The sequence below is a fragment of the Petropleomorpha daqingensis genome (assembly GCF_013408985.1).
Lineage (GTDB): Bacteria > Actinomycetota > Actinomycetes > Mycobacteriales > Geodermatophilaceae > Petropleomorpha > Petropleomorpha daqingensis.
This window is the reverse complement of record NZ_JACBZT010000001.1, coordinates 1,188,728-1,242,483: the sequence shown is the minus strand read 5'-3', so window position 1 is coordinate 1,242,483 and position 53,756 is coordinate 1,188,728. Positions and strand designations below refer to the sequence as shown.

Annotated in this window: 61 protein-coding genes (2 of these 61 running past the window's edge); 41 read left to right on the top strand and 20 right to left on the bottom strand. The window is 74.6% G+C overall.

The genetic code is table 11. The annotated features are described in order from the left end of the window. The 4 genes from GGQ55_RS06105 to GGQ55_RS06090 all read left to right on the top strand — a co-directional run. A protein-coding gene (locus GGQ55_RS06105) for an asparaginase (protein WP_179715581.1) crosses the window boundary here: on the top strand, positions 1–710 show its 3' portion. It extends 259 nt beyond the left edge of the window; only the last 710 of its 969 coding nucleotides appear in the window; its start codon lies beyond the left edge, outside the window; it ends in the stop codon at positions 708–710. An 87-nt stretch (positions 711–797) separates the two neighbouring features. Continuing rightward, on the top strand, positions 798–1,289 hold the full coding sequence (locus GGQ55_RS06100) for a helix-turn-helix domain-containing protein (RefSeq protein ID WP_179715580.1): 492 nt from the start codon (positions 798–800) through the stop codon (positions 1,287–1,289). Then, entirely contained in the window at positions 1,286–2,053 is a 768-nt protein-coding gene (locus GGQ55_RS06095; protein ID WP_179715579.1) for a hypothetical protein, read from the top strand. The genes GGQ55_RS06100 and GGQ55_RS06095 overlap by 4 nt, the downstream gene beginning before the upstream one ends. Positions 2,054–2,160: 107 nt before the next feature. Further along, a complete protein-coding gene (locus tag GGQ55_RS06090; RefSeq protein ID WP_366488837.1) occupies positions 2,161–2,466 on the top strand; it encodes a DUF2516 family protein in 306 nt (101 codons plus the stop codon). A 3-nt stretch (positions 2,467–2,469) separates the two neighbouring features. Here the strand turns inward: GGQ55_RS06090 and GGQ55_RS06085 are convergent, their stop codons facing one another. After that, complete coding sequence (locus GGQ55_RS06085) at positions 2,470–2,673, bottom strand: PspC domain-containing protein (protein ID WP_179715578.1); 204 nt, start codon at positions 2,671–2,673, stop codon at positions 2,470–2,472. A gap of 24 nt (positions 2,674–2,697) precedes the next feature. Between GGQ55_RS06085 and GGQ55_RS06080 the strand changes: the two genes are divergently transcribed. Beyond that, positions 2,698–3,210: an O-acetyl-ADP-ribose deacetylase gene (locus GGQ55_RS06080; protein ID WP_179715577.1), complete on the top strand. Its 513-nt coding sequence runs from the start codon at positions 2,698–2,700 to the stop codon at positions 3,208–3,210. Here the strand turns inward: GGQ55_RS06080 and GGQ55_RS06075 are convergent. The 3 genes from GGQ55_RS06075 to GGQ55_RS06065 are packed head-to-tail and all read right to left on the bottom strand — an operon-like array spanning position 3,200 to position 5,681. Further along, entirely contained in the window at positions 3,200–4,012 is an 813-nt protein-coding gene (locus GGQ55_RS06075; RefSeq protein ID WP_366488835.1) for a spermidine synthase, read from the bottom strand. The genes GGQ55_RS06080 and GGQ55_RS06075 overlap by 11 nt on opposite strands. A gap of 50 nt (positions 4,013–4,062) precedes the next feature. Then, positions 4,063–4,815, bottom strand: coding sequence for a maleylpyruvate isomerase family mycothiol-dependent enzyme (locus GGQ55_RS06070; RefSeq protein ID WP_179715576.1), 753 nt, complete (start codon positions 4,813–4,815; stop codon positions 4,063–4,065). 5 nt (positions 4,816–4,820) lie between these two features. Continuing rightward, positions 4,821–5,681 carry a class I SAM-dependent methyltransferase gene (locus GGQ55_RS06065; RefSeq protein WP_179715575.1) on the bottom strand — a complete coding sequence of 287 codons (861 nt, stop codon included), beginning with the start codon at positions 5,679–5,681 and terminating at the stop codon, positions 4,821–4,823. A gap of 34 nt (positions 5,682–5,715) precedes the next feature. On the opposite strand from GGQ55_RS06065, the gene GGQ55_RS06060 reads away from it, so the two are divergent. Continuing rightward, positions 5,716–6,723: a UDP-N-acetylmuramate dehydrogenase gene (locus GGQ55_RS06060; protein WP_179715574.1), complete on the top strand. Its 1,008-nt coding sequence runs from the start codon at positions 5,716–5,718 to the stop codon at positions 6,721–6,723. Positions 6,724–6,951: 228 nt separating this feature from the next. On the opposite strand, the gene GGQ55_RS06055 is transcribed toward GGQ55_RS06060, so the two are convergent. Both GGQ55_RS06055 and GGQ55_RS06050 read right to left on the bottom strand, forming a co-directional pair. After that, positions 6,952–8,187, bottom strand: coding sequence for an IS110 family RNA-guided transposase (locus GGQ55_RS06055; RefSeq protein ID WP_179714810.1), 1,236 nt, complete (start codon positions 8,185–8,187; stop codon positions 6,952–6,954). Positions 8,188–8,252: 65 nt separating this feature from the next. Then, complete coding sequence (locus tag GGQ55_RS06050; protein ID WP_366488832.1) at positions 8,253–9,008, bottom strand: SDR family oxidoreductase; 756 nt, start codon at positions 9,006–9,008, stop codon at positions 8,253–8,255. A gap of 127 nt (positions 9,009–9,135) precedes the next feature. Here GGQ55_RS06050 and mshA point away from each other — a divergent pair, with 127 nt between their 5' ends. The 3 genes from mshA to GGQ55_RS06035 are packed head-to-tail and all read left to right on the top strand — an operon-like array spanning position 9,136 to position 12,580. Further along, positions 9,136–10,479 carry a D-inositol-3-phosphate glycosyltransferase gene (gene mshA / locus GGQ55_RS06045; protein ID WP_366488830.1) on the top strand — a complete coding sequence of 448 codons (1,344 nt, stop codon included), beginning with the start codon at positions 9,136–9,138 and terminating at the stop codon, positions 10,477–10,479. Next, a complete protein-coding gene (locus GGQ55_RS06040) occupies positions 10,476–11,018 on the top strand; it encodes a type III secretion system chaperone family protein (RefSeq protein WP_179715571.1) in 543 nt (180 codons plus the stop codon). Before mshA ends, GGQ55_RS06040 begins: the two co-directional genes overlap by 4 nt. After that, on the top strand, positions 11,015–12,580 hold the full coding sequence (locus GGQ55_RS06035) for an MFS transporter (protein ID WP_366488829.1): 1,566 nt from the start codon (positions 11,015–11,017) through the stop codon (positions 12,578–12,580). The genes GGQ55_RS06040 and GGQ55_RS06035 overlap by 4 nt, the downstream gene beginning before the upstream one ends. Here GGQ55_RS06035 and GGQ55_RS06030 read toward each other — a convergent pair. Continuing rightward, positions 12,577–13,329, bottom strand: coding sequence for a class I SAM-dependent methyltransferase (locus GGQ55_RS06030; RefSeq protein WP_179715570.1), 753 nt, complete (start codon positions 13,327–13,329; stop codon positions 12,577–12,579). The two genes, GGQ55_RS06035 and GGQ55_RS06030, sit on opposite strands and share 4 nt — an antisense overlap. Positions 13,330–13,389: 60 nt before the next feature. Here GGQ55_RS06030 and GGQ55_RS06025 point away from each other — a divergent pair, with 60 nt between their 5' ends. Both GGQ55_RS06025 and GGQ55_RS06020 read left to right on the top strand, forming a co-directional pair. After that, positions 13,390–13,695 (top strand): hypothetical protein, encoded by a 306-nt coding sequence (locus GGQ55_RS06025; RefSeq protein ID WP_179715569.1) that lies wholly within the window; start codon positions 13,390–13,392, stop codon positions 13,693–13,695. A gap of 25 nt (positions 13,696–13,720) precedes the next feature. Beyond that, positions 13,721–14,479 (top strand): phosphoglyceromutase, encoded by a 759-nt coding sequence (locus tag GGQ55_RS06020; protein ID WP_179715568.1) that lies wholly within the window; start codon positions 13,721–13,723, stop codon positions 14,477–14,479. 4 nt (positions 14,480–14,483) lie between these two features. Here GGQ55_RS06020 and phoU read toward each other — a convergent pair whose 3' ends face one another. Beyond that, positions 14,484–15,140, bottom strand: a complete 657-nt coding sequence (gene phoU / locus GGQ55_RS06015) for a phosphate signaling complex protein PhoU (protein ID WP_179715567.1) — start codon at positions 15,138–15,140, stop codon at positions 14,484–14,486. Positions 15,141–15,334: 194 nt separating this feature from the next. Here phoU and GGQ55_RS06010 point away from each other — a divergent pair, with 194 nt between their 5' ends. Further along, a complete protein-coding gene (locus GGQ55_RS06010; RefSeq protein WP_179715566.1) occupies positions 15,335–16,549 on the top strand; it encodes a sensor histidine kinase in 1,215 nt (404 codons plus the stop codon). Further along, complete coding sequence (locus tag GGQ55_RS06005) at positions 16,546–17,229, top strand: winged helix-turn-helix domain-containing protein (RefSeq protein ID WP_179715565.1); 684 nt, start codon at positions 16,546–16,548, stop codon at positions 17,227–17,229. The genes GGQ55_RS06010 and GGQ55_RS06005 overlap by 4 nt, the downstream gene beginning before the upstream one ends. Before the next feature lie 71 nt (positions 17,230–17,300). On the opposite strand, the gene GGQ55_RS06000 is transcribed toward GGQ55_RS06005, so the two are convergent. Together GGQ55_RS06000 and GGQ55_RS05995 are read right to left on the bottom strand one after the other, a co-directional pair. Continuing rightward, complete coding sequence (locus GGQ55_RS06000) at positions 17,301–17,510, bottom strand: DUF3072 domain-containing protein (protein ID WP_179715564.1); 210 nt, start codon at positions 17,508–17,510, stop codon at positions 17,301–17,303. Positions 17,511–17,520: 10 nt separating this feature from the next. Next, positions 17,521–17,709, bottom strand: coding sequence for a hypothetical protein (locus tag GGQ55_RS05995; protein ID WP_179715563.1), 189 nt, complete (start codon positions 17,707–17,709; stop codon positions 17,521–17,523). 81 nt (positions 17,710–17,790) lie between these two features. On the opposite strand from GGQ55_RS05995, the gene GGQ55_RS05990 reads away from it, so the two are divergent. Then, positions 17,791–18,864 carry a helix-turn-helix domain-containing protein gene (locus tag GGQ55_RS05990; RefSeq protein WP_179715562.1) on the top strand — a complete coding sequence of 358 codons (1,074 nt, stop codon included), beginning with the start codon at positions 17,791–17,793 and terminating at the stop codon, positions 18,862–18,864. On the opposite strand, the gene GGQ55_RS05985 is transcribed toward GGQ55_RS05990, so the two are convergent. Then, entirely contained in the window at positions 18,757–19,575 is an 819-nt protein-coding gene (locus GGQ55_RS05985) for a DUF3109 family protein (RefSeq protein WP_366488826.1), read from the bottom strand. The two genes, GGQ55_RS05990 and GGQ55_RS05985, sit on opposite strands and share 108 nt — an antisense overlap. Before the next feature lie 41 nt (positions 19,576–19,616). Between GGQ55_RS05985 and GGQ55_RS05980 the strand changes: the two genes are divergently transcribed. Both GGQ55_RS05980 and GGQ55_RS26755 read left to right on the top strand, forming a co-directional pair. Then, entirely contained in the window at positions 19,617–20,561 is a 945-nt protein-coding gene (locus tag GGQ55_RS05980; RefSeq protein WP_179715561.1) for a Ppx/GppA phosphatase family protein, read from the top strand. Next, complete coding sequence (locus GGQ55_RS26755) at positions 20,561–21,655, top strand: DUF2157 domain-containing protein (protein WP_246323769.1); 1,095 nt, start codon at positions 20,561–20,563, stop codon at positions 21,653–21,655. The genes GGQ55_RS05980 and GGQ55_RS26755 overlap by 1 nt, the downstream gene beginning before the upstream one ends. Here GGQ55_RS26755 and GGQ55_RS05970 read toward each other — a convergent pair. Next, a complete protein-coding gene (locus GGQ55_RS05970) occupies positions 21,652–22,227 on the bottom strand; it encodes a type 1 glutamine amidotransferase domain-containing protein (RefSeq protein WP_179715560.1) in 576 nt (191 codons plus the stop codon). The genes GGQ55_RS26755 and GGQ55_RS05970 overlap by 4 nt on opposite strands. 63 nt (positions 22,228–22,290) lie before the next feature. Between GGQ55_RS05970 and GGQ55_RS05965 the strand changes: the two genes are divergently transcribed. From GGQ55_RS05965 to GGQ55_RS05940, 6 genes are all read left to right on the top strand, one after another. Further along, positions 22,291–23,019 carry a proline dehydrogenase gene (locus GGQ55_RS05965; protein WP_179715559.1) on the top strand — a complete coding sequence of 243 codons (729 nt, stop codon included), beginning with the start codon at positions 22,291–22,293 and terminating at the stop codon, positions 23,017–23,019. Continuing rightward, the gene (gene proC, locus GGQ55_RS05960; protein ID WP_179715558.1) at positions 23,016–23,843 is read left to right on the top strand and encodes a pyrroline-5-carboxylate reductase; all 828 of its coding nucleotides are present in this window, start codon (positions 23,016–23,018) and stop codon (positions 23,841–23,843) included. The genes GGQ55_RS05965 and proC overlap by 4 nt, the downstream gene beginning before the upstream one ends. A 252-nt stretch (positions 23,844–24,095) precedes the next feature. Next, complete coding sequence (locus tag GGQ55_RS05955) at positions 24,096–24,449, top strand: helix-turn-helix domain-containing protein (protein WP_246323768.1); 354 nt, start codon at positions 24,096–24,098, stop codon at positions 24,447–24,449. 291 nt (positions 24,450–24,740) lie between these two features. Next, positions 24,741–24,839 carry a 30S ribosomal protein bS22 gene (locus tag GGQ55_RS05950; RefSeq protein ID WP_012854759.1) on the top strand — a complete coding sequence of 33 codons (99 nt, stop codon included), beginning with the start codon at positions 24,741–24,743 and terminating at the stop codon, positions 24,837–24,839. 11 nt (positions 24,840–24,850) lie between these two features. Further along, positions 24,851–25,957: an NAD-dependent epimerase/dehydratase family protein gene (locus GGQ55_RS05945; protein ID WP_179715557.1), complete on the top strand. Its 1,107-nt coding sequence runs from the start codon at positions 24,851–24,853 to the stop codon at positions 25,955–25,957. Next, complete coding sequence (locus GGQ55_RS05940) at positions 25,950–26,861, top strand: lysophospholipid acyltransferase family protein (protein ID WP_179715556.1); 912 nt, start codon at positions 25,950–25,952, stop codon at positions 26,859–26,861. The genes GGQ55_RS05945 and GGQ55_RS05940 overlap by 8 nt, the downstream gene beginning before the upstream one ends. Here the strand turns inward: GGQ55_RS05940 and GGQ55_RS05935 are convergent, their stop codons facing one another. The 3 genes from GGQ55_RS05935 to GGQ55_RS05925 form a co-directional block, all read right to left on the bottom strand. Continuing rightward, entirely contained in the window at positions 26,862–27,803 is a 942-nt protein-coding gene (locus GGQ55_RS05935) for an HAD family hydrolase (RefSeq protein ID WP_366488824.1), read from the bottom strand. It lies immediately after the preceding gene. 75 nt (positions 27,804–27,878) lie between these two features. Continuing rightward, complete coding sequence (locus GGQ55_RS05930; RefSeq protein WP_179715554.1) at positions 27,879–29,129, bottom strand: DUF5667 domain-containing protein; 1,251 nt, start codon at positions 29,127–29,129, stop codon at positions 27,879–27,881. A gap of 85 nt (positions 29,130–29,214) precedes the next feature. Further along, positions 29,215–30,054: a sigma-70 family RNA polymerase sigma factor gene (locus tag GGQ55_RS05925; protein WP_179715553.1), complete on the bottom strand. Its 840-nt coding sequence runs from the start codon at positions 30,052–30,054 to the stop codon at positions 29,215–29,217. Between the two features lie 216 nt (positions 30,055–30,270). Between GGQ55_RS05925 and GGQ55_RS05920 the strand changes: the two genes are divergently transcribed. The 15 genes from GGQ55_RS05920 to GGQ55_RS05850 all read left to right on the top strand — a co-directional run bounded on the left by GGQ55_RS05920 (position 30,271) and on the right by GGQ55_RS05850 (position 44,664). Continuing rightward, positions 30,271–31,797 carry a class I adenylate-forming enzyme family protein gene (locus GGQ55_RS05920; protein ID WP_179715552.1) on the top strand — a complete coding sequence of 509 codons (1,527 nt, stop codon included), beginning with the start codon at positions 30,271–30,273 and terminating at the stop codon, positions 31,795–31,797. Then, entirely contained in the window at positions 31,794–32,033 is a 240-nt protein-coding gene (locus tag GGQ55_RS05915; protein ID WP_366488822.1) for a glutaredoxin family protein, read from the top strand. Before GGQ55_RS05920 ends, GGQ55_RS05915 begins: the two co-directional genes overlap by 4 nt. Positions 32,034–32,304: 271 nt before the next feature. Further along, positions 32,305–32,973 carry a redox-sensing transcriptional repressor Rex gene (locus GGQ55_RS05910; protein ID WP_179715551.1) on the top strand — a complete coding sequence of 223 codons (669 nt, stop codon included), beginning with the start codon at positions 32,305–32,307 and terminating at the stop codon, positions 32,971–32,973. Then, the gene (locus tag GGQ55_RS05905) at positions 32,970–34,334 is read left to right on the top strand and encodes a glutamyl-tRNA reductase (protein WP_179715550.1); all 1,365 of its coding nucleotides are present in this window, start codon (positions 32,970–32,972) and stop codon (positions 34,332–34,334) included. Before GGQ55_RS05910 ends, GGQ55_RS05905 begins: the two co-directional genes overlap by 4 nt. Next, positions 34,331–35,308 (top strand): hydroxymethylbilane synthase, encoded by a 978-nt coding sequence (gene hemC / locus GGQ55_RS05900; protein ID WP_179715549.1) that lies wholly within the window; start codon positions 34,331–34,333, stop codon positions 35,306–35,308. The genes GGQ55_RS05905 and hemC overlap by 4 nt, the downstream gene beginning before the upstream one ends. Continuing rightward, a complete protein-coding gene (locus GGQ55_RS05895; RefSeq protein WP_179715548.1) occupies positions 35,305–36,849 on the top strand; it encodes a uroporphyrinogen-III synthase in 1,545 nt (514 codons plus the stop codon). The genes hemC and GGQ55_RS05895 overlap by 4 nt, the downstream gene beginning before the upstream one ends. Next, positions 36,846–37,826: a porphobilinogen synthase gene (gene hemB / locus GGQ55_RS05890; RefSeq protein WP_179715547.1), complete on the top strand. Its 981-nt coding sequence runs from the start codon at positions 36,846–36,848 to the stop codon at positions 37,824–37,826. The genes GGQ55_RS05895 and hemB overlap by 4 nt, the downstream gene beginning before the upstream one ends. Beyond that, positions 37,823–38,341, top strand: coding sequence for a transport-regulating membrane protein Mce1N (gene mce1N / locus GGQ55_RS05885; protein ID WP_366488819.1), 519 nt, complete (start codon positions 37,823–37,825; stop codon positions 38,339–38,341). Before hemB ends, mce1N begins: the two co-directional genes overlap by 4 nt. Further along, on the top strand, positions 38,338–39,711 hold the full coding sequence (gene hemL, locus GGQ55_RS05880; RefSeq protein WP_179715546.1) for a glutamate-1-semialdehyde 2,1-aminomutase: 1,374 nt from the start codon (positions 38,338–38,340) through the stop codon (positions 39,709–39,711). Before mce1N ends, hemL begins: the two co-directional genes overlap by 4 nt. Then, complete coding sequence (locus GGQ55_RS05875; protein ID WP_179715545.1) at positions 39,708–40,346, top strand: histidine phosphatase family protein; 639 nt, start codon at positions 39,708–39,710, stop codon at positions 40,344–40,346. The genes hemL and GGQ55_RS05875 overlap by 4 nt, the downstream gene beginning before the upstream one ends. A gap of 62 nt (positions 40,347–40,408) precedes the next feature. Continuing rightward, positions 40,409–40,981, top strand: coding sequence for a TlpA family protein disulfide reductase (locus tag GGQ55_RS05870; protein WP_179715544.1), 573 nt, complete (start codon positions 40,409–40,411; stop codon positions 40,979–40,981). 1 nt (position 40,982) lies between these two features. After that, positions 40,983–41,807: a cytochrome c biogenesis CcdA family protein gene (locus GGQ55_RS05865; protein ID WP_179715543.1), complete on the top strand. Its 825-nt coding sequence runs from the start codon at positions 40,983–40,985 to the stop codon at positions 41,805–41,807. After that, positions 41,804–43,408, top strand: a complete 1,605-nt coding sequence (gene resB, locus GGQ55_RS05860) for a cytochrome c biogenesis protein ResB (RefSeq protein ID WP_366488816.1) — start codon at positions 41,804–41,806, stop codon at positions 43,406–43,408. Before GGQ55_RS05865 ends, resB begins: the two co-directional genes overlap by 4 nt. Next, positions 43,405–44,379 (top strand): c-type cytochrome biogenesis protein CcsB, encoded by a 975-nt coding sequence (gene ccsB / locus GGQ55_RS05855; RefSeq protein WP_179715542.1) that lies wholly within the window; start codon positions 43,405–43,407, stop codon positions 44,377–44,379. The genes resB and ccsB overlap by 4 nt, the downstream gene beginning before the upstream one ends. 66 nt (positions 44,380–44,445) lie before the next feature. Beyond that, a complete protein-coding gene (locus GGQ55_RS05850; RefSeq protein ID WP_179715541.1) occupies positions 44,446–44,664 on the top strand; it encodes a hypothetical protein in 219 nt (72 codons plus the stop codon). Here GGQ55_RS05850 and GGQ55_RS05845 read toward each other — a convergent pair whose 3' ends face one another. Continuing rightward, positions 44,665–44,880, bottom strand: a complete 216-nt coding sequence (locus GGQ55_RS05845; RefSeq protein WP_179715540.1) for a hypothetical protein — start codon at positions 44,878–44,880, stop codon at positions 44,665–44,667. Between the two features lie 110 nt (positions 44,881–44,990). Between GGQ55_RS05845 and GGQ55_RS28230 the strand changes: the two genes are divergently transcribed. Then, positions 44,991–45,419: an Lrp/AsnC family transcriptional regulator gene (locus tag GGQ55_RS28230; RefSeq protein ID WP_366488813.1), complete on the top strand. Its 429-nt coding sequence runs from the start codon at positions 44,991–44,993 to the stop codon at positions 45,417–45,419. Further along, positions 45,412–45,765 (top strand): DUF4229 domain-containing protein, encoded by a 354-nt coding sequence (locus GGQ55_RS05835; protein WP_179715539.1) that lies wholly within the window; start codon positions 45,412–45,414, stop codon positions 45,763–45,765. Before GGQ55_RS28230 ends, GGQ55_RS05835 begins: the two co-directional genes overlap by 8 nt. 6 nt (positions 45,766–45,771) lie before the next feature. On the opposite strand, the gene GGQ55_RS05830 is transcribed toward GGQ55_RS05835, so the two are convergent. The 4 genes from GGQ55_RS05830 to menE form a co-directional block, all read right to left on the bottom strand. Then, complete coding sequence (locus tag GGQ55_RS05830) at positions 45,772–46,974, bottom strand: HNH endonuclease signature motif containing protein (RefSeq protein ID WP_179715538.1); 1,203 nt, start codon at positions 46,972–46,974, stop codon at positions 45,772–45,774. Between the two features lie 99 nt (positions 46,975–47,073). After that, a complete protein-coding gene (locus GGQ55_RS05825; protein WP_179715537.1) occupies positions 47,074–49,554 on the bottom strand; it encodes an aminotransferase class I/II-fold pyridoxal phosphate-dependent enzyme in 2,481 nt (826 codons plus the stop codon). 73 nt (positions 49,555–49,627) lie between these two features. Next, positions 49,628–50,500 carry a 1,4-dihydroxy-2-naphthoate polyprenyltransferase gene (locus GGQ55_RS05820; RefSeq protein ID WP_179715536.1) on the bottom strand — a complete coding sequence of 291 codons (873 nt, stop codon included), beginning with the start codon at positions 50,498–50,500 and terminating at the stop codon, positions 49,628–49,630. Next, positions 50,500–51,633 carry an o-succinylbenzoate--CoA ligase gene (gene menE, locus GGQ55_RS05815; RefSeq protein ID WP_179715535.1) on the bottom strand — a complete coding sequence of 378 codons (1,134 nt, stop codon included), beginning with the start codon at positions 51,631–51,633 and terminating at the stop codon, positions 50,500–50,502. The genes GGQ55_RS05820 and menE overlap by 1 nt, the downstream gene beginning before the upstream one ends. Positions 51,634–51,678: 45 nt before the next feature. On the opposite strand from menE, the gene GGQ55_RS05810 reads away from it, so the two are divergent. Next, entirely contained in the window at positions 51,679–52,602 is a 924-nt protein-coding gene (locus GGQ55_RS05810) for an o-succinylbenzoate synthase (protein ID WP_179722332.1), read from the top strand. Then, a protein-coding gene (gene menD / locus GGQ55_RS05805) for a 2-succinyl-5-enolpyruvyl-6-hydroxy-3-cyclohexene-1-carboxylic-acid synthase (protein WP_179715534.1) crosses the window boundary here: on the top strand, positions 52,599–53,756 show its 5' portion. The gene runs 534 nt beyond the window's last position; only the first 1,158 of its 1,692 coding nucleotides appear in the window; the start codon lies at positions 52,599–52,601; its stop codon lies beyond the right edge, outside the window. Before GGQ55_RS05810 ends, menD begins: the two co-directional genes overlap by 4 nt.

Below are 53,756 nucleotides of genomic sequence, written 5' to 3'. Positions count from 1 at the left end.
ACCGCGAGCTCGTCGCCGGGATGCTCGCCGCCGTCGGGCTCGAGCCCGAGCACCTCGGCTGCCCACCGGCGCTGCCGATGCACGAGCCCACCCGCGCCCGCTGGCTGGCCGAGGGCCGGGCGCCCGAGCGGCTGGCGATGAACTGCTCGGGCAAGCACGCGGCGATGGTCTCGGCCTGCGTGGCCGCCGGCTGGCCGGTCGAGGGCTACCTCGAGCGGGGGCACCCGCTGCAACAGGCGATCGAGGCGCGGCTGGCCGAGACGGCCGAGCACCCGGTGGCGGCCGTCGTCGTCGACGGGTGCGGTGCGCCCCAGCACGCGCTGCCCCTGAGCGGGCTGGCCCGCGGGGTGCTGTCGCTGGTCCAGGCGCCCGAAGGCAGCCAGGAGCGGTCGGTCGCCGACGCCATGCGCGCCCACCCCTGGCTGGTCGCCGGCACCGGCCGCGAGGACACCGAGCTGATGCAGGCCGTCCCCGGTCTGCTGGTCAAGGGCGGTGCGGACGGCGTGCACGTCGCGGCGGTGCCCGGTCGCGGGGCGGTCGCGCTCAAGCTCGACGACGGCAGCGAGCGGGGCCGCACCCCGGTGCTCGCCGCGGGACTGCGCCGGCTCGGCGTGCGCGACGACCTGCTTGCTCCCTGGTTGCTGACCCCGGTCTCCGGCGGCGACGGTGTGGTCGGTGAGATCCGGTCGGCGGCGTCCGTAAACGCCTGAACTGGACTTTTGCCTGTGAGGAGCCTCACGGTCGGGTGCTAGCTCCTCCGCTTGCAAGAGCTAGCACCGTCGCCTAACGTAGGTCACGTGCAGAAGCCCACGGAGTTCGTGCGGGAGCAGGTGACGACGGTCCGCGAGAAGGTGGACCGGGTCGCTGGTTCCGTTGCGGAGACCGTCGGCGCGGCGCCGTCCGCGTCGGCTGTGGGTGAGTTCATCCGGGAGCAGCGCAACGCCGCCAGCGTGTCGCTGCGCGAGCTGGCCCGCACCGCCGGGGTCAGCAACCCGTACCTGTCCCAGGTGGAGAGGGGCCTCCGCAAGCCGTCCGCGGAGATCCTCGCCGCGATCGCCAAGGGGCTGAAGATCTCGGCCGAGTCGCTCTACGAGCAGGCCGGGATCCTCGACCGGCGGTCCGGCACACCGGACACGGTGGCGGCCATCCGCTCGGACCCCGCTCTCTCGGAGCGGCACAAGGCGGTGCTGCTCGAGCTGTACGAGACCTACGTCCGCGAGCACGCCGCCCGCACCCCTGACTCTTCCCGCACCGCGAACGTTCCCCCAACCACGAAGGAGTCGGCATGACTGCCACCCAGACCGTGAAGCAGTACGGCGAGACCGCCGTCCACTTCGCCAAGACCCCCGTCCTGGCCACGATCGGCGCCGGCGACCTGGCCGTCCAGCGCGCCAAGCTCGTCGTCGACCAGCTCCGCAACCGCGCCGAGGCGCTGCCGGGCGAGGCCAAGGTCCAGGCCGACCTGGGCGTCAAGGAGGCCCGCACCCGGGCCACCGAGGCCGCCGGTCAGGCCCGCGCCGCCGCCGAGCAGTTCCGCGCGTCGGTCCGTCCCGAGGCCGTCCGCACCACGGTGACCGGCCTGGTCGAGACCGCCCGCACCCAGGCGTTCGCCACCGTCGAGGCGCTCGCCGAGCGCGGTGCCCACGTCGTCGAGGAGCTGCGCCAGCAGCCCGGCTTCCGCCGGGTCGTCCGTCGCGCCGAGAACGCCGTCGACACCGTCGAGGGCACGGTCGAGGAGGCCATCGAGGACGGCGCCAAGGCCGTCAAGGACGCCTCCAACGAGGTGACCTCGGTCGCGCAGAAGACCGCTGCCAAGGCCACCAAGGTCGCCGACAAGGCCGAGAGCAAGACCGCCGAGGCCGCCGAGAGCACCAAGGAGACCGTCGACGCCGCCGCCGAGACCCCGGCCAAGCGCGCGCCGCGCAAGAGCACGACGGCCGCCCGGAAGAGTTCCCCGGCGAAGGCCAGTGCGTCGGTGAGCAAGCCGCGCACCAGCCGCGCCCGGACCGCCAAGCCGGCCGACCCGACCGCCGTCCCGGCCAAGAAGGCCTGACGCGGGAACGAAAGGATCAGGGCCCCGGAGCTGCGCACAGCGCTCCGGGGCCCTGTGCTGTCCGCTGGAGCCCCTGGCGGACCGGCCCGCGCGAGTACCCTGCCCGCGTGGGCTTCGAATGGCTGTTCATGACCGCCCTCTACACGGCGATGTTCGTGCTGGCGGGCTGGGCGTTCGTCGACGCGCTGTTCCGCCCGTCGACGTCGTTCGTGGCCGCCGGGAAGCTCACCAAGCCCGCGTGGGCGGGCATCACCGGGCTGGCCGCGCTGGTCGAGTTCTCGATGACGCCGTTCGCCCTGTTCGGGGTGCCGTTCGCCGGGTTCCTCTGGCTGCCCGGGATCGTCGCCGCGATCGTCTACCTGGTCGACGTCCGGCCGGCCGTGCGGGGACTGCGCCGCGGCAACAGCTGGTAGCCGTCAGGCCCGCGTGTCCGGCGGGATGACGATCCAGAGCACCAGGTAGGCGATGAACTGCGGGCCCGGGAGCACGCAGGAGATCACGAACGCCCAGCGCACCGCGGTGGGGGACACCCCGATGAGGCGGGCGATGCCGGAGCAGACGCCGCCGAGCACCTTGTTGCGGGTGTCGCGGGTCAGCCGGCGGGAGACGGGCGGCGTCATGCCCGGTGACCTTACGGTCGGGCCGTGCAGCTGCGGGCGGTTCTCGGCGATCTCACCGAGGCGGACGTCGACGTCGTCGTGAACGCGGCCAACCCCGGCCTGCTCGGCGGAGGCGGGGTCGACGGCGCGATCCACCGCCGCGGCGGTCCCGAGATCCTCGCCGAGTGCCGTGCGGTCAAGGAACGGCTGCCCGGCGGCAGGCTGCCCCGCGGCGACGCCGTCGCGACCACCGCCGGACGCCTGCCGGCCCGCTGGGTGGTGCACACCGCGGGTCCGATCTGGTCGGCGTCCGAGGACCGCAGCGCCGTCCTGCGCTCCTGCTACGCCAGCAGCCTGCGGGTGGCCGACGGGCTCGGCGCCCGCACGGTCGCCTTCCCCGCGGTCTCCGCCGGCATCTACGGCTGGCCGGTCGATGACGCCGCCCGCCAGGCGGTGGCCGGCGTCTGCTCGGTCGAGCCCGAGCACGTCGTCGAGGTGCGCTTCGTGCTGTTCTCGCCCGAGGTGCTGGCCGCCTTCGAGCAGGCGCTCAGCGGCTGAAGACCTCGGGCGGCGGCTCGGGAGAGGGCTGCGCCGCGGCGTCCGGGATCGGCCGCGCGCTGCCGACGAACCGGTCCAGCTCGTCGCCCTCGACCACCCGCGAGGGCATCGGGTCGCCGGCGCAGCGGCGGACCAGCGCGGCGACCGGCAGCGGCGCGTCCGACGCCACCGCGACCAGGTTGCCGAACCGCCGGCCGCGGAACGTCCCCGGCTCGGCGATCAGGCAGACCTCCCGGAACACCGCGCGCAGGGTCGCCGCCTGCGCGCGGGCGAACGCCAGCGGCGGCCCGTCGGCGACGTTGGCCGCCAGCACGCCGCCCGGCCGCAGCACGCGGCGGATCTCCCGGGCGTACTCGACGGTCGTCAGGTGCGCCGGGGTGCGCGCTCCGGCGAACACATCGCTGACCACGACGTCCGCGCTCGCCGGGTGCATCGACGCGACCGCCTCCCGCGCGTCGGCCGCACGGACCCGGATCCGCGCGTTCCGCGGCAGCGGCAGGTGGGCCCGCACCAGCTCGGTCAGCGGCTCGTCGATCTCGGCGACCCGCTGCCGCGAGCCCGGCCGGGTGAGCGCGACGTACCGCGGCAGGGTCAGCGCCCCGCCGCCGAGGTGGACGACGTCGAGCGGGACACCCTCGGCCGCCGCGAGGTCGAGCACGTGGCCCATCCGGCGCACGTACTCGAACTCCAGGTGCGTCGGGTCGTCGAGGTCGACGTGCGACTGCGGCGTGCTGTTGACCAGCAGCATCCACGAGCCGTCGCGGTCGGCGTCACCGAGCAGCTCGGCGGTGCCGCCCTGCACGGGCGTGGGTCCAGGGGGGAGGAGCTCCTCCCGGCGTCGCGCCACCGCGGTCAGCGACCGCGCAGCAGGGCCTCGGCGGTGGCGTCGCCGTCCACCTGCACCCCGGCCGGGCGGCCCCACAGGTGCCGCAGCAGCTGCGTCCCGTCGCCGGTGAGCGTGGCGTCGGCAGCGCCGGACGGCACCGGTCCGATCGTCACCACACCCCGGTCGACCCGCACCTCCCACTGCCGGCCGCTACCGGTGCTGGTCACCGCCACCACCGCGTCGGCGTCGGCCAGCGGCTCCCTGTGCGCCCAGCGGGGGACGACGATCGACAGCAGCTCGTCCACGCCGTCGTCGGCCAGGACCGGGTCGAGCGGCGCGTGCGCCACCCCCGCGGTGGCCTCGAGGTCCATCCGGTGCACCGCCAGCTCGTGCGCCTGCCGGCGCGCCCACGAGGCGGCCACCTTCGGCGCGGCGGGGCTCATGTGCCACGCGGGGGAGTCCGGCGGCGTCGTCCGCAGGGCGCGGACCAGCGCGGTGTGGCCGGCGGCGTACCAGTCGAGCAGGCCGTCGTCCGGAGGCTCCTGCTCACCGGGCGGCGAGTCGGCGTGCCCGGCGCACACGATGTCGGTGGCCCAGCGGTGCACGGTGCCGAGGTGTCCCACCAGGTCGCGCGCCGTCCACGCCGGCACCCACGGGACGACGACGTCGAGCCGGCCCGCGTCGGCCAGCTCGGCGGCGAGGATCCCGAACCGCTCGCCCTCCTCGACCACGGCCTCGATGCAGCGCAGGCGGAGGGACTCTCCGGCGAGGGCGGTCACGCCGGTCATGCTGCCGGAACCGGCGCGACCGCGGACCAGCGCACGGTCACCTCGCCCTGCCGCCAGCGGCGGGTCGCCCCGACGAACGGCCAGCCCTGCTCGGCCATCGTCTCGACCGCGGCGGTCCACCGCTGCCGGGGTCCGAACGCGGACACCGACGCCGAGGCGGCCCACGCCGCGTCGAACGCGCGCAGGAAGTCGTGCACCGGCTGCCCGGGCACGTTGTGGTGGATCAGCGCCTTGGGCAGCCGCTCGGCGAGGTCGGAGGGCTGGGCCAGGTCGGCGACGCGTGCCGACAGCGTGAGCGTGAGCGGGCCGTCCGCGTCGAGGGCGACCCAGGCGCCGCGCCGTCCGTACTCGTCGCAGGTGCCCTCGACGATCAGCCCGCCCGGACCGAGCGCGTCGCGCATGGTGTCCCACGCCTGCGCGGCGGACGGCTCGTCGTACTGGCGCAGCACGTTGAACGCGCGGACCAGCACCGGCTGCAGCCCGGCCAGCTCGAAGCCGCCGAGCCGGAAGTCCACGCGCGGCGGATCGCGGTCGGCCGCGACCGCAGCCACGCGCTCGGGGTCGATCTCCAGCCCGACCACCTCGAGCCCGTCCACCTCGGCCGCGAGCCGCTCGGCCAGCTCGAGCGTCGTGACGGCGGAGGCGCCGTAGCCGAGGTCGACCACCAGGGGCCGGGCCGCGTCGCGCAGCCGGGGGACCTGCGTGGCGAGCAGCCAGCGGTCGACCCGGCGCAGCCGGTTGGCGTTGGTGGTGCCGCGGGTCGGCAGCCCGAGCGCCCGAGCTCGCCCGGCGGCCAGGCGCGGCGCCTTCTTGCGGATCGGCGGCAGCGAGGCGCGCTGCTTGTGGTCGCCGCTCACCTGACGGGAGCCTAGTCGCGGTTAGCGTGGGGTCGTGCAGGTCCGACACGACGCCCGGCTCGCCGAGCTCACCACCCTCGCGGTGGGCGGCCCCATCGACCGGCTCGTGGAGGTCGCCGACGCCGACGAGCTCGTGCAGGCCGTCCGCGACGCCGACGAGGCCGGGCGGCCCTTGCTGGTCCTGGGCGGCGGCTCGAACGTCGTGGCGCCCGACGAGGGCTGGCCGGGGGACGTCGTCCTGGTCCGCACGCGGGGCATCCAGCGGGACGGCGCCGTCCTCGTCGTCGCTGCCGGCGAGGACTGGGACGGCGTGGTCGCGCACACCGTCGCCGACGGGCTGGCCGGACTGGAGGCGCTCTCGGGCATCCCGGGCTCGACCGGTGCGACGCCGGTGCAGAACGTCGGCGCGTACGGCCAGGAGGTCGCGCAGACGATCACCGCCGTCGAGGTCTGGGACCGCGTGGAGAAGGACCGCCGCAGCCTGACGCCGGCGGAGTGCGGCTTCGGCTACCGCGACAGCCGGCTCAAGCGGGATCCCTCGCGGTTCGTCGTCCTCTCGGTGACCTTCGCGCTGCACCCGGGCGAGCTGTCCGCCCCCGTCGGGTACGCCGAGCTGGCCCGCACGCTCGGCGTGGAGCTGGGGGAGCGCGCGCCGCTCGCCGACGTCCGCGACGCCGTGATCGGGCTGCGCCGCGGCAAGGGCATGGTGCTGGACCCCGCCGACCCGGACAGCCGCAGCGCGGGCTCCTTCTTCACCAACCCGATCGTCCCGGCTGCGCGGGCCGTCGAGGGCTGCCCGAGCTGGCCGGCCGGCGACGGGCTGGTCAAGCTCAGCGCCGCCTGGCTGGTCCAGCACGCCGGCTTCGGCCGCGGCACGCGCGACGGCCACGTCGGGACGTCGTCGCGGCACAGCCTCGCGCTGACCACCGAGGACGGCGCGACCGCGACCGAGCTGCTGGCCTTCGCCGACCGGGTCGTCGCCGAGGTCGAGCGGCGCTTCGGCGTCCACCTGGAGCGGGAGCCGACCGCCGTCCGGCCCTAGCTTTCGCCCTTGAGGTCAAGACCGTCGGGCGGGCAGGTGTCATCCGGCCGGGTGCGGGGGGCGTCCGGCCTGGGAGCGCAGCGCGGTGATCGGTCCGGCGGTGGGGCCTGGTCGGCAGGCTGATCAGACGCCGTCGAGCGGCAGGCTTTCTTGTGCGCCGTGGGCGGCCCCAGGGCGAGCGGGCGGCAAGCTAGGTTGCGCCGTCGTGCGGCATAGCTGTCACAGCCGTCACCGCTCGCTCTGGTGCCGGGCTCGACGGTAGCGCTGTTCGTCGAAGGGTTGTTGGGTCTGGAGCAGGGTGTAGGCCAGTCGGCAGGCGTGGCGGGCCAGGGCGATGCGGACCGGGATCGGGCGCAGGCCGCGGGCGCGCAGCTCGTGGGCGCGGTCGATGAACGGCCCGCAGTGCTGGGACAGGCCCCAGGCGAGGTTCATCAGCGCATCGCGGTGTTCGGGCAGCCCCTGACGGGAGATCGGGGTGCGCCGGTTGATCGTCGCCGACCGGTAGCTGCCCGGGGCCAGGCCGGTGGCCGAGTAGAGATGCTCCGCGGTGGGGAACCGGGCAATCGGCAGGCTGAACGCGGCGAAGGCTGCTGCACGACTGGTGGCCACACCGGGCAGCGTGGTGAGGATCTGCCCGGCGCTTTCGGCCAGCAGAGCGGTGATCTCCGCGTCGACCGCGGCGATGTCGGCAGCGATCGCCCGCCAGCGGGCCACGCTCCGGCTCAACCGCGCTGCTCGTGCCGAGGCGTCGGGCGGCGGTGGCAGGCAGGCCCGCCACCGCCCGACCCAGAACTCCGCTTCGCTGGTGAGCACGCGCCCCCGGGCTCGAGCGCGCAGCGAACGGATCGAGGGCGGTCGGCCGGCGAAGGCCGCGGCGCAGTCCAGCACCGCCTGCCCGATCACGCTGTCGGCCGGCAGCGCCCGGCCATGCCCGTCGGGTGCGGCCAGTCCGGGGCAGAGGGCATGCAGTTGATCGTGCAGCCGCTGCTGGGCCACCTTGTGCTCGCCGATCAGGCCGCGGCGGTGGCGAACAGCCGCGGTGAGCGCGTCCTGTTCCTGGTCGGGCACCGGCCGGCCCTGTCCTTGGCGGGCCAGGTAGGTCAGCGCCGCGCAGTCCCGGTCATCGGTCTTGAATCGCCGCGATCCCAGTTGTGCTCGGGCGGCGGTGGTCTCCGAGGGCGCGAAGAGCCGGACCGATCCGGGAAACCGCTGGTTGAGCTCGCGCAGCCAGGCCTGATGCAGCCCGCCGGAGGCCTCGATGGCGAACACCGGACCCGAGGGGCCGACGTGGTCCACGACCAGTCGGTGCAGCTGCTCCAGCCCCGGACGCAACACCGGCAGCGACAGCGGCGGCACCACCTGGCCGACTTCACCGGTGCTCAACCAGACCCGATTGCTGACCTTCCCCGGATCGATGGCCACCACCAGCGTCGACGCCGGCAGCGCCTCGTGCAGCAAGCCCACGACAACCTCCCGTCCACCGCGGAAACGTCGTCAGGACGCTTCCGCAGGAACGGGGTCAACGGCTATCAGCTGTCGCGGGCCACCTTGTGCTGGGCGGCCTGGGCGATCGGCCGCACCACCATGAGGTCGATGTTCACGTGGTGCGGGCGGGTGACCGTCCACGCGATGCAGTCGGCGACGTCCTCGGCCACGAGCGGCTCGCGCACCCCGCGGTAGACGTTGTCGGCCCTGTCCTGCGAGCCGAGCCGGTTGCGGGAGAACTCGTCGGTGCGCACCATCCCGGGTGCGATCTCGATCACCCGCACCGGCTCGCCGACGATCTCCAGCCGCAGCGTCTCGGCCAGCGTGTGGATCGCGTGCTTGGCGGCCGTGTACGAGGCGCCGCCCTCGTAGCTGATCAGCCCGGCGGTCGAGCCGACGAAGACGACGTCGCCGGCGCCTGAGGCGCGCAGCGCGGGCAGCAGCGCCTTGGTCATCCGCACGGTGCCGAGCACGTTGACGTCGTAGGCCTGCTGCCACGCGTCGAGGTCGGCGTCGGCCACCGGGTCCATGTCCCACGAGCCGCCGGCGTTGTTGACCAGGACGTCGACCCGGTCCAGCTGCGCGCAGAAGGCGGCCACCGACCCGTCGTCGGTGACGTCGAGCGGCAGCGCCCGCCCGCCGATCCGCTCGGCCAGCTCGGTGAGGCGGTCCAGCCGCCGCGCGCCCAGGACGACGGAGAACCCCTCGGCCGCCAAGCGGGTCGCCGTGGCGGCGCCGATCCCGCTCGACGCGCCCGTGACGACCGCGACGCGGCCGGTGCTGGGAAGTTCCCGGTACACGGATGGTTGAAGGTTCGAGGGACCGGACATGTGCTCATCCTGACGCTGTTGCAGGATGGAGAGTCGGCAGGGGGCAGTTCGGCCCTCGCTCACGACGTCGAACACCACCACGGGCGGGAGGTCTCACGTGCCCGCTCGCCGTTTCCGCCGGTCGACCACGCCCCGGCGGGTGGCCACCCTGTCCGTGCACACCAGCCCCCTCGACCAACCCGGTGCCGGCGACGCGGGCGGCATGAACGTCTACATCGTCGAGACCTCCCGGCGGCTGGCCGAGCGCGGCATCGCCGTCGACGTCTTCACCCGGGCCACCTCCAGCGACCTGCCACCGGTGGTCGAGATGAGCCCGGGGGTCACCGTCCGGCACGTGCCCGCCGGGCCGTTCGAGGACCTCGGCAAGGAGGAGCTGCCCGCGCAGCTGTGCGCGTTCACCGCCGCGGTGCTGCGCGAGGAGGCCCAGCACGAGCCCGGGCACTACGACCTCGTCCACTCCCACTACTGGCTCTCCGGCCAGGTCGGCTGGCTGGCCAAGGACCGGTGGAGCGTCCCGCTGGTCCACACCGCGCACACCCTCGCCAAGGTGAAGAACGCCGCGCTGGCCGCTGGAGACCGGCCCGAGCCGCGCGCCCGCGTCATCGGTGAGGAGCAGGTCGTCGTCGAGGCCGACCGGCTGATCGCCAACACCGAGGAGGAGGCGCGCCAGCTCCACCACCACTACGGCGCCGACCCGCGGCGGACCCTCGTCGTCCCGCCCGGCGTCGACCTCGACCGGTTCTCGCCCGGCGACCGGATGGCCGCCCGCCGGGCGCTCGGCATCCGGCCGGACGCCGTCGTCCTGATGTTCGTCGGGCGCATCCAGCCGCTCAAGGCACCGGACCTGCTCCTGGCCGCCGCCGCGCGGATGCTCGCCGACGACCCCGCCCTGCGCGAGCGGCTCGAGGTGCACGTCATCGGGGCGCCCAGCGGCTCCGGCCTGGACGCGCCGCGCCAGCTCGAGGAGCTGGCCGCCGCCCTGGGCATCGCCGACCTCGTCCGCTTCGTGCCGCCGCAGCCGCCGCACCGGCTGCCGCTGCACTTCCGGGCGGCCGACGTCGCCGTCGTCCCCAGCCACAACGAGTCGTTCGGGCTGGTCGCCCTCGAGGCGCAGGCCTGCGGGACGCCGGTGGTCGCCTCGGCGGTGGGCGGCCTGATGACGGCGGTGCACGACGGCGTCTCCGGCGTGCTCGTCGAGGGCCGCGACCCGGCCGACTACGCCGCGGCGATCCGCCGGGTGCTGGCCAGCCGGACCTTCCTGGCCGCCGGCGCCCGCCGGCACGCCGGCCAGTTCTCTTGGGACCGCACCGCCGACACGCTGATCGAGGCCTACACCGCGGCGGCCGGCGAGCTCGCCGTTGCCCGCGAGGCCGCGCGGCTCGCGCCCGTCCGGGCGCGCACACCGCTGCGTGCCTTCCCCGGCGCCCAGGTGGCCCAGTGAGCGTCGTCGACGACCTCGACGCGGTCATCGGCGAGACGCTGCGCGACAGCGAGCTCGAGCACGAGCACCCCGCGCCCGGCCGGTGGCTGGTCGACCTGCCCGGCACCAAGAAGCTGAAGACCGTGTGCGGGCTGATCGTCGGCGAGCACGCGCTGCGGGTCGAGGCGTTCGTCTGCCGCCAGCCCGACGAGAACCGCGAGCAGCTGTGGACCTTCCTGCTGCAGCACAACGCCCGCATGTACGGGGTCGCGTTCTCCATCGACAGCGTCGGTGACATCTACCTGACCGGCCGGCTGCCGCACGCCGCGGTGACGCCCGAGGAGATCGACCGGATCCTCGGCGCGGTGCTCAGCTACGCCGACGACTCCTTCAACACGATGCTGGAGATCGGCTTCGGCACCTCGATCCGCCGCGAGTGGGCCTGGCGGGTCAAGCGGGGGGAGTCGCTGCGCAACCTCGAGGCGTTTGCTGCCTTTGCAGACCCAGCCGCCTTCGCCGATCCGGACTCCCGGCGACCGCAGGGAGACGGCGGGGAGTGACCGCGGCCGGCGACGTACCGCCGGGCTACGCCCGTCGGTGGTGGGTGCTGGCCACCATGACGGTCTGCATGCTGGTCGTGATCACCGGCAACACGATCCTCAACGTCGCGCTGCCCACCCTGCAGCGCGAGCTCGACGCCACGCAGGGCGAGCTGCAGTGGGTGATCGACGCCTACATCCTCGTGTTCGCCGGCCTGCTGTTCTCGTGGGGCGTCATCGGCGACCGGATCGGCCGCAAGAAGGTCCTGCTCATCGGGCTGACCCTGTTCGCGGTCGCGTCGCTGTTCGCCGCGTTCAGCGGCAGCGCGGTCGAGCTGATCGCGTGGCGCTCGGTCATGGGCATCGGTGGGGCCGCCGTGCAGCCCACCACGCTGGCGGTGATCACCAACGTCTTCCCGCCGGGGGAGCGGGCCCGCGCGATCGGCATCTGGGCCAGTGCCAACGGCGTCGGGGTCGCTGCCGGGCCGCTGGCCGGAGGGGCGGTCCTCGCCCACTTCTGGTGGGGGGCGGTGTTCCTCATCGGGGTCGGGATCTGCGTCCTGGGTGTGGTCGCGGTGCTCCTCGTCGTCCCGGAGTCGCGCGACCCCTTCCCGCGCCGGCTGGACGTCCCGGGCGTGCTGCTGTCGATCGTCGCCCTCGCCGGGCTGGTCTACGGCATCATCCGCGGCGGCTCCGGGGTGGGCTGGACCGATCCGACGGTGCTGGTGCCGCTGGTCGGCGGGGCGGTGCTGCTGGCGGTGTTCGTCTGGCTGCAGCGCCGTTCCACCCACCCGGCGCTGGACGTCTCGCTGTTCCGCAACCCGGCGTTCTCCGCGGCCGCGGCCGCCCTGGGACTCAACTTCTTCGCGCTGCAGGGCGCGACGTTCTACCTCGTCTACTACCTGCAGGGCGTCCGCGGCTACACCGCGCTGCAGAGCGGCGCGGCTCTCATCCCGGTCGCCGCCGGCATGGCGGTCATGGGCCTGCGCAGCTCGGTGCTGGCCCAGCAGTACGGCGCCAAGCTGGTGGTCACGGCCGGTTTCCTGCTGGTCGGGGCGTCGTTCGCCGGGATCCAGCTGTTCGACGTCGCGTCCCCGCTGTGGCTGCTGGTCGTGGTGTTCAGCGCTCAGGGCCTGGGCATGGGGGCGATCTTCCCGCCGGCCACCGAGTCGATCATGTCCGTCGTCCCGCGCGAGAAGGCCGGTGCGGGGGCCGCGGTGAACAACTCCGTGCGCCAGGTCGGCGGCGCGCTGGGCGTGGCCATCCTGGGTTCGATCCTCACCGCCGCCTACCGGGCCGACCTGGCCGACACCCTCGACGGCCTGCCGGCCGCCGTCCGGGAGCAGTCGTCGGAGTCGATCGTGGCCACGCTCGAGACGGTGCGCCGCATCGCGGCGGGTGCGGACGCCGACGCCGCCCGGGCCGCCGCCGGGGTGGTCGACGCGGCGAAGGAGGCGTTCGTCTCGGCGATGCACACCACCGCCCTGTACACCGCGTCGTGCGCGCTCGTGGCGGTGGTCGTCGTCCTCACCTGGCTGCCGGGACGACGGAGCGTGCCCGACCTCGCGCGTCAGAACGCCTAGCCCACGTCCCACCAGAAGGTGGTCGCGGTCGGCGGGGGCGCGTCGTCCAGCCGGGCCAACTCCGCGGCGATCTCCGGATCCCGGTCGGCCGGCAGGCACAGCCGCCGGCGGGTGAACGCGAGCACCTCGGCGGGGTCCCCGCCCCGGAACAGGTCGAGGCGCTCCCAGGTCGACGAGCCCGCCGCGATGCCCAGGTCGGCCAGGACCTCGCCGAACAGCACCGACGTCGGTCCGTCCGGCCGGCCCTGGCCGTGGAAGTGCCGCCACAGCGGCGCCAGCGCGGTCCACGGGTGGGCGTCGGTCAGCTCGACCACCACCCGGCAGCGGGCGTGCCCGGTCAGCGCGGTCAGGAAGCCGGGCAGGTCCGGCACGTTGTAGACGACGTTCGCCGCGACGACGACGTCGGCCGCCGGGACCTCGCCGGCCACGTCGGGCCACCGGCCGCACCAGGTCCGCACCGGCGTGGGGGCCGCCGCGGCCCGGTAGCGGTCGAGCATGTCCGCCGACTCGTCCACCGCGAGCAGCTCGGCCGCGCCCACCGGGATGCTGGCCGCGCCTCCGCCGCAGCCGACGTCGAGCACCGAGCCGGGCCGGCCACCGCGGACCGCCTCGTGCGTCACGACCGAGCCGCGGCGGCTGCCGAACAGGCCCGGCGGGAAGCCGTAGGGCGACTCCGGGGCGGCGGCCAGGATCGCGGGGTCGATCGCCCAGGCCGCGAGCTCCTCCGCCCAGCGCTGCGCCGCTCGCACGGGGCAGATCCTGCCCGTTCCCGTGCCGTTCCAGGCCGGAAACGGATAGCGTGGTGCGTGATGCAAGGCAGCACCCCCGCGCAGCAGCGCTTCGGACGGTTGCTGATCGGTGTCGTCGCCGCCTCCGCCTTCGCCTATCCCCTGCTGTTCTGCGCGGTCAAGCTCGGTTTCGCCCAGCTCGAGGTGGACATCGACGTCGCGGCCACGGTGCTCTGGCTGACCGTCGCGGTGGCGTGCAGCGTCGCGCTGGTCGGCGCCCTGCGCTGGGGCGCGGCACGGCGGGTGCGCAGCTTCTGGCTGCTGCTCGGCCTGGCCCCGCCGGCGCTCTACGAGCTCTGGCTCGTCTGGCCGCAGCTCACCGCCTGAGCTTCCCGCCGGGCCGTCGGGCAGGATGGCGGTCGTGACCGGAACGCTGGTGCTGCTGCGACACGGCGAGAGCGAGTGGAACAAGGCCAACCTGTTCACCGGGTGGGTCGACGTCCCGCTGTCGGACAAGGGACGGGCCGAGGCGACCCGCGGCGGTGAGCTGCTGGCCGAGCACGCCCTGCTGCCCGACGTGCTGCACACGTCGGTGCTCAAGCGGGCCATCACCACCGCCGAGCTGGCGCTGGCCGCGGCCGACCGGCAGTGGATCCCGGTGCAGCGCTCCTGGCGGCTCAACGAGCGGCACTACGGCGCGCTGCAGGGCAAGGACAAGGCGGCCACCCTCGCCGAGTACGGCGAGGAGCAGTTCATGGTCTGGCGCCGCTCCTACGACACCCCGCCGCCGCCGATCGAGGCCGGCAGCGAGTTCAGCCAGGACGCCGACCCGCGCTACGCGGTGCTGCCGCCGGAGGTGCGCCCGGCGACCGAGTGCCTCGCCGACGTCGTCGTCCGGATGCTGCCGTACTGGTACGACGCGATCGTCCCCGACCTGCGCGCCGACCGGACCGTGCTGGTCGCCGCGCACGGCAACAGCCTGCGCGCGCTGGTCAAGCACCTCGACGGCATGGGCGACCAGGAGGTGGTCGGGCTGAACATCCCGACCGGCGTCCCGCTGCGCTACGACCTGGACGACGACCTCACGCCCCTCAAGCCGGGCGGTGAGTACCTCGACCCGGAGGCCGCGGCCGAGGCGATCGAGGCCGTGAAGAACCAGGGCAAGAAGTAGCGCCCTAGGACATGTTCTGCATCTCGCGCTCGCCGGTGACCAGGTAGACGACCCGGCGGGCGACGCTGACGGCGTGGTCGGCGAACCGCTCGTAGTAGCGGCCGAGCAGGGTCACGTCGATCGCGGCCTCGATGCCGTGCGGCCAGTCCTTGGAGAGCAGCTCGCGGAACAGCTGGCGGTGCAGCTGGTCCATGAGGTCGTCGTCGGCCTCCAGCCGGCCGGCGGCCTCGACGTCGAGCTTGGCGATGACCGTGGCCGTCTGGGCGACGAGGCGCTCGGCCACGTGCCCGGCCTCGAGGAAGATCGGCCGGACCTCCAGCGGCACCGCGTGGTCGGGGAAGCGCATCCGCGCCACCTTGGCCACGTGGACGGCGAGGTCGCCCATCCGCTCGAGGTCGGCGACGATGCGCGTCGCCGCGGTGATCGTGCGCAGGTCGGTGGCGACCGGCTGCTGCTGGGCCAGCAGCATGAAGCAGCGCTGCTCGAGGCTCTCCCGGGCGGCGTCGACCTGTTCGTCCCCGGCGATGACCAGGTCGGCCAGCGCGACGTCGGCGTCCAGCAGGGCGGTGGTGGCCTTGCTCATCGCCGACCCGACCGTGTTGGCCATCTCGACCAGGCAGTTGTTGATGTCGGCGAGTTCCTCGTGGTACTGCTGGCGCACTGGTTCCCAACCCCTCTCGGGCCGGTCGACCGGCCGATTCTCACGCGTCTCCTGCAGGGTAGGAGTGCTGCACGGTGCCCCGAGTACCGAGAGGTGAACGGGGGGCCACATGGCGGTGAACTCCTCGCCGGGGCGGGTGACGTACCCGGCGAATGGCTGCTTTTCCGGTCTGTTCGCCACCTAGCATCGCAACCGTGAGTCCGCTGGTGGCGCTGCTCGTCGGCCTCGCCGTCGGCGCCGGTGGCGCGACGGCGGTGCTGCTGACGCGCCTGCGCGCGGCCCGGGAGGTCCTCCCGGCCCCTGCTCCGTTCGAGCGGACGGAGCCTGCGCTGGCTCGCCGCCTGGTGGATCTCATGGACCCCGCCGTCGTCCTGCTCGACGCCGACGACGTCATCGTGCTCGCCAACCCCGCGGCGCGCGCCCTGGGCATCGTCCGCGACACCCGCCTGCTGGTCCCCGAGCTCCTGCAGCTCGCGCTGGAGGTGCGCACGGGCGGCAGCCGCCGGCGCGACGTCCGGCTGCCCGGCGGTCTCGTCGGTGGCGGACCGCGGCTGGTCGGCGTCCACGGCGTGCGGCTGGACAGCGGCGCGGCTCCGCCGCCGGGCCCGGTCGCCCTGGTGCTGCAGGACGTCACCGAGGTCCGCCGCGGTGAGGCGGTGCGCCGCGACTTCGTCGCCAACGTCGGGCACGAGCTGAAGACGCCGGTCGGTGCGCTGGCGCTGCTGGCCGAGGCGCTCGAGGACGCCGCCGACGACCCGGAGACGGTGCGCCGCTTCGCCACCCGGGCCGGTCGGGAGACCGAGCGGCTGGGCCGGCTGGTCCGCGAGCTGATCGACCTGTCCCGCCTGCAGGGCGGCGAACCGCTGCCGGAGCTCGAGCCGGTCCAGGTCGACACGGTCATCGCCGAGGCGGTGGACCGCACCCGGACGGCGGCGAGCGCGAAGCAGATGGTCATCGCCACCGGCGGCGAGCACGGCCTGGTCGTCCGCGGGGTGGAGGCGCAGCTGGCCACCGCGGTGACCAACCTGCTGGCCAACGCGGTCGCCTACAGCCCCGAGGAGACCAAGATCGCGGTCGCCGCGCGAGCCCGCTCCGGGTTCGCCGAGATCGCGGTCACCGACAGCGGCATCGGCATCCCGCGGGCGGACCGCTCGCGGATCTTCGAGCGCTTCTACCGGGTCGACCAGTCACGGGCCAGCCGTACCGGCGGCACCGGGCTGGGCCTGGCCATCGTCAAGCACGTGGCCAGCAACCACGGCGGATCGGTGACGGTCTGGAGCGAGGAGGGCGTCGGCTCGACGTTCACCCTCCGGATCCCCCTGGCCGCCGGCGGTGTCCCCGACCCCGACACCGCCATCGAGATCGAGAACGCGGCGCCGGAGCGCGCCGTCGAGAAGGGACGGACATGACGCGGGTGCTGGTGGTCGAGGACGAGGAGTCCTTCTCCGACGCGCTGTCGTACATGCTCAAGCGCGAGGGGTTCGACACCGCCGTCGCGGCGACCGGGCCGGATGCCCTCGCCGAGTTCGACCGGGGCGGCGCGGACATCGTGCTGCTGGACCTGATGCTGCCCGGCCTGTCGGGCACCGAGGTCTGCCGGCAGCTGCGCAGCCGCAGCGCCGTGCCGATCATCATGCTGACCGCCAAGGACAGCGAGATCGACAAGGTCGTGGGCCTGGAGCTCGGCGCCGACGACTACGTGACCAAGCCGTACTCGGCGCGCGAGCTGGTCGCCCGGATCCGCGCCGTCCTGCGCCGGCGGGGCGAGAACGGCGACGTCCCCGCCGAGCCCGTGCTCGAGGCCGGGCCGGTGCGGATGGACGTCGAGCGGCACGTCGTCGTCGTGGACGGCGAGGCGGTCGCCCTGCCGCTCAAGGAGTTCGACCTGCTCGAACTGCTGCTGCGCAACGCCGGTCGGGTGCTGACCCGCATGCAGCTCATCGACCGGGTCTGGGGCTCGGACTACGTGGGGGACACCAAGACCCTCGACGTCCACGTCAAGCGGCTGCGCGCCAAGATCGAGCCGGACCCGGCCAACCCGCAGTTCCTGCTGACCGTGCGAGGTCTGGGCTACAAGCTCGAGGCCTGAGTAAGGACCACCCTTCCCCCCACACCTCGCAGGCTCGGCGCGGGACCCTGAAGGGTGGCCGTTCCATCACGTCACGAGCCGCGGCCGGTCTCCTCCTGCAGCTCGTCGATCTTCCGCGACGCGTCGGCCTTGGTGAGGTCGTCGGGGACCTCCGTGCCGGCCTCGCGCGCCAGCGTCTGCAGGTAGCTCTTCTGCGGCCCGGTGGCCGGCTCGTCGCCGGTCACCCAGTCCGACGGGTCCTTCTCGGCGGTGGGGTCGGTCTGCGCCTGCGATTCGCTCATGTGTTCGAGCCTAGGCGCCGACGAGCTCCTCCGCGCGGCGAGCGGAGTCCCAGCGGCGACCGGTCCGGTACACGTGCTGGTGGCCCTGCGGGCAGCGGATGGTCATGGCGATGTGGGTGGGGTGGTTCGTCACCGCGACGATGGAGCTCTCGGCGACCAGCTCGTCGGTCCCGGTGATCGGGCATCGGATGAGGAACATGGGAGAAGAGTCCTCCCGCGCCCCCGCCCGCACGAGTGGCAGGACTGACCACAAACGCGGTATTTCTGCCACACTCTGCGCATGGCCGCATCGAACCGTCCTCTGGTGGTCAGCGTCGTCTGCGCCGACGGGCTCATCGGCAGCTTCGGGCTGGGCGTGTGCCACGAGGTGTTCGGCTACGACCGCCGGCACATGGGCCTGCCGCGGTTCGACTTCGGGCTGGTCGCGGAGGTGCCGGGCGTCGTCCGCACCGACACCGGCCTCGGCATCGTCGCCGACCACGGGTTCGACCGGCTCGAGCGCTCCGACATCGTGCTCATCACGGCGTGGGAGGTCTTCGACGTCCTGCCGTCGGACGCCCTGCTGACCGCCCTGCGGCGGGCGCACGCGCGCGGCGCCACGATCGTCAGCCACTGCACCGGCGTCTTCGTGCTGGCCACCGCCGGGCTGCTGGACGGGCAGCGCGTGACCACCCACTGGAAGTGGGCCGGCGAGCTGGCCGCCCGGTTCCCCGAGCTGGACGTCGACCCGGCCGTCCTCTACGTCGACAACGGCTCGATCATCACCGGCGCCGGGACGGCGGCCGGCGTGGACACCCTGCTGCACCTGGTGCGCCGCGAGTGGGGTGCCGCCGCGGCCAACCAGCTCGCCCGCGAGATGGTCGTGCCCCCGCACCGCGACGGCGGCCAGGCGCAGTTCATCGACGCACCCGTGCCGGCCTGCCAGGACGACCTGCTCGGCGCGGTCCTGGACTGGGCGACCGCGCACCTCGCCGAGGACATCAGCGTCGAGCTGCTCGCCCGGCGGGCGCTGATGAGCCCGCGCAGCTTCGCCCGGCGGTTCAAGGCGACCACCGGCACGACCCCGCACTCCTGGCTGCTGGGCCAGCGGCTGGCCGCGGCCGAGGAGCTGCTAGAGAACAGCGACGCCCCGGTGGAGGAGATCGCCCGCCTGGTCGGCTTCGGGACGGCGGCCGGCCTGCGCGAGCAGTTCGCCCGCCGCCGCGGGGTCTCCCCGAGGGCCTACCGGCAGACGTTCCGCGCCGCGTCAGCTGCCGGGACGGCGCCGGTGCAGCTGGACAAGCACCGGCTCGGGGCTGGCCGGGTGCGGCGCGACGAGACCCGCGTCGAGGCGGGCCTCGGCCAGCCGGCGTAGCTCGGCGTAGGCCGGGCCGCCGATCAGCGCGACGAGCTCGGCCTCGTAGGTCGCCACCAGCGGTTCCGGCGAGACGTGCGCGGCCGGCGAGCCCGTGCACCACCAGTGCAGGTCGTGCCCGCCCGGACCCCAGCCACGGCGGTCGAACTCGCCGATCGTCGTCATCAGGACCTTGGTGCCGTCGGGGCGCTCCACGTGCTCCTGCTCCCGCCGCACCGGCAGCTGCCAGCAGACGTCGGGCTTGGTGGTCAGCGGGTGCAGCCCGGTGCGCAGGGCCATCCGGTGCAGCGCGCAGCCGGTGCCGCCGGGGAAGCCCGGCCGGTTGAGGAAGACGCAGGCACCGTCGACGACGCGGGTGCGCAGCGAGCGGACCCCGTCGTCGGGGGCCACCCCGTCCTCGGCACTGTCCTGCTCGGTCCAGGCGCCGCGCCCGACGGGGGCCAGCTGCCAGTCGTCGTCGGTGAGATCGGCCACGGCCGCGGTGACCCGCAGCAGGTCGTCCTCCTCGGTGAAGAACGCGCCGTGGCTGCAGCAGCCGTCGTCCGGCCGCCCCTCGACCACCCCGGCGCAGCCGCGGCCGAAGATGCACGTCCACGCCGAGGTCAGCCAGGTGAGGTCGGCGCGGATCAGGTGATCCGGGTCGTCGGGATCGGGGAAGGTGATCCACTCGCGGGCGAAGTCGAGGGGGACCTCGGGCGGCACGTCCTGCACCAGGCCAGCCTAGGAGCCGGCCGACGGGCAGACTGGGGGCCATGCGGCTGGGGGTTCTCGACGTCGGGTCGAACACGGTGCACCTGCTCGTGGTCGACGCGCACCGGGGCGCGCACCCGACCCCCATGCACGACGACCGCACCCTGCTGCGCCTGGCGGAGGAGATCGGCAAGGACGACAAGCTGTCGAAGGCGGGGGAGAAGGCGCTGGTCCGCGCCGTGCAGAAGGCCGTCGACCAGGCCGAGAAGCAGGGCTGCGAGGACTTCCTGGCCCTGGTCACCTCGGCGATCCGGGAGGCCGACAACGGCCTGGAGGTGCTCGAGCGGGTCCGCGAGCAGACCGGCGTCGACCTGCAGGTGCTCTCCGGCGAGGACGAGGCCCGGCTGACCTTCTTCGCCGTCCGCCGGTGGTTCGGGTGGAGCGCCGGCCGGCTGCTGGTGCTCGACATCGGCGGCGGCTCTCTGGAACTGGCCGCCGGCATCGACGAGGAGCCCGAGGTCGCGCTCTCCCTGCCGCTGGGCGCCGGCCGCATGACCCGGCGGTTCCTGCCCGATGCGCTCACCGGCGGCCGGCCCGACCTCAAGGCGCTGCGAGCCCTGGACGAGCACGCCGAGCGGCTGCTGGAGCCGGCGGCGCGCAAGCTGCGCTCGGCCGGGCCGCCCGACCTGGTCGCCGCCACCAGCAAGACGTTCCGCACGCTGGCCCGGCTCACCGGCGCCGCGCCGTACTCGGCGGGCCTGCGGGTCGATCGGCGGCTGAGCACCACCGGACTGGGTCAGCTGGTGGGCTTCGTGTCGCGGATCGAGTCCGGCGCGCTGGCCGAGCTCCCCGGCGTGTCGCCGGACCGTGCGCACCAGATCCCCGCGGGTGCGGTCGTGGCGCAGGCCGCGATGCGCGCACTCGACGTACCGTCCGTGCGGATCTGCCCGTGGGCGTTGCGGGAAGGTGTCATCCTGCGTCGACTCGACTTGTTGGAAGGGGCGTGATGGCCGAACCACGGCGGGATCCCGAGACCGGTGGCCGTTCGCTCGCGGAGATCCTGCGGGAGGCCGGCATCGAGTCCCCGACGCGGGGACGCCGGCGGCGCGACGACCCGGACGACACCGGCATCCGGCAGCGGGGTCAGGAGGACCCCGGCGACACCGGCCGGGTGGGCGGCCGGCCCTACGGACGGCGGGCGAGCGACCTGCGCATCGCCGAGCCGCCGGCCCAGCGGGCCGCGGACCCCTCGACCGCGGCGATCCCGAACATGCGCCCGTCGGGCAAGCCCGAGGTCCCGGGAGCCGAGACGTCCGCCGTGCGCGAGCGACGTCCCGACGAACGGCGTCCCGACGAGCGGCGCCCCGACGACCGGCGGACCGAACGCCGTCCCGAGGACCGGCGGACCGAACGGCGACCCGACGAGCGCCGGGCGGCCGACCGGCGGGCGACCGAGCGTCGTCCCGACGACCGGCGCGCTGCCGATCGCCGCAGGGCCGACGTCCCCGTCGCCGAGGACCGCCGCGTCGCCGATCGGCGGCAGGCCGACCGACGGCTCGACGACCGACGGCGGCCCGAGGGACGGCGACTGGCCGCCGAGCACCTCGGTGAGGCTGCGCCGGTCGACCGCCCGCTCGAGTCGCGTCCCGTCGAGGCGCGCCCCGAACGCCCCGCGGGCGACCGCCGGGCCGCGCCGGCCGCGGCCGAGGAGCGGCGCCGGGTTCCCGCGCCCGCCAGGCCGCTCGACGACAACCCGGTCACCGGGCCCATCCCGATCGTCACCGACGACGTCGAGGCCGAAGACCTGGACAGCACGCCCAAGGAGAGCGCGCTCGCCTGGCTGCGCTTCGCCGGGGAGCTCGTCATCGCCCTGGCCGCCGGCGTCGGCATCTACTTCCTGTTCACCGTGATCTGGGAGATGCTGCCGCACCTCGCGGTGCTGGTCTCCCCGCTCGCGGTGACCGGGCTGGTGGCCGGCGTGGGCGCCTACCGGCACAAGATGCACCGCGACCCCGTGGGACCGAAGCTCCTCGCGGTCCTCGTGTTCGCCGGGGTGCTGCTCACCGTGGCGCCCGCCGCCGGCCTCCTCGCCGCGGGTTAGGCGTCGTCCTCCTCGTCGTCGTCAGCGGTGTCGGCGGCCGCGAACTCCTCGACGATCGCGGCGCAGAACGCGTCGAGGTCGTCGGGCTTGCGGCTGGTGATCAGGGTGCCGTCGACGACCAGCTCCTCGTCGACCCAGTCCGCGCCGGCGTTGCGCAGATCGGTCTGCAGCGACGGCCACGACGTCATCCGCCGCCCCTTGAGGACGTCGGCCTCGGCGAGCACCCACGGCGCGTGGCAGATCGCCGCCACCGGCTTGCCGGCGTCGAAGAACGCCTTGACGAACGCCACCGCGTCGGCGTCGGCGCGCACGAAGTCGCCGTTGATCACCCCGCCCGGCAGCACCAGCGCCGCGTAGTCGTCGGGGTCGGCGTCGCCTAGGGTGAGGTCCACCTTCCTGGTGTCGCCCTTGTCGATGTGCTCGAACGCCTGGATGGTGCCCGGCTCGAACGACACCAGCTCCGGTTCCGCACCGGCCTCCTCGAGCGCCTGCCACGGCCTGTCGAGCTCGACCTGCTCGACGCCGTCGGTCGCGAGGACGGCCACCTTCTTCCCGTCCAGTTCTCCTGCCATGCGGGCGCCGCTACCCCGGCCCCCGAACCGGCACACACGCCCTGACCACTACGGTTCTCACTCGTGCGCGTGCGAACCCGGCCCGAGGTGCACCGCCTGCTGGTGCGCTCGCTCCCGGCCCGGTTCGTCGCCGGTCCGAGGGTGGACGACGCCCTCCGGGTCGCCGGCGAGCTGATCGCCACCGGCCGCCGCGTCTCCCTCGAGCACGCCGCCGCCGATCCCGACGGCGACGAGGCCGAGCTCACCGCGCTGCTCGGCCGGCTGACCGCCGCCGGGTGGGCCGCCGGCTGCGACGTCGTCCTGGCCGTCGGTCGGCTCGGTGCCGCGCGGACCCGTTCGCTGGCCGCCGTGGCCGCCGACGCCGGTGTCGGCGTCGTCCTCGCCGGCGCGGGGGAGGGCGTCGGCGAGCTGCCCGGGGCGACCGTGGTCGTCTCCACCCGCGAGCCGGACGCCGAGCGACGCTGCCGGGCTCTGGCCGCGGGCGGCGTGCGGCTGGCAGACGGCGGCGGCAGCGCCGGCCGGCTGGCCTTCGTGCGCTGCCTCAACGTCCTCATGGCGGCGCCGGGACGGCCCGGCATCGCCACCACCGACCCCCGTCTGATCGCGATCACCGGCGAGCGTGCGGCCTGGCACGACCGCGCGCCGGAGAGCTGGGAGCACGTCATGCCCTACGGAGTCCGGACCGACGAACAGCAGCGGCTGGTGGCCGCCGGCCACCGGGTGCGGGTCGCCGTGCCTTCGGGGGCCGGCGCGCTCGGGGTCGTGGCGCGGCGCCTGGGTGGCCGGGCATGACCGGCGGCCTGGCCATCATCGGCGGCGGGAAGATCGGGGAGGCGCTGCTCTCCGGCCTGATCCGGCGCGGCGGGCGGGAGGGCCTCGTGGTCTGCGAGCGCAGCCCCGAGCGCGCCGCGCAGCTGCAGGAGCGGCACGGCGTCCCGGCGGTCGACCTCGCCGAGGGGGCCGAGCGTGCCCGCACCCTGCTCATCGCGGTCAAGCCGCAGGACATCGGCACGCTGCTGACCGGGCTGGCCGCGCACGTCGACCCCGCCCGGCACCTCGTCGTCTCGGTCGCCGCCGGCGTGCCCACCACGACGATCGAGGCCGCCCTGCCCGCCGGGACGCCGGTGGTGCGGGTCATGCCCAACACCCCGGCGCTGGTCGACGAGGGCATGAGCGTGCTGGCCGCGGGCGCGCACGCGGCGGAGTCGCACCTGGACGACGCCGAAGCGCTGCTCGCCTCGGTCGGCCGCGTGCGCCGGGTGCCGGAGGCGCAGCTGGACGCCGTCACCGCGCTGTCCGGCAGCGGTCCGGCCTACTTCTTCTACCTGGTCGAGGCGATGATCGACGCCGGGATCCTGCTGGGCCTGCCCCGGGCCCTCGCCGCGGACCTCATCGTGCAGACCGCCCTGGGCGCCGCCGTGATGCTGCGCGACTCGGGGGAGCACCCGGTGCAGCTGCGCGAGGCGGTCACCAGCCCCGGCGGGACGACGATCGCCGCGATCCGCGAGCTCGAGCGGCACGGTGTCCGGGCTGCCCTCATCGCCGCCATCGAGGCCGCCCACGCCCGCTCGGTGGAGTTGGGACGAGAGAGCGGTGAGGGGCCGGCGGGTCGCTGAGCGACGACCGCGCGGGCAGATCTTGATCAACGGACCGTCACATCGGCACCTCGGGTCGCTGCGACACGCCCTGCATCGTGTCGACACGACGACATAGGTAGAAATCTGCCGAGGACCAACCGTTCCTCATGTCCGTTTCTTGTCTCGCTTCTGTCACGGTTGTCCCCCTACTCTCTGTGTCAGCGCGTGCGTGCCGCGTAGTCGGTGGGGAAGCCGGCTCGACGACACGCGCTAGGTCCGGAGACAGAGACAATGACCATGCCCCAGCGCCACCACGCTGCTTCCGCCGCTCAGTTCGCCGCCCGCCAGGGCGTGCCGGGCCCGCGGCCGATCGGTCGCCCCATGGCCGCCACCGTCGCCCGCCCCGTGCCGGCCGCGCACCCGGCCGCGATGCCCGTCGGCCGCCCGGTCGTCCCGCAGCAGCGCGCCGCCGTCACCTTCCTGACCGTCGCCGAGGTCGCCGCCATGATGCGGGTCTCGAAGATGACCGTGTACCGCCTCGTCCACGCCGGCGAGCTCTCCGCCGTCCGCGTCGGCCGCTCCTTCCGCGTCCCGGAGCGGGCCGTCCAGGACTACCTGCGCGACGCCTACACCGACATCGCCTGAGCAAGGACCCCGCTGCCCCCGCCACTCGCAAGCTCGCGGCGGGACCCTGCAGCAGGGCCGCTCCGCTCCCTTCCCTTCAGAGGGACGGAGCTCACGGGGGACGAGGCCTTCCCCCTTCGTCGTGAACCGGGCTCGTCCCGCGGCAGCGTCGCCGCGGGACGGCCGGTAAGCTCGGGCGGCCAGCGAGGACCCGGCAGGCGCCGGTGTCGTCGCGCACGAGCTGAATCACCACGGCGCGGGTCCCGGTTCTTCCGGTTCGCCCGCGCGACCACGACGTCGGGAGTGCAGGACATGGGTTCGGTCATCAAGAAGCGGCGCAAGCGGATGGCGAAGAAGAAGCACCGCAAGCTGCTGAAGAAGACCCGCGTCCAGCGACGCAACAAGAAGTAGGGCGCCCGCACGTGCCGCCCGCGGTGGTCCTCGTCACCGGCGTGAGCCGGTGGCTGGGGGGTGCCCTCGCGGCCGAGCTCGCCACCGACCCGTCGATCGAACGGGTCATCGGCGTGGACACCGTCCCGCCGTCCGCCGAGATGCTGCGACGTCTCGGCCGCACCGAGTTCGTGCGCGCCGACATCCGCAACCCGCTGATCGGCAAGGTCATCGCGAACGCGTCCGTCGACACGGTCGTGCACATGAACATCAGCTCCACGCCCGCCGGTGCCGGTGGGCGGGGGCCGATGAAAGAGCTCAACGTCATCGGGACGATGCAGCTCCTGGCCGCCTGCCAGCGGGCGGCGTCGGTGCGCCGCTTCGTGCTCAAGTCGACCAGCGCGGTCTACGGGGCCTCCTCCCGCGATCCCGCCGTCTTCACCGAGAAGATGCAGGCCAGGCGCGTGCCGTCCGGTGGGTTCGCCCGCGACAGCGTCGACATCGAGGGCTACGTGCGGTCGTTCGCACGTCGCCGTCCCGACGTCGACGTGGCGATGCTGCGGTTCACGAACTTCATCGGGCCGAGCATCGACTCGCTGCTCACCGGGTTCTTCCGCATGCCGGTCGTGCCCACGGCGCTCGGCTACGACGCCCGGGTGCAGCTGCTGCACGAGGACGACGCACTCGCCGTCCTCGTCCGCGCGACCACCGGCCAGTTCACCGGCACGGTCAACGTCGGCGGTGAGGGCACGCTGCTGCTCTCCCAGTGCATCCGCCGGCTCGGCCGCGTCCACGTGCCGATCCCCTCGCCGGCGCTCGGCTCGGTGGGCCGGTTCTCCCGGCGGTTCGGGTTCGTCGACTACTCCCCGGAGCAGATGCGCTTCCTCAACTTCGGCCGCGTGGTCGACACGACGGTCCTGCGTGAGGAGTTCGGCTACACGCCGCGCTACAGCACCGCGGCCGCGCTGGCCGACTACGCGCGCACGGTCGACCCGGTGATCCCGCCGGACGTCATCAGCGCCGTCACCGACCGGCTGCTCGGCGTCGTCGACCGGGTCGGCGACGGTGCCGCCGCCGTCGGGGAGCGGCTGCGCCCCGCGCCGCCGGCCCCGGGATTGCGGGCGGTGCGCGATGCCTGAGGCCCGCGTGATCCCGCTGCGGCCGGAGGACGACGAGCCGCGCCCGGTCGCCGCGCCGTCCTCCCCGAGCTGGGAGGAGCAGATCGCCGGCGGTGTCGAGTTCCTGCACCGGCGGGTGACCGGCGACTACGAGACCGACGAGTTCGGCTTCGACCCCGACCTCACCGACCACCTGCTGCTGCCGATCCTGCGGCCGCTGTTCAGCAAGTACTTCCGCGTCGAGACCCAGGGGCTCGAGCACGTGCCGGCCGAGGGCGGCGCGCTGGTGGTGGCCAACCACTCGGGCACGCTGCCCGTCGACGCGCTGATGACCACCGTCGCGCTGCACGACGAGCACCCGGCGCACCGGCGGCTGCGGCTGCTGGGCGCCGACCTGGTCTTCGAGCTGCCGTTCATCGGCAGCATGTCGCGCAAGATGGGCACCACGCTGGCGAGCAACGAGGACGCCGAGCGGTTGCTCACCGGGGGCGAGCTGGTCGGCGTCTTCCCCGAGGGCTTCAAGGGCATCGGCAAGCCGTTCCGCGAGCGGTACACGCTGCAGCGCTTCGGCCGCGGCGGTTTCGTCACCGCGGCGCTGCGCACCGGCGTGCCGATCATCCCGTGCGCCATCGTCGGGGCCGAGGAGATCTACCCGATGATCGGCAACGCCAAGACCGCGGCGCGGCTGCTCGGCCTGCCGTATTTCCCGGTGACGCCGACGTTCCCGCTGCTCGGCCCGCTGGGCCTGCTGCCGCTGCCGTCGAAGTGGCTGATCGCCTTCGGCGCGCCGATCGAGACCGCGTCCTACGGTCCCGGCGCGGCGGAGGACCCGATGCTGGTGTTCAACCTCACCGACCAGGTGCGGGAGACCATCCAGCACTCGATCTACCAGCTCCTGCTGCAGCGCAAGAGCGTCTGGCGGTAGTCACCGCCAGGGCAGGCGCACCCGCTTGTCCACGACGGGCACCGTCACGACCTTGCGCCGCCGGCGCACGGCGATGGTCCCGCCGACGATCCCGCCGGATACCACGGCGGCGGCCACCGTCGGGACGCCGATCTTCGCCGCCTTGCGCCCGGTCCGGAAGTCGCGCACCGTCCAGCCGCGCGAGCGGGCGACCGCGCGCAGCTCGGTGTCCGGGTTCACCGCCACGGCGTTGCCGCACAGCGTGAGCATCGGCAGGTCGTTGGCCGAGTCGCTGTAGGCCGTGCAGCGGGAGAGGTCCAGGCCCTCCCGCTCGGCCAGCGCCCGCACCGCCTCCGCCTTGGCCTCGCCGTGCATGAGCTCGCCGACCAGCCGGCCGGTGAAGCGGCCGCCCTTGATCTCGGCGACGGTCCCGAGCGCCCCGGTCAGGCCGAGCCGGCGGGCGATGATCGTGGCCAGCTCGACCGGGGTGGCGGTGACCAGCCACACGCGCTGCCCGGCATCGAGGTGCTGCTGCGCGAGCTGCCGCGTGCCGCCCCAGATCCGGTCGGCCATCAGCTCGTCGTAGATCTCCTCGCCGGCCTGCGCGATCTCGTCGACCGGGCGGCCGGACACGAAGCCCAGCGCGCTCTCCCGGATCGAGTGCATGTCCTCGGCGCTCTCGTTGCCGGCGATGCGGAACTTCGCCTGCTGCCACACGAACCGCGCCAGGTCGCGGCTGGTGAAGTACTTGCGGGCGGCCAGCCCACGGGCGAACCAGAACAGCGACGCGCCCATCATCATCGTGTTGTCGACGTCGAAGAACGCGGCCGCGGTCGGGTCGGCCTCGACCGCCGGCGGGCCGCTGACCTCGGCGGCGGCGGCCGACGCCTCACCGGCGACGTGCGCGCGGGTCTCGGGGTCGACCGGGGCGACCGGGCGCCCGCGGGACGGCCAACGCGGCACGAGCACCTCCCCCGGGAGAACGGCGAAACCGCTCTCGACCCTAACGGGCGCGGGGAAGCCGCCCCGCCGCAGGGCTCAGCAGCTGCCGACGGCGATGGGGCCGAGGCAGATGCTGACCAGCGGCGGGCTCGTGCTGGACGTCGAACCGCTGGTCGGCGTCGACGCGGAGCCGCTCGAGCCGCCCGCCGAGCCGCCCGGGAGCGAGACCGACACCGACGGCAGGGGCAGCGTCGGCAGGCTGGGGGCGGGCGCGGACGGGACCGTCGTGCGGGGCACCGTCGGCACCGTCGTGCCGGCGGTCGAGCCACCGGGCGCCCCGGTGCTGCCGCTCGACCCGGTGTCCCCGGTGGGCGCGGCCGGGATGGCGCTGGTCGGCAGGTCGGTCGCGGTCTGCCCCTCGCCGGGCACGGTGCCCGGCTCCGGCGTGCTGCCGCCCGCAGCCGACGGCGGGGTCTGGACCCCGCAGTCCGCCGGCAGCGGCCCGTACTGGTCGGTGCCGGCCGTCGCCGGGCCGCCCGGGCAGGCCAGGGCGCCCTGCAGCGCGGTGTCGCGGGCCCGGACCTCGGAGATCAGGGCGAGCGAGTTGCCCATCGCGTCGCGCGCACCTGCCGGCACCTTCGGCACGAGCGCGGACAGGTCGGCCGACTGCTGCGCGGACCACTGCGCCAGGAAGTCCAGCGGGGACGCCGAGCCGGTCTGCACCGCCCGGGTCGTCAGCCACGACGCGCCCTCGGTGGTCTGCGCGTCCATCGTCCGCAGGGTCTGGATCACCAGCTCCGGCGACGCGTCCGCGGCCAGGACGTCGCCGTCGCTCCCGCTGCCACCGGCCGCCGGCAGCGCCGTCGTCCCCTCCGAGAGCAGGTGGTCGAGCTCGTGCAGCCGGGTGCTGGCGAAGTCGAGCAGCGTCTGCCCGCGCGAGGAGTCGCTGGCCAGCGCGAGCTGGGTCTGCTCCGTGCCGCGCTTGAGCCCGTACAGCGGGTCGCCGGGCTGCGCGCCGGTCGAGACGGCGACCAGACCGGCAAGCGCGGTCACCGCGACGGCGGCACCGGCCAGCCCGGCGGTGAACCTGCCGCGCCAGCGCGCGGTGGCGGTCTCGACCGCGCTCGCGCCCAGAAAGCGCCGGGCGCGGGCCTTGCCCACCGGTTCCGGAGTCCGGACGGCGGCCATCGCCACGAGCCGGGCCCGGGTCGCCGCGCGGAAAGCGGCGTCGGGCTCGCCGTCCAGAGCCGTGCCGAGCTCGCCGAGCCGGCCGACGAGGGCCTCCTCGCGAGCGCGCACGGCGGCGCCGCGGCGCGGTGCCGCGTGGCTGCCGGTGTGAGCGTTCACAGGGGTCCTCCGGAGGGGTGGGCGTCGTCCAGCGTGCCCAACGACGAAGGGGTCCGGGGGGTTACGCGACCCGGCTGCAGTTCTGTCACAGCAGCCCCTCCGGCAACAGGGCCGCGAGTCGCCGGACGGCGCGGTGCTGCAGCGCCTTGATCGCGCCGTCCTTCTTCCCCATGATCGCGGCGGTCTCGGCGACCGAGAGCCCGTGCAGGAAGCGCAGCACGATGCACTCCTGCTGCTCGGCGTTGAGCTGCTGCACGCAGATCAGCAGCTGCTCGTTGGTGAGGTGCTGGACGACGGCGTCCTCGGGGCCGTCGGTGGCCCGGTCGGCGTCGCGCATGTCCGCCGTCGTGACCTCCAGCCGGTACCGGCTGCTCTTCACGTGGTCGCGGATGATGTTGCGGGCGATCGTGACCAGCCAGGCGCCGACGTCGCGGCCCTGGAACGACAGCGAGTCGATCCGCCGCAGCGCCCGGACGAACGTCTCGCTGGTGACGTCCTCGGCCATCGCCCGGTCGCCGACCCGGTGGTAGACGTACCGGAAGATCATCGTCACGTAGTGGTCGTAGAGCCGGCCGAACGCCTCGGCGTCGCCGGCCTGGGCGGCACGGACCAGCCCCCAGACGTCGACCCCGTCGCTCTCGGGCGGCTCTCCGGCATCGGCGAGGGCCGCGAACTCGTCGGCGGTCAGCTCCTCGTCGAGAGCCGGGTCGACGACGACGTTCGGCTCGAGCGGGGGGTCGGGGGAGGGCTCCGGCCGCGGCGCCGGCACCGTCTCGGTGGCCGCGCGCGGGAACGGGGTGGGCCGCGGTCGCGGCGAGGGGCGTGCCGCGGGCGAGGGCCGCGGATAGGGGGTCGGCCGCCCGTTCGACTCCGCCGGCGCGGCGGTGGCCTGCCGCGCGGCGTCGAGCGGGCGGGGGGACGGCATGCGGGCGGATCGACCTCCTCGTCGGCCCGCCGAGCCGACCTACGGCTCCCTCCGTCGCGTCGGGCTCGGTCGACCGGCGCGCATGCTGCGGGGCAAGCCCCATGGTGACAACATCGCTGCAGTCCGTCCACGCCACCCCGCCGGATTCGCTTCCTCCCGTACCCCGGCCGGGTGGCGATCGCAGCTTCAGAGCAGCTCCAACGACAGGAGAGGCCCGTGTCCGACGGCACCACCCTGACCGCGCTGGTGCGGGCCGCCGCGCGGCAGCGCCCCGACGCCCCGGCGGTGGTCGCCGGCGATCGGCGGCTCAGCTGGGGGGAGCTCGACGCCGCCGTCGACCGGGTGGCGGCCGGGTACGCCGCGCGCGGTCTGGCGCCGGGGGAGCGGGTGGCGGTGCAGCTGCCGAACGGGATCGACTGGTTGCGGGCCGCTCTCGGCGCCCTGCGCGCGGGGCTGGTCGTCGTCCCGGTCAACACGGCCTACACCGACCCTGAGCTCGAGCACGTCCTCGGCGACTCGGGGGCGTCGCTGCTCGTCGTCCGCCAGGAGCGGTCGGAGGTGGCCGGGGTGCCGGTCTGCCCCGGGCCGCCGGAGGCCGGCGGTCCGCCGCCCGAGGACGCCGAGGACCCGGACGGGCTGGCCTTCCTCGCCTACACCAGCGGCACCACCGGCCGGCCGCGCGGCGCGATGCTGCCCCACGCGGCGCTCCGGGCCAACCAGGAGCAGTGTCTGGCGATGACCCCGCCGCCGGTGCGCGCCGACGACCGGGTGCTGCTCGTCCTGCCGCTGTTCCACGTCTACGGCCTCAACTCCGGGTTCGGCCTGGCGGCCGCCACCGGCGCCTGCGTCGTGCTGCAGGAGAGCTTCGACCCGCGGGCGGCGCTGGAGCTGATGGAGCGCGAGCAGGTCACCGCCGTCCCCGGAGCGCCCCCGATGTACCAGGCCTGGCTGGCCGCGGCCGACGCCGACGGCAGCGACGCCGGGTTGCGGCGGGCGTTCGCGGCGGTGCGGATCGCGTCGTCGGGTGCGGCCCCGCTGCCGGAGGAGGTGTGGACGGCGATGCGCGAGCGCGCCGCCGTCACGGTCTGGGAGGGCTACGGGCTCACGGAGGCCAGCCCGGTGGTCGCCAGCACCCTGGCCACCGGCCGGCCCAAGCCGAACTGCATCGGCGGGCCGATCCCCGGCGTCGAGATCGAGCTGCGGGACTCGGCGGAGACCCCCGGCGACGCCGAGCCGGACGAGGACGACGACGGCGGCGAGGAGGGCCCCGGGGAGATCGTCGTCCGGGGGCCGAACCTGTTCGCCGGCTACTGGCCCGACGGCACCGACGGCCCGGACGCCGACGGGTGGCTGGCCACCGGCGATCTCGGCTACCGGGACGAGGACGGCGACCTGCACCTGGTCGACCGGCGCAGCGACCTGGTGCTGGTCAGCGGCTTCAACGTCTACCCCGCCGAGGTCGAGCGGGTGCTGGACGGCCATCCGGCGGTCGCCGAGAGCGCGGTGATCGGCGTGCCCGACGCGCGCACGGGGTCGGCGGTCCGGGCGGTCGTCGTCCTGGAGCAGGGGCAGACGGTGACCGCGGACGAGCTCATCGCGCACGCCGCCGGCTCGCTCGCCCGCTACAAGGTGCCGACCTCGGTCCACTTCCTGCCTGCGCTGCCGCACTCGCTGACCGGCAAGGTCAGCCGGGCTCGGCTGCGCGAGCTCGGCCTCACCGACGCGGAGCTGGTGGAGCAGTGACCCCACGACTGCAGCTGATGACTCGCGAGGGCTGCCACCTCTGCGAGGAGGCCGCCGCCACGCTCGCGCAGCTCGCCGCCGAGGCCGGTCTCGAGCCGCCGGAGTCGATCGACGTCGACGCCGACCCCGAGACGCAGGCCGAGTTCGGCGACCGGGTGCCCGTCGTCCTGCTCGACGGCCGCGAGCACTCCTACTTCGCGGTGGACGTCCCACGGCTGCGACGGGACCTGGGGTAAGGACCCCGCTCCCCCTCACCCCTCGCACGCTCGGGGCGAGCCTCTGGACCGGGGCCGTTCCATCACCTCACCAGGCGTGTGACAGGGTGGTTCTCGACACAGTGCCACCCGTATGTGGCCGGTCAGCGGGGTCTGAGGCCCTGTGCGACTTTGTTCCCACGTTCACAAGCGGTTACCGTGGCGGACGCCGGGCGGCAGACCGCCCGGTTTCCCCGATCGTCGCAGGCGGCAGGTGCGTCGCCGGAAGCGACCGCTGTGGAGTGGCAGGCCCGTGACGAACCCCCGGCCCCGGACGATCCCGGAGGCCACCGTCGCCCGGCTCGCCGTGTACCTCCGGGTCCTCACCGGGCTGGTCGACGGCGGGCGGAGCACCGTCTCCTCGGGTGAGCTGGCCTCCGCTGCGGGCGTGAACCCGGCCGGCCTGCGCAAGGACCTCTCCCACCTCGGCCCGTGCGGGGTGCGCGGCGTCGGGTACGAGGTCCGCACTCTTCGGGACCGCATCGCGCGGGTACTGGGCGTCGAACGGTCACGGGCGTGCGTGCTGGTGGGCATCGGCAACCTCGGCGCGGCGCTGGCCGACTACGCCGGCTTCGGCACCCGTGGCTTCGAGTTCGTGGGCCTGTTCGACGCCGCACCGAGCCGGGTGGGGCAGCAGGTCGGTGGTTCGGTCGTCCGTCCGGTCGAGGAGCTGGAGGACGTCGTCGCCGAGACGCAGGCGTCCATCGGCGTCATCACGACACCGGCCGAGGTGGCGCAGTCCGTCTGCGACCGGCTCGCCGCGGCCGGGGTGAGGAGCATCTTGAACTTCGCGCCCGTCACGCTCACCGCCCCGCCGGGGGTCGACGTGCGTCAGGTCGACCTGTCCGTGGAGCTGCAGGTGCTGGCCTTCCTGGGCTCCCAGCGCACGCTGCCCGAGGCGGTCGTGGGCGGTATGGCATGAGCCTGCTCGCGGTGGGTGTGAGCCACCAGACCGCCCCGGTCTCGCTGCTCGAGCAGTTCGCCATGGGGGCCGACGACATGGCCAAGGTGCTGCACGAGCTGGTCGACAGCGACCACGTGAGCGAGGCGATCGTGCTGGCGACCTGCAACCGGGTCGAGGTGTTCGCCGAGGTCGAGAAGTTCCACGGCGGCGTCGTCGACGTCAGCCGCATCCTGGCGCGCCAGGCCGGCGGCACGGTCGAGGAGCTCTCGCCGTACGTCACCGTGCACTACGAGGACCAGGCGGTCGCGCACCTGTTCACCGTCGCCGCGGGCCTGGACTCGATGGTCGTCGGCGAGACCCAGGTGCTCGGCCAGCTGCGCGCGGCCTACGCGCTCGCCCAGGAGGAGGGCACGGTCGGCCGCGCCCTGCACCCGATCGCCCAGCGGGCGCTGCGGGTGGGCAAGCGGGTGCACGCCGAGACCGGCATCGACCGGGCCGGCGCCTCGCTGGTCGCCGCCGCGCTGGACCGCGCCGACGCCCGCCTCGGTGGTCTGGCCGGCCGCCCGGCGCTGGTCGTCGGCGCCGGCTCGATGGGCGCTCTGGCTGCCACCACCCTGGCCCGCCGCGGCGTGCAGGTGACGGTGAGCAGCCGCACGCCCGAGCACGCCGCCCGGCTGGCCGAGGCCGTCGGCGGGCGCGCGGCCGAGCTGGCCGACCTGACCGCCGAGATCGCCGCCGCCGACGTGCTGGTCACCTGCACCGGCGCGAGCGGGATCGTCGTCGGCACCGACACCGTCGCGGCCGCCATGACCGGACGCGGAGACCGGCAGCTCGTCGTCGTCGACCTGGCCCTGCCGCGCGACGTCGAGGCCGGCGTCGCGGGCCTGCCCGGCGTGCACGTCGTCGACCTCGCGCTGCTGCAGGGCGAGCGGCAGTCGGCCGAGGCCCCGATCGCGGGCTCGGTGGCCGCCGACGACGTCCGCGCCGCGCGCGGCCTGATCGAGACCGAGCTGTCGCAGCTGCGCGCCGAGCAGCACGCCGCCGCGGTCGCCCCGGCGATCTCCGCGCTGCGCAACCAGGCCGCCGAGGTGGTCGACGCCGAGCTGCTGCGGCTGTCCGGCCGGCTGCCCGACCTCGACGCCCGTTCCCGCGCGGAGGTCGCCCGCACGGTCGGCCGCGTCGTCGACAAGCTGCTGCACGAGCCGACGGTCCGGGTCAAGGAGCTGGCCAGCGCACCGGGCGGCACCGACTACGCCGACGCGCTGCGGGCGCTGTTCGGCCTGGGCATCGACGCCGACGTCGAGGGCGAGCACGCCACGCTCGCCGAGGCGGTCACCGTCGATCCCGAGGACCTCCGCCCGGGGGGTGGTCTGCCGTGAGCACGCCCGCTCTCCGTCTGGGCACCCGTCGCAGCCGGCTGGCGCTGACCCAGTCGCAGTGGGTCGCCGACGCGATCACCGCCGCCACCGGCGTCCCGGTCGAGCTGGTGCACATCGTCACCGAGGGCGACGTCTCCACGGCGGCGATCGCGCAGCTCGGCGGCACCGGGGTCTTCGTCACGGCGATCCGCCAGGCGCTGCACGACGGCCGGGTCGACCTCGCCGTGCACAGCTACAAGGACCTGCCCACCGCGCCGGAGCCGGGCCTCGTCCTGGCCGCCGTGCCGGTGCGCGAGGACCCGCGCGACGCGCTGGTGGCCCGCGACGGGCTCACCCTCGGCGAGCTGCCGCCGGGCTCCACGGTCGGCACCGGCGCCCCGCGCCGGGTGGCCCAGATCCGCGCGCTCGGCCTCGGCCTCGACGTCGTCCCGATCCGGGGCAACGTCGACACCCGCATGGCGCGGGTCGTCCCGGGTGACCTGGACGCGGTCGTCCTCGCCCGGGCCGGGCTGGCCCGGCTGGGGCGCACCGACGCGATCACCGAGACGCTCGACCCGCTGCAGGTGCTGCCCGCCCCCGCCCAGGGAGCGCTCGCCGTCGAGTGCCGCGAGGACGACGCCCGCACCCGTGAGCTGCTCGCCCCGCTCGAGCACGCCGGCACCCGTGCCTGCGTGGTCGCCGAGCGGAGCACCCTCGCCGCACTGGAGGCCGGCTGCAGCGCGCCGGTCGCCGCCTACGCGGAGGTGGCCGACGGCGAGGACGGCCCCGAGCTGTACCTCCGCGCTTCGGTGACCGCCCTGGACGGCAGCGACGCCGTCCGCGGCTCGGTCACCGGCCCGCTCGGCGAGGCGGCGGCCCTGGGCCGCGCGCTCGCCGCCGAGCTGCTCGACCGCGGTGCCGCCGAGCTGATGGCGGCCCCCCAGATCCCCGAACACGCCCTCTCCCAGGGGCCAGGAAGCAGGAGCACCCGATGACCCGCAAGACCGCCGGCGCGCCGGCCGGCAAGGTCGTCTTCGTCGGCGCAGGCCCGGGCGACCCCGGGATGCTGACCGCCCGGGCGAGCGAGGCGCTCGCCACGGCCGGCGTCGTCCTCGTCGACCCCGACGTCTCGATCGCCGTCCAGGACGTCGTCCGCGAGACCGTGCCGGCCGCCGAGCTGACGCCCGTCTCCGGCGACCCCGCCGAGGTGGCCAAGGCCGCCGTGGCCGCGGCGAAGGGCGGCGCCGTCGTCGTCCGCCTCGTCGCCGGCGACCCGTTCACCTCCGAGGCCGCGGTCAAGGAGCTGCTGGCCGTGGGCCGCACCTCCGTGCCGTTCGACGTCGTCCCCGGCGTCGCGACCGGCACCGCGGTGCCGGCGTTCGCCGGCGTCGCCCTCGGCGGGACGGCGCTCTCCGCCGACCTGCGCGCCGGGGTCGACCTCGTCCCGCTGGCCGCGGCGGCCGCCGCCACCGGCAGCCCGCTGGTGCTCTCGGCCCCCGCCGTCGAGGAGCTGCCCGAGGCCGCGATCCGGCTCGTCGAGGGCGGCCTGACCGGCGCGACGCCGGTCGTGGTCACCGCCGGTGGATCCGGCACGGGCCAGAAGAGCGTCGTGAGCAAGCTCGCCGCGGTCGCCGAGAAGACCGCCGGCCTCGAGGCGCTCTCCGGTGCCGTCGTCGCCACGATCGGTGCCGCCGTCGACAAGCGGGCCAAGCTCTCCTGGTGGGAGAGCCGGCCGCTGTTCGGCTGGCGGGTGCTGGTGCCGCGGACCAAGGACCAGGCCGGCGAGATGAGCGAGCGGCTGCGCGCCTACGGCGCGGTGCCGGTCGAGGTGCCGACCATCGCCGTCGAGCCGCCGCGCAGCCCCGCGCAGATGGACCGCGCGATCAAGGGCCTGGTCACCGGCCGCTACGGCTGGATCGTGTTCACCTCGGTGAACGCGGTGAAGGCCGTGCGCGAGAAGTTCACCGAGCTCGGCCTCGACGCCCGCGCGTTCGCCGGCGTCAAGGTCGCCTGCGTGGGCGAGTCCACCGCGGACGCCGTCCGGGCGTTCGGCATCGCGCCGGAGCTGGTGCCCGCCGGGCAGCAGTCCAGCGAAGGCCTGCTCGCCGACTTCCCGCCCTACGACGACGTGTTCGACCCGATCAACCGGGTGCTGCTGCCGCGCGCCGACATCGCCACCGAGACCCTGGCCGCCGGCCTGGTCGAGCGCGGCTGGGAGGTCGACGACGTCACCGCCTACCGGACCGTCCGGGCGGCCCCGCCGCCCGCGCCGGTGCGCGAGGCGATCAAGGGCGGCGGCTTCGACGCGGTGTGCTTCACCTCGTCGAGCACGGTGCGCAACCTGGTCGGCATCGCCGGCAAGCCGCACGCCAAGACCGTCGTCGCGGTGATCGGCCCCGCCACCGCGGCCACCGCGCAGGAGTTCGGCCTGCGGGTCGACGTCCAGCCGGAGACCGCCGCCGTCGCGCCGCTGGTCGACGCGCTCGCGGAGTTCGCGGCCGCGCGCCGGGCCGAGGAGGAAGGCGGCGCCAAGTGACGTCGCCCGGTTTCGCGCGCGGGCGTCGGCTGCGGTCGACGCCCGCGCTGCGGCGGCTCACCGCGCAGACCCGGCTCGCCCCGGCGGACTTCGTGCTCCCGGTGTTCGTCAAGCAGGGCATCGACGAGCCGGTGCCGATCAGCTCGATGCCGGGCGTCGTCCAGCACACGCTGGACTCGCTGCGCAAGGCCGCGCACGAGGCGGCCGAGGCCGGCATCGGGGGGCTGATCCTGTTCGGCATCCCGTCGGAGAAGGACCCGGTCGGCTCGCAGGCCGACGCCGCCGACGGCATCGTCAACGTGGCGCTGCAGCAGCTCAGGGACGACCTCGGCGACGAGCTGGTGCTCATGGCCGACCTGTGCCTGTGCGAGTACACCGACCACGGGCACTGCGGGGTCGTCACGCCGGCCGGGATCGTCGACAACGACCCGACGCTGGACCGCTACGCCGCCGTCGCGATCGCCCAGGCCCAGGCCGGGGCCCACGTCATCGCGCCCAGCGGGATGATGGACGGCCAGGTCGCGGCGATCCGCCGCGCGCTCGACGGCTCCGGGTTCACCGAGACGCCGATCCTGGCCTACGCCGCCAAGTACGCCAGCGGCTTCTACGGCCCGTTCCGGGAGGCCGCCGAGGGCGCGCCGCAGTTCGGCGACCGGTCGACCTACCAGATGGACCCGCCGAACGCCCACGAGGCGCTGCGCGAGGTGCGCCAGGACCTCGCCGAGGGTGCCGACGCCGTCATGGTCAAGCCGGCGCTGCCGTACCTGGACATCGTGCGCGCGGTGGCCGACGCCGTGGACGTGCCGGTGAGCGCGTACCAGGTCAGCGGCGAGTACGCGATGCTCGAGGCGGCCGCGGCCAACGGCTGGGTCGACCGGCAGCGGGCGATCCTCGAGACGCTCACCGCGATCCGCCGCGCGGGCGCCGGAACGGTGCTCACGTACTGGGCGGTGGAAGCAGCCCGCTGGCTGCGGTGACGCCCTACATCGAACCCGGCGGGTCGTGGCGGCCGTTCTGGCTGGTCGCCGCGTTCCTCGTGGTGCTGATCGGGCTCGACCTCGCGCTGCCCGGCGCCGACGTGCCCGCCTGGGTGTGGGTGCTCTGCGTCGTCGCGGTGCTCGGCGTCGTGGGCGTGGGCGCGCTGTCCGCCCGCCGGATGTGGACGGTGCGCGTGGACGCCGACGGCCCGGACGCCGCGCTGTCGGTCGGCCGCGAGCGGGTCGCGCTCGCCGACGTCGACGCCGCCCACCTGCGCGCCGTCCGGGAGGGCGAGGCGGGCGTGGACGCCGGGGCTCCGGTGCTCGGCGGCGGCTGGTCGGTCCCGAAGGGCCGCACCGGGCTGCCGCTGAGGCTCACCGACGGCCGGACCGTCCTCGTGCCGACCCGCGACCCCGCCGCGCTGACCACCGCGATCCTCGCGGTCGTCACTCCTCCGTCGAACGGCCATCCCTTCGACGGGTCCTCAGGTTCGCAGGGGACACTGGATCAGTGACCTCGTCGGACGCCGCCCGCTACGCCTACGAGGCCCCGGTCTCTGCCGACCTGTTCGCCCGGGGCCAGGAGATCACCCCGGGCGGGGTGAACAGCCCGGTCCGCGCCTTCCGCGCGGTCGGGGGGACCCCGCGCTTCATGGTGTCGGCGTCCGGGCCCTACCTCGTCGACGCCGACGGCCGCCGCTACGTCGACCTGGTCAGCTCCTGGGGGCCGATGCTGCTCGGCCACGCCCACCCGGCCGTCGTCCAGGCGGTGTCCACCGCCGCCGCGGCCGGGCTGTCGTTCGGCGCGCCCACCGAGGGCGAGCTGGACCTGGCCGAGGAGATCGCCCGCCGGATGCCGCCGGTGCAGAAGGTCCGGCTGGTCAACTCCGGCACCGAGGCGGTGCTGTCGGCGATCCGGCTGGCACGCGGCGCGACCGGGCGCCGGCTGGTCGTGAAGTTCGCCGGGCACTACCACGGTCACGTCGACGCGCTGCTCGCCTCGGCCGGCTCCGGCGTCGCCACGCTCGGGCTGCCCGACACCCCGGGTGTCACCACCGGCGCCGCCGCCGACACCGTCGTCCTGCCCTACAACGACGTCGCCGCGGTCGAGCAGGTCTTCGCCGAGCGCGGCGCCGACATCGCGTGCGTCATCGCGGAGGCCGCCGCCGGCAACATGGGCGTCGTCCCGCCGCTGGACGGGTTCAACGCCGCGCTGCGCCGGATCACCGCCGCGCACGGGGCGCTGCTGGTGCTCGACGAGGTGATGACCGGCTTCCGGGTGTCCCGGTCCGGCTGGTACGGCCTCGACCCCGTGGCCGCCGACCTGTTCACCTTCGGCAAGGTCATGGGCGGCGGGCTGCCGGCCGCGGCGTTCGGCGGTCGCGCCGAGCTGATGGACCAGCTGGCGCCGGTCGGGCCGGTCTACCAGGCAGGCACCCTGTCGGGGAACCCGGTCGCGGTCGCCGCCGGGCTGACCACGCTGCGGCACTGCACCGACGAGGTCTACGCCCGCTGCGACAAGGTGTCCGCAACGCTGCGCGGTGCGGCGAGCGCCGCGCTGTTCGCCGCCGGGGTGCCGCACCGGGTGCAGCAGGCCGGCAACATGTTCAGCGTCTTCTTCGTGCCCGACGAGCGGCAGGTCCGCGACTACGACGACGCCAAGAGCCAGGACGTCGGCCGCTACACCGCGTTCTTCCACGAGATGCTCGCCCGCGGCGTCTACCTGCCGCCGTCGGCCTTCGAGGCCTGGTTCGTCAACGCGCAGCTGGAGGGCGAGGCGCTCGACCGCGTGCTCGCCGCGCTGCCCGCGGCTGCCCGCGCCGCCGCTGCAGCCCGCCCCGGCCCCGTGCACGCCGCGCCCGACGACGCCGAGGCCACCCCGTGAGCGAGGAGACCACCGTCGTCCACCTGCTGCGGCACGGCGAGGTGTTCAACCCCGACGGCATCCTCTACGGCCGTCTCCCGGGCTTCCGGCTCTCCGACGCCGGGGAGATGATGGCGAAGAAGGCCGCCGCCTGGTTCGCGGGCAAGGACGTCGTCCGCCTGGTCTCCAGCCCGCTGGAGCGGGCCCAGCAGACCGCCGCGCCGATCGCCGCCGAGCTCGGCCTGCCGGTGGAGCTCGACGAGCGGCTGATCGAGGCGGGCAACGCGTTCGAGGGCATGCGGGTGGCCGGGGGAGCGGGCGTGTTCCGCCGCCCGGCCAACTGGTGGAAGCTGCGCAACCCGCTGCAGCCGTCGTGGGGCGAGCCCTACGTCGAGATCGCCGCCCGCATGATCCGGGCGGTCGAGGCCGCCCGGGACGCCTCCCGCGGGCACGCGACGGTCCTGGTCAGCCACCAGCTGCCCATCTGGACGGTGCGGTTGCACCTCGAGGGCCGCCGGTACGTGCACGACCCGCGCCGCCGGCAGTGCGGCCTGGCCAGCGTCACGTCGCTGACCTACGTGGGCGACCGGTTCACCGGGCTCTCCTACGCCGAGCCGGCGGGAGCCACCGACCCCGACGCGGTGCCCGGGGCATGAGCGGTGCCACCTTCAACCCGCAGGCCGCCGGCGCGAGCCGTTCTCGTCGTGGAATCCGGCGGATGAATCGGCGCCTGGTGCTCGCGCTCGTCGGAGCGGCCCTGCTGGTCGCGGGCTGCACCGGCAAGGACGCCGTCGACGTCAACAACGGCGGCGAGTTCCGGTTCGTCGCCGGCACCCCCGCCGGCGAGGTCATCCCGGTGAAGGACCGCCAGAGCGCGCCGGAGTTCGGCGGCCGGCTGCTCGACGGCACGGAGTTCTCCTCGTCCTCGCTGTCCGGCGACGTGTCCGTGATCAACTTCTGGGGCTCCTGGTGCCCGCCCTGCCGGGTGGAGACGCCGGAGTTCCAGCAGGTCTACGCCGCGGTCAAGGGCGACGGCGTGCAGTTCCTCGGCGTCAACGTCAAGGACGACGAGCAGCTGGCCGACGCCTTCCTGCAGAGCAAGGACATCACCTACCCGTCGCTCTACGACCCGCGCGGCGAGGTGGCGCTGGCGTTCCGGGACTACCCGGCCAACGCGATCCCGTCCACCATCGTGCTGGACCGCGACGGACGGGTGGCCGCGGTGTACACCGCCGCGGTGAAGCCGGAGGACCTGCAGACCGTCCTCGACCGCGTCGTCGAGGAGGGCTGAGGTGGGCGAGACCTTCAGCCGCCTGGTCACCGACGGCCCCCTGCTCGTGGCCGCCGGGATCGCGGCCCTCGTCGGGCTGATCAGCTTCGCCTCGCCGTGCGTGCTGCCGCTCGTGCCCGGCTACCTCTCCTACGTCACCGGCCTGGTCGGCACGGGCGCCCGTACCGCTTCGCCGGTCGCCGCCGGCAGTGGTGGGGGGACGGCGACCGCGGTGCGCACCGAGACCGACGAGCGCTCCCCCCGGGGCCGGATGCTCGCCGGCGCCCTGCTGTTCGTGCTCGGCTTCACGCTGGTCTTCGTCGCGTTCGGGGCGGCCTTCGGCGGTCTCGGCCGGCTGCTGCTCGAGTACTCCGACGTGCTCAACCGGGTGTTCGGCGTCGTCACGATCGTGATGGGCCTGGCGTTCCTCGGCTGGCTGCCGTTCCTGCAGCGCACCGCCCGGATCTCGGCGCGGCCCGTCGCCGGGCTGGCCGGGGCGCCGCTGCTCGGCATCGTCTTCGGGCTGGGCTGGACGCCGTGCCTCGGGCCGACGCTGGCCGCGGTCAACTCGCTCGCCTACGCCGAGGCCACCGCGGGCCGCGGGGCGGTCCTCGGGGTCGCCTACTGCCTCGGCCTGGGCATCCCGTTCGTGCTCGTCGCCCTCGGTGCGCGCTGGGCGATGGGCGCGACGTCCTTCCTGCGCCGGCACGCGCGCACGGTGACCCGGATCGGCGGCGCCGTCCTGGTCGTCGTCGGCATCCTGCTGGTCACGGGGCTCTGGACAGATCTCATGCAGTGGCTGCGGTCGGGGCTGGCCAGCAGCGGATTCGGGGAGTCGGCGCTGTGAGCGTTCTCGACCCGCCCCGGACGACGCCCGTCCCGCCGTCCCCGCCGCCGGTGCACCGCCGGGTGACCGGCACCCTGCTGCGCTGGTGGCGCCGGCTGACCGCCATGCGGACGGCGATCATCCTGCTGTTCCTGCTGGCGGTCGCGGCGATCCCCGGCTCGCTGCTGCCGCAGCGCTCGCTGTCGCAGAACCAGGTCAACGGGTACTTCACCGACCACCCGACGCTCGCGCCGATCCTGGACAAGCTGTACCTGTTCGACGTCTTCAGCTCGCCGTGGTTCGCCGCGGTGTACCTGCTGCTGTTCATCTCGCTGATCGGCTGCGTGCTGCCGCGCGGCCTGGAGCACCTGCGCGCGCTGCGGGCCGCGCCGCCGGCCGCGCCCCGGCACCTGCTGCGGCTGCCGGACTCCACGAGCGTGCCGACCCCGCTCCCCGGCACCGAGGCGCTGGACGTCGTGGAGGAGGAGCTGCGGGTCCGCCGGTTCCGGGTGGTGCGCCGCGACGGCAGCTCCGGTCCCGAGCTCTCGGCCGAGAAGGGCCTGCTCAAGGAGACCGGCAACCTCGTCTTCCACCTGTCGCTGGTGGCGCTGCTGCTGGCGCTGGCCGGCGGCAAGCTGTGGGGCTACGAGGGCAGCATCCTGGTCACCGAGGGGCAGGGCTTCTGCAACTCGTTCCAGCAGTACGACAACTACTCGGCCGGTCCGCTCGTCGAGGGCAGCGACCTCACGCCGCTGTGCATCAACCTCGAGGACTTCCGCGCGCAGTACGAGGAGGACCTCACCGCGTCGTCGTACACGGCGAAGATCACCTACGGCGCCCCCGGCGAGTCCGGCCGCGAGACCACGATCGGGGTCAACCACCCGCTGCGGGTCGACGGCGACCGGGTGTACGTGACCGGGCACGGGTTCAGCCCGACGTTCACCGTCACGCTGCCGGACGGGACCTCGTTCAAGGACATCTCGGTGCCCTTCCTGCCGTCGGACACCACGACGATGTCCAGCCAGGGCGCGCTCAAGCTGCCGGACCTGCCGGGGCAGAGCGACCAGCTGGCGCTGGAGGGGTTCTTCGCGCCGACCGGTGTCGTGCAGGGCGGCGTCCTGACCTCGGTCGACCCGCGGCCGCTGGCACCGCAGGTGGCGATCGTCGCCTACCGCGGCTACCTCGGCCTGGACTCCGGGCTGCCGCAGTCGGTCTACTCGCTCGACAGCACCCAGATCGACCGCGGCGCCCTCAACCGGGTCGGCGCGGCGAACCTGGCCGAGGGGCAGTCGCTCACCCTCGACGACGGGACGACGATCACCTTCAGCGGCTACAAGGAGTTCGCGGCGCTGCAGTTCTCGCACGACCCGGGGCAGGTGTGGGTGCTGGTCTCGGCGCTGGCGATGCTCGCCGGGCTGCTCGGGATGCTGCTCGTGCGCCGGGAACGGTTCTTCGCCCGGGTGACCGGGGCCCCGGACGGCGGCGGTACCGTTCTGTCGCTGGCCTCCCTCACGCGGGGCAGCGGCGATTCCGGTCCGCGGTTCGCCGCGCTGACCGGCGACCTGCGGGCGGCGCTGGACGCCCGCGCTCCTGCACCCGGACCGGAGGCTTCGCGCACGTGACCGCTGTCGAGCTGGCCCAGCTGTCGAACACGCTGTTCTCGATCACCGTCGCCCTGTACTCGCTGGGCGTCGTCGCGTTCTGCGCGCAGCTGGCGTTCGGTCGCCGTCCCGCGCGCACCCGTGAGCTCGTCGGCGCGGGCGCTCCGGTCGAACCGGCCGCCCCGGCGACCGAGCCCGCGGCCGAACCCGTTCGGGGACGGCGCTGGGGCCTGATCGCGATGGGGCTGACCGTCGCCGGGCTGGTCACCCACGTGGGGATCCTCGTCACCCGCGGGCTGGCCGTGGACCGCCTGCCCTGGGGCAACATGTACGAGTTCGCCACCGCGGTAGTGCTCGTCGCGGTGGCCGCGTTCACCGTCCTGGCCGTGCGGGCCCCCGCGCTGCGGCACATCGGCGCCTTCGTCATGGGGCCGGCCGTGCTGGCCCTGGTGCTCATCGGCCTGAAGCTCTACACCGACGCCAAGCCGCTCGTGGCGGCGCTGCGCTCGTACTGGCTGGCCATCCACGTGACCACGGCGATCCTCGGCTTCGGCATCTTCTTCGTCAGCGGGATCGCGAGCGTGCTGTACCTGCTGCGGACGCGGTACGAGGCCAAGGTGGCCGCGGGCGCGCCGGCCGGCGGCTCGGGCATGCAGATCGTGGAGCGGCTCCCCGCCGCCGCGGCCCTCGACCGCGTCGCGCACCGCACCGCCGTCTTCGGCTTCCCGATCTGGACCTTCGCCGTGATCGCCGGCGCGATCTGGGCGGAGAGCGCCTGGGGTCGGTTCTGGGGCTGGGACCCCAAGGAGACCTGGGCGTTCATCGCCTGGGTCGTCTACGCCGGGTACCTGCACGCCCGGACGACGGCGGGCTGGCGCGGGCGGCCGGCGGCATGGGTGAACGTCGTCGGGCTCGCGGTGATGATCTTCAACCTGCTGTACGTGAACCTGGTGTCGACCGGGCTGCACAGCTACGCGGGCGTCGGCAAGTGACGGATGTTGCCCCCGCGTGCTTCCATGCCCGCCATGGGTAGGCACACGGCCACGGACGGATCGTCCGTGCACCCTCTCGTCGCGGAGGGGATGGCCCGCCGGGGGACTGCGACCGCGTCGCACCGGACGGTCGAGGAGCAGGCGCAGCAGTCCGGCGAGGTCGGCTGGCCCGCGCCGCCGAACAAGGGCCACGGTCTCGGCTGGCCGGGTGACCTGTCCGCCGAGGGCGAGGAGCCCGCACAAGGCGGCCTCGGTTGGCTGCTCGGGACGACGCCCGCCGCTTGATCAGACGGTCGGGCCCTCGCCCTTGCTGCGGCGGCCGAGCTCGCGCAGGAAGTCGGGATCGTCGTCGGGAGCGACCGGACGGCGCGGGCGCTGCGGGCGCACCCGTGGCGGTCGCGGCGAGGAGACGCCTCCGCTGCCACCCGAGGCGGCCGCGGCGCGCATGAGGAGCACGACCACCCCGACCGCCACCAGGAGCACCACCAGGAACGCCGCCATCGGCACAACACCCCCTCGTCCGCCTCCAATGTACGTCCGCAGGAATACTCGGAAACGGACGGCGAACCGCCGTCGTCCGCACCCGCAGGACGGAGACCGTCATCGACGCCGTGGACCGCCAGCTCATCGACCTGCTGCGCGCGAACGGCCGGGCCAGCTACGCCGAGCTCGCCCGGCAGGTGGGGCTGTCCTCCCCGGCCGTGCACGAGCGGGTCGGCAAGCTCGAGGCGGCCGGGGTGATCTCCGGCTACCGGGCGGTCATCGACCCGGCCGCGGTGGGCCTGCACGTGACGGCTCTCGTCGGTGTGATCGAGAGCGACTCGGTCGACGACACCGGCGTCGAGGAGGCACTGCGGGCCACGCCCGGCATCGAGGACTGCTGGCGCGTGGCCGGCAGCGAGGGCTACGTGCTCAAGGTGCGGGTTTCCGACATCCCGGCTCTGGAGGCCACCATCAGTGCGTTGAACCGGATCCGGGGCGTTGCCCGCACCCGGACGACGGTCGTCCTGTCCACCAAGTGGGAGGGCCGTGATGGCTGAGACCACCCCCACCCCCGCCGAGTCGACCGCCTCGGGAAGCGTCCCGGCACCGGGCGGTCCCGACGGCCGGCCGGCCAGCCCGCCGAAGGTGCTGCCCTGGCTGCTCTTCTACACGTTCGACCGGATCGCGATCGCGGTCGTGCTCGTGCTCGTGCTGTGGTGGGCGGGCCTCGCCAGCTACGCCGGGCTGCTGTTCGGCGTGCTGCTGTCGATGCCGGTGAGCTACCTCGTCCTGCGGCCGGTGCGCGATCGGCTCACCGAGGCGCTCGCGGCGCGCAGCGTCGCCCGCCGGACGGCCAAGGAAGACCTCCGGGCGCGGCTGTCCGGCGACGAGACCGACGACTGACGCGTTTCAGCCCGCTCGGCTGAGCTCTTCGGCATCGGTGGGCTCGGGTCGGATGGTGAGGATCTCGGTGCCGTCGGGTCGGTAGGTGTGCCATCGCCCGGCGGGATCTCGCTGGATCGTGAAGCCGTGGTGGACCTGGGTGTGGTGGCGTTCGCAGAGCAGCGCGGAGTTGTCCAGGCTGGTTTCGCCGCCGAAGAGCCAATGCACCACATGATGGACGTCGCACCACCAGGCCGGTCCGTCGCAGCCGGCGAAGACGCAGGCCTCGTCGCGTAGTTCGACGGCTTTTCGTAGAGCCGGGGTGGCCAGACGTTGACTGCGGCCCAGATCCAAGAGTTCGCCGTCGGGGGCGATGAGGTAGCGGCGCAGTTCGGCGTCGCAGGCGACCTGCCGGGCTTTCGCGGCGGAGACGACGCCGCCGAAGCCGAGGGTCGCGGCGCCTCTGCCGGTGCCCGGGTCGGCGAGGTCCTCCGAGCCGATCTTCACCGCGACCTGCGGGCGGGTGCGGCGCAGCAGGGGGGCGGTGCCGGCGGCCAGGGTGTTGTCGGCCCACTGGACCAGCGCGTCGGCCTGCTGCTGGGCGAGGGTGCGCTGGTCACCGGCGGGCCGGTCGGCCTGCCGGTGGGCCTCCAGCGCGGCCTGGACCTTCTGCGCGCCGAGCGGATCGAGGTGGAAGCGGCCGGTGACGCTGCCGTCGGCGTGCGTGACGAGGGTCAGGAACCGCTCCTCGGTGGGATCGGGTTCCGGGCCGTCCTGATCGAGGCGTTGCAGCACCTGGTGCACCAGCTCGGTCAGGTCCGCGTGCGGCCGGTCGACGGCGAACCGGCCGAGCACCTGCCCGACCGCCGCGACGCTGCCGCCCTGGGCGGTGATCAGCCGGGCGTACTTCGGCGCGGTGATCTGCGCGATCACCTCGACCTGATCGGCGGTCAGGCGCCCGGCGGCGTGGGCCTCCTCCACGTCCGGGAGCTGCTCGAGCGCGCGGCCGTTGCGCACCACCTGCGAGGCCGCGGCCTTCGACAGCCGGCCGTGCCCGCGCAGCCACGACTGCGCCGTCTTCTGCCCGTCGCCGGCGAACGCCCGCTTGGAGTCCGCGACGCGGACGGTGCGCGCCAGCTCGGCCTGCGCCCGGTTGACCGCCTCGACGAGATCACGCGTGCGGTCGAGCAGCTCAGGGCCGCTCAGCGCGTGGAGGTGGTCGGAGGACATGACCGCAACGCTAGCGACGCACCGGTCTCGACGCCGGGGCGAATCCCCAGGTCAGAGCCCTGTCCACAGGTTGCCGTCCGGGGTTGACAGCCCCGCCGCTCAGCTCACGCCGACGCTCTCCGCGACCCGGGCCAGCACGTCGGCGTTGAAGGTCTCCGTCGGCTGGACGTAGGCCCACCGCTTCTCCGACGTCGCCCCGAAGCGCGCCTTGTGCAGGTCGGCGCTCATGCCGTACAGGATCCGCGGGGCGCCGTGCCGCAGGGCGCTGCGCACCGACTGGAAGAGCAGCTGCTGGTAGCTGTGGTGGGTCGGCACGTACTCGTAGTCCAGCCCGACGAACAACGGCGCGACGTGCCCGTCCTCGCCGGGCACGACGTGCTGCACCGCGAAGGCCACGGGCGACGACGACACCTCGGGCAGGGACAGGAGCACGATCTCCCACGCCGGGGACTCGAGCGCGGAATCGATGACCCGGCGCGGCAGCGGGAAGACGTTGAGCTCGAACGAGCGCGCGTGCACGTTGCGGTACAGCTCGTACAGCCGGTCGCGGGTCGCGTCGTCCAGGGCGAGCGCCTCACGACTGCCGCCGGGCAGCACGTCCACCTGGTACCGCGGCTCCCAGGCCAGGACGCGGGTCCGCTGGTGGTACCGGTGCTTGCGGGTGAGCCCGGCCAGGAACTCCTCGTCGTCGGTGAAGCCGACGTGCCGCACCCAGGTGTTCCAGAGCGGGAGGCGCATCAGCCCCTCGCCGAGCAGGAACGCGTGCATCTCGTCGTCCCCGTCGGGCAGGTCCCGCAGGACGATCGCGCCGGCACCGGCGAGGTCCTCCTCGTGCCGGGCCGCGGACAGGATCATCCGCAGCGCCCCGCGCCAGTCGCGCGAGCGGTCGAGGTAGAGGTGGTCGCCCTCGGTGAGCAGCGACCCCATCCCGAGCGTGGACGACGTCAGCAGGTAGCTGTCCGCCGTCTCGGTGCGGCGGCGCTCCACCTCGCGGCTGACCGCCGCCGAGGAGAGCATGTCGTCCTTCCACAGCGCGGTGGTGAAGAACGTGGCGGCGACGGGCACGCCCGAGCGGTCGCGGACGATCCAGTAGTGGAAGTCCCAGGCGTCCTCGGTCTGGCCGGCGGCTCCGGTGCCGCCCTGGTCGAACACCGACTCGAAGGTGCGCAGCGCCGCGGCGGTGAACGTGCCGCGGGTGCCGAGCAGCCGGTCCCACTCGCCGGCGTCGATCGTCGCGATCGAGCGGTGGTGCTCCAGCCGCAGGGCCGGCCGGCGCGGCTTCGACGGCGCCTCCTCGGCACCGAGCACCTGGCGGCCGCGCAGCTGCCGGTGGAACGCGCGGTGCAGGTCGGCCACCGAGGCGCCCTCGTCGGTGATCGCGGCCGGCAGGTGCTCGGCGAGCGCGCTCACCAGGCCAGCGACGTCGTCCTCGGTGTGGTGCGCCGTGATCGTGATGCGCGCACCGCTGCGCTTGGCCGGGACGGCGGGGAACGAGGCGGTGTTGACGTGGTACCCGGCCGAGCGCAGCCGCTCCACCAGCCGGTAGGCGACCGAGGACACCCCGGCGCCGACGCAGCGGATCGGCGTCTCGGACTCCGAGACCACCGGCAGCTCCGCCTCGGCGGCCAGCTTGTTGAACAGCCGGATCCGGTCGAGCAGCAGATCCTGGCGCTCGGCGATCTCGGGCGTCATATGCAGCCGCGCGGAGGCGAGGATCGCGCCCAGCATCGGCGGCTGCACCGGCCCGGAGAAGATCAGCGGGGCGCCGACCCGGAGCACCCGGCCGCGGGTCTCCTCGTCGGGGAAGGTCATCGCACCGCCCGAGGCGGCGAAGGACTTGTTCAGCGACGCGGCGACGACGGTCCGGGCGAGCGTCGCGGGGGCGAGGTGCTCCAGCGCGTGGCCGCGGCCGTGCCGGCCGGTCCACGAGACGGCGTGCGCGTCGTCGATGTAGAGCCACAGGTTGTCGTGCCGCGCGGCGAGCTCGTCGAGCTCCTCGGTGGGCAGCAGGTCGGCGTACATGGAGTACAGCCCGTCGGCGGCGAACCAGACCCGCCGGTGCGTGCGCTTGTAGCTCTCCAGCCGCTTCTCGAGCGTCCTCAGGTCGCCGTGCGGGATGAGCTCGACGCGCGCGCCGCCGGACTGGACCAGCTTCGCCGCCGTCTGCACGGAGTGGTGGACCTGGTGGTCCATGACCAGGACGTCGCGGTCGCCGATCAGCGTCGGCATCGTGGCGATGTGCCCCATGGACGTCGAGGGGGTGACGATGGCGCCGCGCCCGAACAGCCGGGACAGCGTCTCCTCGACCTCGCGGTAGAGGGGCGCAGCGGCGTAGACGCGGGACGAGGAGAACTGGGTGCCGAAGCGGTCGACCGCGTCGTGCACGCCGGCCTTGAGCGCGGGGTGCATCTCCAGCCCGAGGTAGGAGCAGGAGCCGAAGTTCACCATGCGGCGGCCGTCGATCGTGACGTGCCGACCGTCCAGGGCGGTGTCCTCGACGACGTTGTGCAGCAGTCCGCGCCGCACTCCGTCGGACACGACCTCGTCGACCGCGTTGAGCAGTTCCTCCGTGGTTGCCACCGTGGGTCTCCCTCCCCGCTGCCGTCCTACGTCCGTGCAGCGACGGGCAGCGGGAAGATCTTCCGCCCGAAAGTCAGCCGCTGAGGGCTGTTCCGATACCGAGCATCACCCCTGTGAGCAGGGTCAGCAGCCCGGTCCCCTGCAGCACGGCGATGAGCTCGGGGCCCCGGCCGCCGCCCAGGACGATGCGACCGGGTGGTACGGCGAGCGGCGCCGCGACGAGCCCGAGCAGCGCCCAGGGCCGCACCAGTCCGATCCCCATGATCGCAATGAATGCCCCGACGAGGAGTGCGATGTAACCCACACGGGTGGCGCGGTCGCCCAGGACGACGGCGAGCGTGCGCTTGCCGACGGCGGCGTCGCCCGGGATGTCCCGCAGGTTGTTGGCCACCAGGATCGCCACGATGAGCAGCCCGACCGGGACGGCGCAGGCGAACGCCAGCCGCTCCACCGACTGCGTCTGGACGAACGTCGTCCCCACGACGGCGACCAGACCGAAGAAGACGAAGACGAAGATCTCGCCGAGCGCCCGGTAGCCGTAGGGGATCGGGCCGCCGGTGTAGGTCCACGCCGCGACGATGCAGGCGGCCCCCACGGCGAGCAGCCACCAGCTCGACATCGCGGCGAGCACGAGCCCGGCGACGGCGGCGACGGCGAACGCGAGCACCGTGGCCGTGAGCACCTGCCGCGGCGTCGCCGCCCCCGAGCCCACCAGCCGCATCGGCCCGACGCGGTCGGCGTCGGTGCCGCGGATGCCGTCGGAGTAGTCGTTGGCGTAGTTCACCGCGATCTGCAGGGCCAGCGCGACGACCAGCGCCAGCAGCGCCGGTACGAGCCGGAACCCGTCGAGCCCCGCGGCGACGCCGGTGCCGACGAACACCGGGGCGACGGCGGCCGGCAGCGTGCGCACCCGGGCGCCGGCCACCCACTGCGCGGGCGTGGCCATCAGCGCAATCCCTCCGCGACACCGCGGCGGTCGGGCTTGCCCGTGTGCAGGGTCGGGACGGCGGCGATCAGGTGCAGCTCCTTCGGTGCGGCAGGGGCTCCCAGCCGGTCGGTCACCCACGGCCGCAGGTCCGCCAGCGCCGGCTGCGCGCCGGGCGCCGGGACGACGGCGGCCACGACGCGCTGCCCCCACTCCTCGTCGGGCCGGCCGAAGACGACCGCGTCGGCCACGTCGGCGTGCTCGCGCAGCGCCGCCTCCACGGCCTGGGGCGCCACGTTCACCCCGCCGCTGATGAGGACGTCGTCCAGCCGGCCGTGCACGGTCAGCCGGCCCTCGTGGTCGATCGAGCCGGCGTCGCGGGTGCGGAACCAGCCGTCGGCGAACGCCACGGCCGTCCCCTCGGGGTCGAGCCGGTAGCCGAGGGCGAGCGTCGGCCCGGCGATCTCGACGCCGTCGGCCACCCGCACGCGGACGCCGTCCAGCGGCACCCCGTCGTAGACGCAGCCCCCGGCGGTCTCGGTCATGCCGTAGGTCGTGGCCACCGCGACCCCCGCGTCGCGCGCCCGGTCGAGCAGCGCCGGGTCGGTCGCCGCGCCGCCGACCAGGACCGCGTCGAACGCGGATAGCGCCACCGGCTCGGCGTCGAGGTAGCGGCGCAGCTGGGTCGGCACGAGCGCGGTGTACCGCCGCCCGGCCGGCATGCGCTCGACCGCGTCGGCCAGCCGCTCGTCCTCGCCCAGCACGGTCGGACGGTGACCGGCGACCACCCCGCGGCAGAGCACCTGCAGACCGGCGATCGCCGAGGCGGGCAGCGCGAGCAGCCAGGACCCGGGGCCGCCGAGCCGGTCGTGGGTGGCGGTGGCGGAGGCGGTGAGCGCGGAGGCCGGCAGCAGCACGCCCCGGCCGGTGCCGGTCGAGCCCGAGGTCACGACGACGAGGTCGGCGCCGTCCTCGAGCGGCTCGTCGGGGCGGAGGACGGCGTGGGCGGCCTCGACAGCGGCCGGCGCACCCGCGGGCAGGACGGCGAGCGGCGCCGTACCGGCCAGGCAGGCGCGCACGGCGGGCTCCACATCGGACAGGACGGCGTCCTCGGAGCGGCCGGGCGCGGGCACGAGGGTGAGGTGCCTGGCCACGACAGGCAAGCCTACGTCGCTGCCGAAAGTAGGCTGTTCCGCGTGATGTCGGCGCAGGTGTGGTCCGTGCCGATGCGCACCCGTTTCCGCGGCATCGACGTCCGCGACGGCGTGCTCGTGCGGGGACCGGCCGGCTGGGGCGAGTTCTCGCCGTTCTGGGACTACGACGTCGCCGAGAGCCGCCGCTGGTGGGCCGCCGCGCACGAGGCGGCCACGGAGGGCTGGCCGGCGCCGGTCCGCGACCGCGTGCCGGTCAACGTGACCGTGCCCGCCGTCGACGCCGAGCGGGCGCGCGCGATCGTCACCGCCTCCGGCTGCCGCACCGCCAAGGTCAAGGTCGCCGAGCCCGGTCAGAGCGAGGACGACGACCTCGCGCGGGTGGAGGCCGTCCGCGACGCGCTCGGTCCCGACGGTGCGATCCGGGTCGACGCCAACGCGGCCTGGGACGTCGACACCGCCGTCGAGCGGATCAAGCACCTCGACCGGGTGGGGCTGGAGTACGTCGAGCAGCCCTGCGCGTCGCTCGACGACCTGCTGGTGCTGCGCCGGCGGATCGACGTCCGGATCGCCGCCGACGAAGTGGTGCGGCGGGCGGCCGACCCGCTCGCGGTCGACCTGCGCGAGGTCTGCGACGTCGTCGTCCTCAAGGTGCAACCGCTGGGCGGGGTGCGCGCGGCGCTGCGCGTCGCCGAGGCGCACGGCCTGCCCTGCGTGGTGTCGAGCGCCCTGGAGTCGTCGGTCGGCATCGCCGCCGGTGTCGCGCTGGCCGCGGCGCTGCCCGAGCTGCCGTTCGCCTGCGGGCTGGCCACCGTGGCGCTGTTCACCGACGACGTCACGAGCACGCCGCTGCTCCCGGTGGACGGTGCGCTGCCCGTCGTCCGTCCCGAGCCGGACCGGCTGCCCCAGGTGGCCGCCGACCCGGAGACCGAGGCGCGGTGGCGGGCGCGGCTCGCGGCGGTGCAGGCGTGAACCCGGCCACCGCCTTCGCCCGCGTCCTGGTCGACGAGCTGGTCCGCGGCGGGGTCACCGACGCCGTCCTGGCGCCCGGCTCGCGCTCGGCACCCGTTGCGCTGGCCCTGGCCGCCGCGGAGCGGACCGGCCGGCTGCGGTTGCACGTGCGCATCGACGAGCGGACGGCGGCCTTCCTCGCCCTCGGGCTGGCCAAGGCCTCCGGCCGCCCGGTGCCCGTGCTGACCACGTCCGGGACGGCGACCGCCCACCTGCACGCCGCCGTGCTCGAGGCCGACGCGAGCGGGGTGCCGCTGGTCGCGCTGACCGCCGACCGGCCGCCGGAGCTGCGCGCGACCGGCGCCAACCAGACGATCGAGCAGACCGCGCTCTACGGCGGCGCGGTGCGCTGGGCCGCCGACGTCGGCGTCCCCGAGGCCGGCCGCGAGCAGGCGCAGAACCGGTACTGGCGCTCGGTGGTCTCCCGGGCGCTGCTCGTGGCCCGCGGCGAGCTGTCCGCCGACCCGGGGCCGGTGCACCTGAACCTGCCGCTGCGCGAGCCGCTCCTGCCCGACGACGAGCCCGGCGAGCTCACCGGCCCCTGGGCCGGTCGCGACGGCGGCGCGGCGTGGACCGGCGTGCGCCCCCGCGCGGGCCGGACGACCACGGACGTCACCTGGTCGCCGCGGACGCTGCTCGTGGCCGGCGACGGCCCCGCCTCGTGGGGCCGGATCGCCGCGGAGAACGTCGAGCGGTTCTGGCCGGTCGTCGCCGAGCCGAGCAGCGGCGCCTGGATATCCGGTGCGCTGCGCGGCGGCGTGCTGTTGCTCGGTGCGCGCGAGTGGCTCGACGAGCACCTGCCCGACCGCGTCGTCGTGCTCGGCCGGCCGACGCTCTCCCGGCCGGTGTCGGCGCTGCTGGCCGACCCGCGGGTCGAGGTCGAGGTGACGTCCGGGACCGCCCGCTGGGCCGACGCGGCCCGCAGCGCGACGACCGTCGGTGTCAACTTCTCCGCCGGCCCGGGGGAGGGCGGCCCGCACATCGACGGCGGGTGGGCCCGCGAGTGGGCCGTCGCGGCCGACCGGGTCGGTGCGGCCGTCGACGCCGTCCTCGACGCCGCCCCGGCGCTGAGCGCCGCCCGGCTCGCCCGCGACCTCGTGGCCGCGCTGCCGGCC

What these genes read in the sequence shown, in the direction of transcription:
- GGQ55_RS06095 (WP_179715579.1), top strand. Translation starts at nt 1,286, where the DNA reads ATGACTGCCACCCAGACCGTGAAGCAGTACGGCGAGACCGCCGTCCAC.
- GGQ55_RS06085 (WP_179715578.1), bottom strand. Translation starts at nt 2,673, where the DNA reads ATGACGCCGCCCGTCTCCCGCCGGCTGACCCGCGACACCCGCAACAAG.
- GGQ55_RS06025 (WP_179715569.1), top strand. Translation starts at nt 13,390, where the DNA reads ATGCAAGGCAGCACCCCCGCGCAGCAGCGCTTCGGACGGTTGCTGATC.
- GGQ55_RS06020 (WP_179715568.1), top strand. Translation starts at nt 13,721, where the DNA reads ATGGCGGTCGTGACCGGAACGCTGGTGCTGCTGCGACACGGCGAGAGC.
- GGQ55_RS06005 (WP_179715565.1), top strand. Translation starts at nt 16,546, where the DNA reads ATGACGCGGGTGCTGGTGGTCGAGGACGAGGAGTCCTTCTCCGACGCG.
- GGQ55_RS06000 (WP_179715564.1), bottom strand. Translation starts at nt 17,510, where the DNA reads ATGAGCGAATCGCAGGCGCAGACCGACCCCACCGCCGAGAAGGACCCG.
- GGQ55_RS05995 (WP_179715563.1), bottom strand. Translation starts at nt 17,709, where the DNA reads ATGTTCCTCATCCGATGCCCGATCACCGGGACCGACGAGCTGGTCGCC.
- GGQ55_RS05990 (WP_179715562.1), top strand. Translation starts at nt 17,791, where the DNA reads ATGGCCGCATCGAACCGTCCTCTGGTGGTCAGCGTCGTCTGCGCCGAC.
- GGQ55_RS05980 (WP_179715561.1), top strand. Translation starts at nt 19,617, where the DNA reads ATGCGGCTGGGGGTTCTCGACGTCGGGTCGAACACGGTGCACCTGCTC.
- GGQ55_RS26755 (WP_246323769.1), top strand. Translation starts at nt 20,561, where the DNA reads ATGGCCGAACCACGGCGGGATCCCGAGACCGGTGGCCGTTCGCTCGCG.
- GGQ55_RS05970 (WP_179715560.1), bottom strand. Translation starts at nt 22,227, where the DNA reads ATGGCAGGAGAACTGGACGGGAAGAAGGTGGCCGTCCTCGCGACCGAC.
- proC (WP_179715558.1), top strand. Translation starts at nt 23,016, where the DNA reads ATGACCGGCGGCCTGGCCATCATCGGCGGCGGGAAGATCGGGGAGGCG.
- GGQ55_RS05955 (WP_246323768.1), top strand. Translation starts at nt 24,096, where the DNA reads ATGACCATGCCCCAGCGCCACCACGCTGCTTCCGCCGCTCAGTTCGCC.
- GGQ55_RS05950 (WP_012854759.1), top strand. Translation starts at nt 24,741, where the DNA reads ATGGGTTCGGTCATCAAGAAGCGGCGCAAGCGGATGGCGAAGAAGAAG.
- GGQ55_RS05940 (WP_179715556.1), top strand. Translation starts at nt 25,950, where the DNA reads ATGCCTGAGGCCCGCGTGATCCCGCTGCGGCCGGAGGACGACGAGCCG.
- GGQ55_RS05925 (WP_179715553.1), bottom strand. Translation starts at nt 30,054, where the DNA reads ATGCCGTCCCCCCGCCCGCTCGACGCCGCGCGGCAGGCCACCGCCGCG.
- GGQ55_RS05905 (WP_179715550.1), top strand. Translation starts at nt 32,970, where the DNA reads ATGAGCCTGCTCGCGGTGGGTGTGAGCCACCAGACCGCCCCGGTCTCG.
- GGQ55_RS05895 (WP_179715548.1), top strand. Translation starts at nt 35,305, where the DNA reads ATGACCCGCAAGACCGCCGGCGCGCCGGCCGGCAAGGTCGTCTTCGTC.
- GGQ55_RS05870 (WP_179715544.1), top strand. Translation starts at nt 40,409, where the DNA reads ATGAATCGGCGCCTGGTGCTCGCGCTCGTCGGAGCGGCCCTGCTGGTC.
- GGQ55_RS05845 (WP_179715540.1), bottom strand. Translation starts at nt 44,880, where the DNA reads ATGGCGGCGTTCCTGGTGGTGCTCCTGGTGGCGGTCGGGGTGGTCGTG.
- GGQ55_RS05835 (WP_179715539.1), top strand. Translation starts at nt 45,412, where the DNA reads ATGGCTGAGACCACCCCCACCCCCGCCGAGTCGACCGCCTCGGGAAGC.
- GGQ55_RS05830 (WP_179715538.1), bottom strand. Translation starts at nt 46,974, where the DNA reads ATGTCCTCCGACCACCTCCACGCGCTGAGCGGCCCTGAGCTGCTCGAC.
- GGQ55_RS05820 (WP_179715536.1), bottom strand. Translation starts at nt 50,500, where the DNA reads ATGGCCACGCCCGCGCAGTGGGTGGCCGGCGCCCGGGTGCGCACGCTG.
- GGQ55_RS05810 (WP_179722332.1), top strand. Translation starts at nt 51,679, where the DNA reads ATGTCGGCGCAGGTGTGGTCCGTGCCGATGCGCACCCGTTTCCGCGGC.